The organism is Ruegeria sp. BHSA163 (assembly GCF_059613365.1).
Genome location: NZ_JBXWSJ010000032.1, coordinates 1 through 55656, shown reverse-complemented (window position 1 = coordinate 55656; position 55656 = coordinate 1). Strand labels below are relative to the sequence as shown.

Here is a 55656-nt window from a genome sequence, read left to right as displayed (position 1 = left end):
ATGATCGCCCTAATTGCTTTGCTTCCCAAATTTGCTGTTGGTGCAAGCAATCTGCTTAAAACACCACTACCCAAATCTATTCACTTTTGTAAGCGGCAAAACACTGGCAACGGCACTTGAAGGTAAACTTCAGCGTTTCAGTCACCGAAACGCCCAGTATGGAGTTTGTGAACAGCTGCTTCCTTGGCTCACGCAATCGATCGTAATTTACAGGACTTGAGCAATCAGCGATTTTGGCGCCTTGGGAAAGCACTGATCGTTTCAATGAAAGTTGTAGGCTCTACCTGCTCATCCCGCCCACAATTATCACATCTGGACCGAGACAAAACTGGCGGCAGACGCTATTACAATGCTGTAAGCCAGTAGAAAAACAAAGATTGGTGTAATTAATTTAATAACTTCCATTAGGGCATTTACAGAGCCATTTTCATTCGGAGTACTTCTGATTTCTTCAGCGCCAACCAATGGCGGAAGGAGATCTTTTTTACTTTGTTTAACCATTTTCGACTCACAACATACTACCGGGTGATTTTATCACTTCGCGTTTAAACTGGATGCTATCGCCCAAATTTCAGTGCTTTTGCCAAAAATTTTGAACGAATATCGGCACAATGATACTCGCTGCGTTGTGATTGTTTACCGTTCTAAGGTGATACCGCAGTGATCAAGTGATTTCGGTTTTTTTCAGTACGGGCATTCGACGAAGCGCGATGACTACACAAACTCCGTTCCAAGGAAGTCTCGCGATGACCACACATGAGTCCTTGAATTCATCCAGACAGTCGGCTCTTCCGGCTATGCCTGCATGCCCACGTTTTCTGTCTTTTTGGTGTCTAAATCCCCGCGTGGGCGGGATAGTTTACCCCAAGGCCGTCAACCAATTACATCTCTTGCGGTAACTGATAAGCGTGTGCGGCGATCGTTTGAGAGAATCACTTTTCAAGCGCATAATCAGATCTGATGAAATAGTAAACCCAGACTTCGTTTGGACGAGCGCACACGAAAACCAACGACCATCCATCGAAAATTCATTGGATAAGGCGGCTTTAAGTGTCTGAAACGCTTTTATTTGCTGGCGCATGTTTGAGGATATGGTTTAGATCACACTATGCCTTTTCCTGACGATGTTTTCCGCCACACCCCAGAGCTTCGAGACCGGATCACACCGCCGGATGTCTCCGAAATGCGGTTTGGGCTGGATCGCTTCGATGAGTTAGACGCACAAGCCAAGGTTGAAGGATGGCCACCCGGTTGGCGGATGGAGCACGACGCGCGAGAAGCCAACCGAAGCGCCGTGCTTTCCGAACGGTTGGATCGCGGCCTGTGGGTTTTCGCTTATGGCTCGCTAATTTGGGACCCAGCAGTCCACGTGGAAGAATACCGTTACGGGAACTTGATGGGTTGGCATCGAAGCTTTTGCATGCGGCTCGAAGGCGGGCGCGGTACCCATGATCAGCCGGGATTGATGGCTGCGCTCGATGAAGGCGGTCAATGCAATGGGGTTGTTTTTCGCATACCGGCGGAACTAGTTGACAGGGAAACCCAATTCATGTGGCGGCGGGAAATGTTTTCGGGATCCTATCGCCCAGTATTCTTCGACGTTGCGACCCCTCAGGGTTCGGTGGAAGCACTGACATTTGTGATGGACCGCAGCAACAGGCGATACATGCCAAACCTTCCCAAAGACGAAGCGGCCAGAATGATTGCTTTCGCCGAAGGCGGGCTTGGACCGAATTTCGAATACCTGGACTCTTTGGTGCGGCATCTTGATGAACTTGGCATCGCGGATCAGAACATGCGCCAGCTTCACGCACTTGCGGTCGCGTATAGGGGAAAGAAGAAAACCGACGGTTTGGAATTCTGCTAGGTCAGTCAGACCGTCGCTTACGCTACTTTAATTCCCTGCGAGCAATTCGAAGCGGCAGACGGGTTGAGCCAAATTCAACCAGAGGACGCGGCGTATCCCGCAGCGGAAAGTAGCCAGACGCCGCACACGTAAACATCGATTGCGTCGAATGGCACCGTCGTCCGCAACTCTACTTCTTAAGTCCAAACTTGAATATTCCATCATTTGGATATTTGAACAAATGAGAGATCGTGATTACTCGACGGGAGGAGTAATTCATGATCAAAAGTTTTCGTTCTTTGCCTGTAGCTTTAGCTTTCGCGTGCTCAACTGCAGTTCCGGCGCTCGGTCAAAATCAAGACTTCTCAAGCATATACTCCCCCGGTGAGCTAGGCGCCATGCGACTGCATACAGAAAAACCGGAACAAACCCTGATAAACAACGTAAACATCTTTGACGGGATCAACGAGACGCTGATGCAGGGTGCCAGCGTTCTTGTCGAAGGCAAACTAATCAAAGAAGTGTCTACAGATGAAATTGATGCTCCAAATGCCGTTGTAATCGACGGGGATGGTCGGACTCTGATGCCCGGCCTGATCGATGGCCACGCTCATGTTATGATCAACAATGATTATGGTGTCATCGAACGCGATAGTGACATCACTGACCTGTCTTACAACGCCGTTATTGTTATGGAGCGGTTCTTGATGGACGGTTTCACCTCTGTTCGTGATATGGGGGGGCCTGCTTTTGGTTTGGCAAGGGCAGTAAACAGCGGTCTCCTGATCGGGCCGCGATTGTACCCGTCGGGCGCATTTATTTCTCAGACGTCGGGCCACGGCGACTTCCGCGACAGGGCCGACCCTGGCTTTAGTTACGCAGACGCAGGAGATTTATCGAATTTTGAGCGTATGGGGATCGGCACCGTAGCGGATGGTGTCCCAGAAGCATTAAAAGCTACTCGATTAAACCTTCGAAATGGTGCCACTCAAATCAAAATCATGGCGGGCGGCGGAGGCTCTTCGCGGTTTGATCCGATCGATACAACCCAGTTTTCCAAGGAAGAAACTTGCGCGATTGTCGAAACGACAAAGGACTGGGGAACCTATGTTGCGGCTCATGTATTCACTGATCGCGCCGTCAACCGATTACTAGACTGCGGTGTCAGAACGTTCGAACACACCTTTTTCATCTCAGAAGAAACCATGCAGAGGATAGCAGCCGAAGGCGCGTATGTGGTTCCGCAAATGTGGGGGATCTCCCCCGATCTTGCCAAGAATCCTTTGATGCCTCCGGCGAAAATTCCTTTGGTTCAGGAATTGGGAAAGGAATACGCTGATTTTGGACGCAACCTAGTAAAAAATGGGGTGAAAGTCGTATTCGCTTCTGACTATGTCGGTGTGAACGCTGACGCTGAAAGAGCGCGCCGTTACGAAATCTGGTGGCGCACTCAGACGTTCGACTCTAACTTTGAGGTCCTTAAACAGATGACTTCTGTCGCTGGAGAGGTTCTGGCAATGTCCGGCGAACGCAACCCTTACAAAGAAGGTAAACTGGGCGTGATCGAGCCAGGCGCGTACGCCGACCTCCTGCTGGTGGACGGCAACCCACTGGAAGACATCCGGGTAATTGGCGGTCAGGAACAGTGGTTTGATGCGCCCGAAGAATGGAAGCCGATCGAAACCATTGACCTGATCATGCTTAACGGTGCGATATACAAAAACGACCTTTGAACGATCCCCGTTGGATTGTTGCGCCTGTTTCGAGTTGGAAACTAGCCGTTTCAAAAAAGCGCAACGCTAACGCTTTGTGCGTAAAAACCCGCCTGCGATAAAAGCTCAGTCCGGGAAAACTTTGCTTATCGGCCGTTATACGCGCAAGAATTCTGCATCGAGATCGCATCTATACCCACGGTAGGTACCGGTTGTGCTATACTGGTTTCAAATAGACGCTTTGTTGTGGAGGTAAGTCATGATTATTCGATTGATATTAACGCTCGGCATCGCGCTCTCATTCGCGATGGCTGCTCCTCAGATTGCGCGGGCCGACGCGGGCGACTTTATTGGCGGCGCTGTCGTAGGCGGGGTTTTGGGTTACGCGATTGGTAAGGACCAGCAAAAGAAAAAGGCACAGACAACAACTCGGACCTATCGGTCAGGAATTCCATCAACTACACAGGGTGCGCAAACCCAGACGGCGCTCAACTATTTCGGCTACAATGCCGGTAGGGTTGATGGACAGGTCGGCAGTGGAACCCGGGCCGCCATAGAACGCTATCAAGCTTCAATGGGCTATCCTGTCAATGGCTATGACTTCCAACCGTATCAGTATGACTTTTTGATGCAGGCATACTACTGGGGGACAAGCGGCGGACAAGCCGCCACTCAACTTTCGGGCCAGCCACTTCTGATGGCGTATCGCCAACAGTTGCAAAGCGAAACTGCTCTGGCGGCCGCCCCTCAGGCGGCAGCACAGGCTACACCAGCTGTTGCACCCCAAGAAGACGCTTCAGCGACCGACAGTTCTGAAGAAACGAATTCGAGCCTACCAAGCCTATTCTCGGGCGGCACAGGGGGGCCGTCGCTCGCCAACCGCTGCAGCGCGGTTATGCTGCAAACGTCGACAAATGGTGGCTACACGACCCTGTCGAATATGTCCGACCCAAATTTCGCATTGAGCGAACAGTTTTGCCTCGCCCGAAGCTACGCAATGGCGACCGGTGAAGAGCTTATGGAAGACGTCCAAGGGCTGACGCCTGACCAAGTGGCCGCGCAGTGCAGCGCTTTCGGGGAAACTTTGGAGCCGCAAGTCGTTGCACTTTCTTTAAGTTCAAAAGCCGAAGCAGAATCTCAGATGCGCACGTTTGCTTTGGATACGGGGCTTGATCCCGAGGATCTGGTGGCAACAAGCAAGGTCTGCCTTGCGATCGGTTACCGCCAGGACAACATGGACAGCGCAATTGGATCTGCGCTGATGCTGGTCGCAATGGGCGAGCCTGCTTATGGCGAACTGATTGGGCACCACCTTCGCGAAGGTTTCGGTGTGCAAGAACGCCGTGATCTTGCGATGCAGTGGTATGATGCGAGCCTTTCCGCACTGGATGCAGGATCACAGGCTGTTTTCCTGCCGTCCCAATCCGACCGTCCGGAGCTGTTGCGAACAGCAATGACTAAGTCGCAGTAAAACAAGGTCACTGCGTATCCACAAATGACGTGACAGCGCGGCGGGTAAACCTGAGAGTTACCCGCCATTTCTCGCTGCGTATACTGTCTAAACTTTGCGAGTTTAGGCCATGATGGGTAATCACGTGCGCAAAATATTCGTATAGAAACGCGAGAATCCAATCGAAGCAAAGGCGGCTTGGCCAACGAAGATTGGGGGCTTGCTTGGGTAAGAGTAATTTTTATTGTTATTTTACAATCAATTAATGATATTTTGTGGTGCGGGCGGTGGGACTCGAACCCACACGGCACTAAGGCCTTCGGATTTTAAGTCCGATATGTCTACCATTCCATCACGCCCGCGCCTTGAAAGTGCCGCCATACAGGAGCAGTCATCTTAGCTCCGGCGACTCTTACATCCTCGTTTCCGGATTGAAAAGAGACAGATAAGCTAGAAATGCCACTTGTGGAAAATTGCGAGATACGCCGGCCCCAAGGCGATGAAGTCCGAAGTTGTCGTTTCGGTCTATACAAAGCCAATAAAGGGCGTAATCCCGTTTTTAGCTGTCGAGAAAGTACCTTTGAATTCCATCCAATTCGTCGCGCAGCAAATGCACGAAAAAAGATTCTGCAAAGTTTTGATGGATCGTACTGACAACTGCGTCAGGTCGCTCTTTCGCCACATATCCGTCTCGGATAGAGTGGCATCATACGCGAAGAGCACTACATATCTTCACGTTCAGAAAAAACAATTCGGAGCCCGTCCATGTTGTTTCGATGCCTTGCGTTCGTGGCTCTGTTCACCGCTGCATTTACTTTCAGCGCCGTCGCACAGCCCAAGGAAAAGTCCCAATCAGGGTTGCTGGTTGAGCTGAATGCCGTTCAGGACGTTACCGACGCCTGCAGACTGACTTTTTTGATAATGAATGAAACCGAGTCCGTTATAGAAAAAGCAGTATTTGAAACGGTTATTTTTGACACAAATGGGCAGGTTGTCAGCCTTTCTCTGTTCGATTTCCGCGAACTGCCAGCCGATAGACCCAGAGTGCGTCAATTCGATCTGCCCACAAGAGCCTGCAGTTCAGTGGGGCAAGTGCTGATAAATGGTGCCAATACTTGTGTTGTCGGCGGATCGGAAAGTGACATATGTCGAAACGCGCTGAAGCTGAACAGCCGTGTTAAAATGGAGCTTTTGGGATGAGCCCGGTAGCAGCTTTGCGTGAAATCCTTAACCTGGGCGGCCCAGTCGTAGCGATCCTGCTTGTAATGTCTGTTCTGACGCTGGCTGTGACGATTTACAAACTCTGGCAGTTCGCGGCTTGCGGAGTTGGGCGGCACCGGGTTTTGTCCAAGGCGCTTCAGGCGTGGGATGCAGGGGATCCAGGCGCCGCGCGATCTCGCTTGAATGAAAGCAGTAGTTACCTGGCACCCATTGTTAGTGCAGCGATGGATGCACGGAACGTGCCCGGTATCGAAGATCGACTTGACGCCGAAGCAGGGTTGGCGCTTGCCCGCCTGGAACGCGGGTTCCGACTGCTGGATACTGTAGCGCAGCTTGCACCGCTGCTTGGGCTTTTTGGCACGGTGCTTGGCATGATCAACGCGTTCCAGAGCCTTCAGAGCGCTGGCTCAGCCGTCGATCCGTCACTGTTGGCGGGTGGAATTTGGGTTGCGCTGGTCACCACTGCAGTTGGGCTTGCAGTAGCAATGCCCACCTCAATGGTTCTTTCATGGTTTGAAAGCCGTACAGCGCGAGAAAGAGTGTTCGCAGACAAGGCCCTGCGCACAATATTGGTGCCGGGTCAGTCGATACAGCCAGTGGACGGGGCGAGCGCGCCGATAGCAGCTCCGGAACATGCGTAGGACCGCCCCATTTGTTCGGCGACGAATGTCGATGACACCGCTCATCGACGTTATTTTCTTGCTTTTACTGTTTTTCATGTTGTCTTCAACGTTTTCCCGCTTCGCCGAGATCGAATTGATCAACGCGACAGCAGGTGTTGCAGACGTGCCCGAACCCGCCGACAGGGTCTTTTTGCTACTGGGTTCACAACGACTGATTCTGAACGGCACTGTCACGACATTGGATGAAGTGGCCAGTCAGATCGGAACCGGGCAAGTGCTGGTCAGTTTGGACATCGATACATCGGCCCAACGACTGGTGGATCTTCTTGTTCGATTGCGCGGACAAGATGGGCTTACCGTTACGGTACTGGAATAAAACCATGATCCGTGCAACACGCCCACGCATCAAACGCGACTCAACAATTCCGCTGATCAATGTCGTTTTCCTGATGCTGATCTATTTCCTATTGGCTGGTACGCTGGCCCCGCCGTTGGACCCCGATCTTGAACTGATAGACACGGCCGAGCTCGAGGGGCGCGATCCACCTGATGCTATAATCCTGCATTCGGACGGGACTCTGAGTTTTCGTGGGCTACCGACTGACCCCGAGTCTTATCTGTCGCGGAATAGCGCGGGACCGGTCCGAATTGTTCCCGACAAGAACGTGTCTGGGCAACGTCTGATCGAAGTTACCGGAGTACTTCGTCGGTTGGGCGCACCTTCTGTGTTTCTTGTAACACGTCAGGCTCTGGAATGATCAGAACCTCCGTTTTCGTCGCTGCAATGGCGATTACGCTTTCGCTAATGTTACACCTGTTGGGTTTGAGCCTAACCGCGCCTAGACTTACAGAAAAAAAAGTCATTGAAAGCCGGGCTAATAGCCTTGAATTGAGCACTGCGTTTGAAGAATTCGTCGATGCTCCACCAGAGCAGGTTCAACCAGAACAGGCGGAGGTGCCGGAACCGTCGGTTGACTCCACAGCAGAACCAGAACCAGCCGAAGTTCCAACAAGTGACGTACTTGTCGCGTCGCCAGAACCGCAAGATGTCCCGTCCCCCGACACAGGGACTTCGACAATCATTCAACCGGAGGCTCCGCAATCGCCCGTTACCGATACGCAGGGTCAGGCAGATGACAACGAGGCAGAAACTGCCGAACCCGTCGCGTCCGCGCCCGTCACTCCCGATACTTCAGCAGAAGCGCCGGTTGAAGCTACCGAAGCAGCAGCACCGGTTGCCGAGCCCGTTGCTGAGTTACCAACTGCAAAAGAGCCAGAAGAATTTGCGGCCCTGCCCCCGCCGCAACCTCTTACAGTTCCTGTTGAAAACCAGACGGTCGTTACTGAAACACCGGACGTGCCCGTCGCCCCAATAACACCCGAAGACACCGAAGGATCCGAAGAAGATGCAGAGTCCGAGCAGGCAGTTGTATCTTCATTAAGGCCGCGCCTTCCAGACCGCCGACCTCGTCAGACATCACCAAGCGCTTTGGACCCATCAAGGAATTTTGACAACTTGCGCTTTCCGGACCAAACCATTGACTCGCCTCTCACCGTGTATCGCCGTGAAGGACTTGACACATTCAGACAAGATCGCGGCGGAAACCGATCAGGCGGTCTTGGTCCTGGGAATTCGGACAGAACAAACTATGCCGGCCAGGTGTTGGTGCATCTGAACCGCGCACCGCTCGTTTATGTTGCAACCCGCGGGTTTGCTCAGGTTTTTTTTGAGATTAACCCTGACGGTACCTTGGCATGGGTAGACGTTGTCGACAGCTCGGGTGCGCCTGATGTCGAACGCGCGGCAAAAGAACAAGTGCGCAGCGCAGCACCTTTTCCACGGCCACCAGGGGGCGTCAGTCGAAAGCTGTCTTTTTTCTATCAGATCAGGTGAAACGTCTTCTGAATGTATTAAGGCAGCTTTGCGCTAACCGGGTTTTGATTCTTCAAATTGGGCCGATTACCTTACCAGGTATTGCAACCAAGCGTCAAAAGCATTGGCCAGAGACATTCTGGAGCAGGTCAATATAACCTTGATCTGTTTTCACCTTGCCCAAAGTAACTTCTGCTATTTTGCTCCCAAAGCCTGACCGCTTTCATCAAAGAAATGCAGGCTTTCCTGCGGAAAATGCAGGCCAACCTTCGTTCCGGGTGTCAGGTCTGTATCCCCGTTTAACCGAACAGTCACTTTTTCTTCCGCCCCGCAATCGATAATTAAAAATGTGTCCGCACCAAGATATTCAATTACCTCAATGACCCCGTCACTTTGCCCATCACCTGGTGCGACCACACTTATGTGTTCGGGTCGGATACCCAGCTTAATGGCCTCGCCGGACAGCGTGAATTCACCACTTCCGCCTTGCTCCAGTTCGTAACGACCGTTCCGCGTCTTGCATGGTAGAATATTCATCTTTGGGCTGCCGATGAACTGAGCCACAAACAGATTTGCCGGACGTTCGTAAAGTTCGCGTGGTGAACCCACCTGAGCAATTGTACCGTATTCTAGAACGACAATCCGATCGGCCAGAGTCATCGCCTCGACCTGATCGTGCGTCACATAAATCATTGTGCGTTTGAGATTTTGATGAAGTTTGGCGATCTCATAACGCATTTCGACCCGCAAAGCCGCATCAAGGTTCGAAAGTGGTTCATCAAACAAAAATGCTGTGGGATCACGCACAATGGATCGGCCAATTGCAACCCGCTGTCGCTGCCCTCCGGAAAGGTCTTTGGGGCGTCTTTCCAGAAATGGACCAAGTTTTAGAACGTCGGCCGCTTTGCTAACCTGCCTATCTATTTCTGCTTTCTGGACACCAGCAACCTTGAGGGAGAAACCCATGTTTTCTGCAACTGTCAGATGCGGATACAGCGCATAAGATTGAAAGACCATTGTCAGGCCACGCTTGGACGGGGGGTGGTCTGTTACGTCGCTATCATTTATTAATAGTGACCCCCGCGAAATATCTTCGAGCCCACCTATCATGCGAAGCAAAGTCGACTTGCCACAGCCAGATGGACCAACGAAGACGATGAATTCCCCTTCTTCGATTTTCAGGTCAACACCTTTGATAACCTGCGCGGAACCAAACCATTTTTCGACCGACTTTAGTTCGATGCTACCCATTAGTCCCTCCCTGCCCAGTGAAGCCAAACAGCTGCTGTCCACGTGAACGCATTGCCGCCCGCCGGGCTGCCAGAAATCGGGTCGAAATACTCTGCAAACCCATATGTAGAGATTAATTCTTTAGTCTTTACACGCAGTTCTTCCGCCCGTTGTTCATGACCCATTTCCGCCAAACCGAACCCGATCATCATGTTCATGAACGCCCATGTTGGACCGCGCCAATATCGTCGCGCATCAAAGTTCGGCATGGACGTATCATAGCTTGGAACGGGAAAAGGTACCGACGCCAATACCGCCTTCAATCGATCCAACATTTTTTCTGATTCAATCCCTGCGTACCAACAAAGGTACGAAGCGTTCGAAATGCTGCCTGACCATTCTTTGGTCCTTGCATCACGCGAGTCAAAAACGCCCAAATCTTCGTTCCAAAGTGAGCTTGCACCTACTTCCAAGTCAGCGATATCCGCGCCCAGACCTTCGGCGTCCAATCCCAGTTGTTCACTAATGGCCAACAAGTCCCTCGCCGCCCGCAATGTCGTGAATGTCATTGTCGGATCTGCAACACGAAACGGATTTTGCGTTAACAGGGCTTGCTGGTCCCATCCAGCCTGACGACCGATTTGAACCAGTTTTATGTAACGGTCATAGTCGAATTTGGTGGGTCGATCCTCGCTGTTTACATGACTCGTGTCACGACGCTGGTATTCACCGACATCCGAGGCATCTATGCGCGCCATCGCTTTGTCCCAGTCGGGCGCATTGTCACGTCCGGCTTCCCAGGGATGGGTCGTGCAAACAGCGCCATGATCATCCAGGCGCCACTTCATAATCCACTGATGCCAAGCCAGCATTTGGGGGAAAAGCTCGCGAATGCGCGCTTCTCCGGCGTCGGTGTCTTGTTCCCAGATTTTCCGGGCCATCGTTGCTGCGAGGGGTGGTTGAATGATTCCAGAGGAAGGTATCGGTCCGTCGCACCCCCACACATCAGGACCGGGGAAGTATCCGTCATCTTGTTGATGAAACAAGATATGAGGAACCATTCCGTCGGTCCATTGGCCTGTGAACAACGTCTCGATTTCGATCCAGGCTCGGTCAATATCAAACTGGGCAAAGCCCAGCGCGGCAATCGCGCTGTCCCAATTCCATTGATATGGATAGAGACCCTCGGTCGGGATCGTGTACCCACCGCGGTCATTTGAAATCAGGATGTTTCGCGCCTCGCGATCAGGGTTCGTATGTTGATTCATCAGTGTCATCCTTTGACGGACCCCGCAGTCAGGCCCTTGGTCATGAAACGTTCGAGTCCTAAAAACAGCGCCATAATCGGAACGGTGGCAATCACCGCACCGGCCATCAGGTGCTGTCGTGGAATTTCTGAGGAATTCAACATTGTGACCCCTCGGGTAAGTGTGAATTTGGACGGGTCATCCAAAAGCATGAAAGCCAACAGGAATTCGTTCCAAGCAATCATAAAGACGTATAGAGACACCGAAGCCAGCGCAGGTAAGCTAAGCGGAAGTGTAATTTTCCAGATTACCGAAATGCGCGAAAGCCCATCCATTAGACCCGCCTCTTCAACTTCTGTCGGTAAGCCGCGGAAATAACCCTGCAGCATATAAAGTGCGACCGGGATCGTTGTGACCGGATAAATCATAACGATGCCAAGTATCGAATTGCGCAGACCTGTCAGTGAGAAGGCGATATAGATCGGCAACGCCAGAACGATCATCGGCACCATGTAAATCAACAAGATCGAGCGCGAGAAAGCCTTTTGTCCTTTGAACCGAAACCGCGCCACCGCATAGGCACCTGGTACGCTGAACAACAAAGTGATGAACACCGTCAGCACCGAGACATAGAATGACGTCCAAAGATAGGTACCGAAATTGAAGTCGCGGAACAGTTCGGTATAGCTGCGGAACAGCGCGGTGCCTTGACTAAGATCCAGTGAAAAATCCAAGGGGTTCTGAAGTAGCGCCTGTTGCGACTTCAAACTCGTCATAACCATCACGTAGAAGGGTATGACAACGATTGCCGTGAAGAATATATATCCGAAACCGGTACAAAAGCGGATCACCGCATCTTCGTATTCATGACGAGTTAGCTCTCCAAATGGCAGTTCCTTTAGGATTTCTGCCATCGACAAATGCATCACCAAGGCGATTGACCCCACGGTGATCAACAACGCCAAAAGTGTGGTTCCAGACCCAATCAGAACAGGTCCGACCCCTGTCAGGCAAGACAAACCCAAAAACAACGCAACTCCCAAACGTGCAGTCGCATGCCGGACCGGAAAGCGGACATAGATCAACCCGGCAACCGCGCCCCAAATCAGGCTGAACAGAACCTGCGGACGAAATGCAGCACCAGTGGCAAAGGACATGGTGACCGCTACGGTTGTCGCAATAACGACCAACCAAAGTGCGCCAAGGAGAGGGCCGGTTACAAATCCATTGCGCATCACAAGCCCTCCTCTCGGCTGATAAATCGGAAGAAGACAAAGCTGAACGCAAGTAAACACATCAGGATTACAACCGCGACTGCAGCGCCAGCCCCAATGTTAGAGATCGCAAAAGCCTGCTCATAGACATTCACGGTCAGGGTACGCGTACCTGCATTGCCACCGGTCAACAAAAAGATGTCGTCGAACTTGTTGAATGTCCAAATGAACCGCAAAAGGAACAGCACCGATAGAATGCCCAATAATTGAGGGATACTCAGCAACCAAAACTTCTGAAACGGAGAGGCACCATCCATATCTGCGGCCTCGTACATGCTGGAGTCGATTGACTGCATCCGGGCTAGAATGAACAGGAAAGATAAAGGGAAATAACGCCAGATCTCGAACACCGTAACCATGATCAAAGCGAGCGGGCGTTCACCAAAAAAGTTGATCGGATCCTCACTAATGCCCATCTGCACCAACAACGCATTGGCCGAGCCTGAAAATGGGTCGAACAAAGTGACCCAGGTAAATGCGACGGCGATGACTGGCGCGACATAAGGGAACAAGTAAAGGCCCCGGATAAAGCCCTGACCCCGAAAACTTTTGTTCAGCAAAAGGGCCGCGAAAAGGCCCATAACCAAGGCGCCGATGGTACCGAAAACAGTATAAAAAAGGGTCACCCACAAAACGCCCCAAAATTCTGAACCGTCAAAGACCCTGGCAAAGTTTTCAAGGCTGAACTCAAAATTGGTCAGAATATTCGGGCCGCTTCCGGTCAAAATTGGTACAGATCCTTCCACCAAATTTTCGAAAGATTCCGCTTCGCCATCAATTGCGACCGGAATTCGGATACGCTCGCGCTGACCGCCCTCGAGTGTGCCAAAATCACAGAATAGATCGCGCCCTTCTAATTGGCATGGAGCAGTGATCTCGGATGTCGGAGTCATGCCCTCAGGGAGAGTGTCACTGATCGTCACTCCCGCGACTGCAATCTCCTGGCTGGAATTGCGCAGACGGTACTCAATCCGCAGGTCCTCACCGGAACCGCGCAGACTCTCGCGCACCACTGGCGCAGGTGGGCGAAGGTCAGATAGGGTAAAAGGTTTGAAACTGATCCAGATAATGGCCAGCAAAGGCAAGATCACAACCAGTGAGACGCTGATCAGTGTCGGGGCCAGAAGCGCCCATGCCAAACGCGCCTCGCGTTTCGCAAGCGCTCCCGTGCCGGTCGGAGGGACAGCCGAAGACATGGGATACCTCGATGGGTTGGGTGCAGCGACGCGAACGTCGCTGCGGTATTAACAAGCGGAACTTATTGAACTTTAGCGAGTTCTTCGTTCATCGCGGCAACAGCGGCCGCAGCATCGAGCTCATCGTCGATATACTGACGGACAATACGGTTGATCGCCTGGCTGTTAATCATTTTCGATGCCAGCGAGAGCTGACCTTCGGTGACTCCCCAACGCTGAGCGACATCCAAGCCTCCGACAATTTCATCGATCATGGCCTGGTCGTAAAGTTCACCCAAAGGTGCCTTGCGATCTACGCCAACCGGCAACTCTGCCCACGCTTCTGAGAACGCAGTCGGGTTGTCAGCATTTCCACGTCGGACGGGGAATTTACCTTCGGGCGCAATAGCCAATGTCTGGGTATAGCCCTGATCCATTGCGTATTTCACAAATTCCATGGCGGCATCGGTATCCGCATCATTGGTGATGCCGAAATACCGAACATCGCCCCATGCAGCTCCGTCCGGATTGGACGGGCCCGAAAAGTTGGTGACAATTCCAGTCTTGCTGGCCAAATCGCGAGAGGTCGGATCATCGTTGATGGTGGGCGGAGCGCTGTCGCGAAGGCCGGCCAATTCGTCCAGAATAAACGGCGACCAGATGATCATTGCCGCCTTGCCATCAAAGTAAAGTTCGCGCGACTGCTTCCAATACAGTTCCCCCGGAGGCGAAGCTTTGGAAATGGCTTTGTAAAAGTCCAGTACCTCTGTTGTTTTGGCCTCGTCCAACGGCTGGAAACCGTCCGGACCAACTGGGCTAACTCCGTTTGCCAGGAAAACATGTTCCAACACTTGGCTCATGAAGTTTTCGTCCACCTTGGTGGCTGCAACGAATCCATACATGTCCGGCGGACTATGCAGAGCTTCCAAGGCAGCCTCGACCGCAGCATAAGAACTCGGCGCGTCTAACCCCTTCTCGTCAAACAAATCTTTGCGGTACACAACCATTTGGGTCCAGCCGTCGACCGGCACGGATGCCGTTTCGCCGTTGAACGCTGCCATTGCAAGAGCTCCCGGAGCGAAAGTATCTGCGCCTAGCTCCTCAACCACTTCTGTTGCCGCTTCTGTGTCCAGAATACCCGCTTCAGCCCAAGGCAGAGCATACTGCAACGGATGATAAACAACGTCCGGCAGATCGCCTGCTGCAAATGCGGCTGTGGCACGTGTTCCCAGATCGGTTTCGGTCACCGGGATGACTTCGACAGTAGTTCCGGTTTCAGCCTTGAATTGATCAGCCATTTCCTGCTGCTTTGCCAACCGTTCGGGTTGCTCTTCCGTCGTCCAAAAACGGATCGTGTCCGCGTGCGCAGATACCGCTGCCAGTATCAACGCAAGCGATGATCCAAGCATCAGCCTGGATGCCTTGGGTGTAAGTTTCATAGTCGGTCTCCTCCCCGGTTATGATCATTGAGATTTACAATTTTTAGCGCCAGATCCTCGGACGTCAGCCGCGGCGGCCCATCGGATTGTCGTTCTATAAGAACAGCTTCGCTGAGTTCGCGTAAGTCTTTAGGTTGCTCGCCCCGCGTCTGGCGGATCAGCAATGTTGCAAGCCGCTCCCCTGCCCGATGCGAGTCCACACTGAACGTCGTGAGCCCCGGACTGACATATTGGCACTCCGGGATGCCGTCGTACCCAATGACGGAAACATCGCGTCCGATTTCCAGATCCAAATCCCTACAAACAGAATAACAGCCTAAAGCAGCCAAGTCGGTCGCAAAAACGATAGCCGTCGGCGGGTTTTTCAGGTTCATCAAAGCCCGCGCTTCCAAAGCTCCTTCTTCGCGCGTGCGCGCGCCATCCCGGATTAATTCAGGATCAAATTCCAAGCCCGCGGCTTTCAGACCGTCAACATATCCGTCGCGGCGCAGGTGACTGTAATTGAACTTCGGATCACTACCGACGTAACCAATGCTGCTGTGTCCGAATTCGGCCAAACGAATGACCGCGTTTCTGATCGCCGTTTCACCGGAAATATCGAACCAAGAGGTATTTTCCATTGCTGCGGCTTGACCGTATCCAGTCCGCCCATAAAGGATAAACGGTACCTTCAGCTCCCTTAGGTATTCAACTCGGGCATCATCAACTTCCGTTCGCGGCAGAATAAACCCGTCGGCCTTGCGTTCTTCAACAAGCCTGCCCAGGACCTTGAGCATGTCCTTTTCTGACTTCGCCGTGGAAATAGTCATGGTCCAGTCAAACGAACTGGCTGCTTCACAAGCTCCGGAAAGAAAATCCTGCAAAAACGGATTGTGCCTGTCGGGTTCTTCGCCATTAATAACCATCGCAATTGCCCGGACCTTACCTGTCCGGATAGCCTGCGCGTGGCTGAGCGGGCGATAACCCATCTTGCGCGCTGTGACCTCAACCCTTTTTCGCGTCGCGTCCGAAATATCCGAGTAACCGTTCAGCGCGCGCGACACGGTGCTTTTCGAAAGCCCTAGGTGATAAGCCAGCTCATCAAGCTTCACCCGCCCTGTTGCGGACGCCGCACGAAGCTGGGATTCGCCTTTTTGCGCAGTGGGATTCGTCATCATTCTTTCATTTAGTCGCTCCGAAACCGGTTTCGGCAACTTAAAAATGACCGGAATTAACTAAAAGCCGAATTTTATGGCCGTAAGAGGAGCACCGACGCCAAGTAAGGTATTCTGCGCGAGAAAAGGACCAATCACCCCAGTCCTATGAGTTTGCGTTCAATCTTGATCGCCAGAAAACGCAGCATTTAATCTGCGAAGTTTTCGTCGATCAACACTTTCAACATAGGATTTTAACAAATCCCTTCAGTTCGCCATCACTTGTTCCAGCACCGGGAAATGCTGCACAACAGTCTCGGTTGGAATGTCCTTAGGCAAAAACTCCAAGACAACTACTGCATCTCGGTTCGTTTCAAGAACCTTGCCAGCCTGGGTGTTGACGACGAAATGCCGAGGCTGATGGCCAGACGCGTTAAGAGTGAACCAATTCACATTTTCAGCCCAACTCACCCCTTCATGTACACCTCGGTCCAAAACTTCCAATTTTCGAAGCAACACCTCGCGACTATAGCGAGACAACAATAAAAGCAGATGTTCGCGTGGAATCCATCCGCCATACGAATAGACCCCCGCAGACTTTTTCATCTGGCCAAATTCGTCGACCAAATCCGCCGCTTCTTCCTGAGATAGCCCATCGGTCACTTCGTAGTCGTAATACAGTTCAAGTACATTCCCAGGTTTTTGCACCACTTCAGAGACGCCATAGCTCTTTGGGTCCTTGGAGATTGGTGCATTATGCTCGTAGCTGAATACTCCAGTTCCCTCAGAATGGATGATATCCGCGTGATCAACTAGAAACTGGGCAGTTTCCATGGCTTCTTTGCGCGTTTCGGTAGGGAAACCGAAAAAGTTGAATGTGTGGTTCCAAATTCCAGCGTCATGCGCATCTTGCAGGTTCGCCAGCATTACGTCCTGAGTATTGTCCTTCTTCATGTGCCGCTGAATACGCTCATTTGCCGACTCCAAGCCGATATACAAAGAGCGAAAGCCAATGTCGTACATGCCCCTGTAGTGTTCAGGCTTAAAGTACTTTTCAAATTTATAAAGCCCGGTGAAATAGAACTTTCCTGGCGCAACGGTTTTTGGAAGATGCGTAAATAGTTTCGGCGGAATGGCTTCGTCATTCAGAGCGAAGTGTTTCACGCCGTATTTCTCGCTCAATTCCTCAATAGTTTCCGCGAAAGTTTGGGGCTGCAACATTCTGTACCGATCCCCATAGATCATCCCGTGGTAGCAGAACGCACATTTGTCCCAATAGCAGCCGCGTGTTGTCAGCATTGGAAGAACTGTTTCGGGCGAGTAATAGCTGTTGAGATCCAAATCGCTAAAATCCGGCACCGGTATCTGTTCTAACGTGACCTGAGGCGCCAGTTTAGTCTTAACGATCTTCCCGTTTTTCAACAGGCAAAGGTTACTGCTTGGAGTTGCAAACGGATCCGAACATTCGAGCAACTCAACCAACGGTGATTCACCCTCGTACCTTAAAACGAAATCGAAATATTTTTTGAAAAAATGAGAAATCATATTAGTTTTGTCGACAAGACGAGAGAAGACACTGCCACCTATTAAGATTGGTACATCCGGAAAGACCTCCTTCAATACTCGCGAAAGTGTCAAACCCGCCAAGATCTGTTCCTGACCAATCACCGACAAGCCAAAGTAACGTGGCTCATTTTTGACCGCCCTGACCTTTTCTCGAAAGAAGGATAGGAAAGGATTTATCTCAGGGTTCGAACAAAACTCGTCAATGCTGGGAATAGAAGATAGAACATCTGAAGTCGACAAGCTTGAAGTACCGACCTCGACAACTGGTTCAGCGGTAGAGAAAGCAAAAAGTAAACGCTTGAACGCTGTCACAGCAGTATAAAATTCGTCAATCGTCCGCAGGCAGCGTTCGCTTTTCAAGCCTTTAGCTTGTTGAGACTTACGATCAAAATCGCTGAGTATACCCAATGCCAGCAAAGCTTGGTTACGATAGCTATCATGTTCTGGACCAAGGTCTTTTACATAACGGTCCAACCTGTCGATGGCCACTGGCAAACGCTGCCGCGAAATGAAGTAGTCGTAAAACTCCACATTCCAATCAGATTGCTTTACTGCGAACCCTCTTTCTACCAAAAAGGCTTTGAGCGCTGGCGTGCTGAGGAACGGCTGAAACGGCGACCATTGCGGTGGAAAAATGAGATGAATATCTAAATTTTCCATAATTTTATTCCCCGCGGAGAGACGGCAGTCAGAAAACCAAACGTGAATTCGACCACTCGTCAAATGCTTGCGACCTTTGGATCGCAAACATTCGAACTAAATGGACTACTTTCGCAATCGACGAGGCTTGGAAGACCCTTCGGCAAGCATCTCCGAAGATCCCTGATTCTGATTTTGATTGTCCATTACCTCTTCGCCGCCACCCATAAGAACCGTCTTCAGGTTTTGAAGCGCAGCCGGCTTCATGGCCAACAATTCTTCCATTTTTCCCTGGTTTTGATTTTGGTTGTCCATGACTTCTTCGCCACCGCCCACCGACCCAATACCGACTTCGCGAAGGATCTCGGGCTTCATGCGCGAAATCTCCTCAAGGCTGCCTTGGTTCTGGTTCTGATTGTCTGATAGAGCGAAGTCGTCCGGCAGGGAAGCTTCGATTTCTCTTAGCAAATTTGGAGCAAGGTTGTCTTTGAGAACGCCGAGCACACTAAGTTTGTCCATGGGAAACTCCTGATCAAATAAGCTTGGCAATCTCAACTCAATAACACAATATAAAGATGTTTGCAATTACTTAAAGCAATTTTAGGTTGTTCACTTTTAAAGTGCTAATAAATTTAGGTGTTTTATTTTTTGTTGTCTAAATCGAAATAAAACTCCTTCTTTAGACGGATTTATTTCAGGATCTTTGCTGGAAGGTGCAATAATTTTTTCCTTTGATATTTCCTAAGTTATTTGTGTTTACGCTAGTGGTCGTCCGGTTTTTACATGACCCGCTAAAAGTTTACTTTTAGTTGTGCTTGGGCGACTGGCCAAAGTGAAAAGCTGCGTGCCTTTAACTAGAAGGCTATCGTCCCACGGGTTTTCACGACTTAAATCCCGACGAGACTAAGGCAATTGTCGCGGCTTGTCTTACCTAAAAAGTTAGTCATCGCTAGTGAGATCGATGACCTGAGTTCTGCACTTAAACTGGGCTGAGCCACGGCAAGTGGATGGATTGATTTCATGTCTTGCACCAAACCAGTCGTCTAAACCTTAGGCACAGCGCACAGTTCTGCCCCACTTGTCACCGCAATCTGGGCGAAAAAGCTTTTCTGAAACGAAATGGACAGTCAGGCTGCTGGCAAGGTTGTGCTACAGATAATTCCATCGAGACTATGGAGGACTCTCAATGAACGATCAAACCCGAACCCAACGTCTCACCGCAGCAGATTTCGACCAAGAACTTCTCGATTTGTACGATTACTATGCGCATGGGAGGATTTCAAAGCGGGAATTCCTCGATCGCGCTGGAAAATGGGCTGTAGGGGATTAACCGCAGCGGCAATACTAAGCACCCTTTCACCCAATTACGCATTGGCTCAACAGGTCGCAGAAGACGACCCGGAGGTTCAGGCCGAAGAAATCACCTATAGTAGCCCGGACGGAACCGGTGATGTGTCGGCCTATCTCGTGCGTCCAACCCAGATTGACCCCGATCGACCGCCTGCGGCAGTTCTGGTTGTACATGAAAACCGCGGCCTCAATCCTTACATTCGAGACGTTGTGCGTCGCGTTGCCAAGGCTGGTTTTGTCGCGATGGGTCCAGACGGGCTTTCATCGCTTGGTGGGTATCCGGGAAATGACGATGAAGGTCGCGAAATGCAGCGAAGCCTGGATCGCGAACTTCTCCTAAACGACTTTTTTGCAGGTTTTGAGTTTCTTCAAGCGTTGGACGGTACGAATGGAAAAGTGGGAGCAACCGGATTTTGTTACGGCGGAGGCGTCGTGAACAAATTGGCAGTGGCCTACCCAGAAATGGCAGCTGGTGTTCCATTTTACGGAGCCGCGCCGGACAACGCCAAGGTCGGTCTTATCGAGGCCCCCCTGATGATACAGCTTGCTGCGCTGGATCAACGGATAAATGCGATGTGGCCTGAGTTTCAAAAAGCACTTGTCGAAAATGACAAGCGCTACCAAGTTTACATCTATCCCGGCGTGAACCACGGATTTCACAACGACACGACACCTCGATACGACCAAGCGGCGGCAAAACTGGCGGAAGAGCGTATGATCGCTTGGTTTCGCACGTACCTGGCGGGTTAAAATACACCTGCGATGTCACTGTGAAGGGGTAACTTCTGACTTCCTGCGCCAATGATGCCTTTGCTGTCTGGGCGCCTGACAACCTCATCTTGGCGCCTGCAGGCATAGCCATCTGTGTTTTGCCAATAGGTACTTTTGGGCAAAGATATGACTTCCAAGTTCACTTATCTTCTTAATCTTGGCTGATTTGATATCCCGCCTTCCAGTGCTGGCCGCGAGTCTGATCGGGAGGTCGGTTTTGCTTACTGCAAAAGAAAAACCCCACCGTGATGGGGTTAGTTGAGGTTTGGGACAGTGAATCTCGTTCAGAGATGATCCTTCTATCGCCGACTAGCCTTTCGATTACTTAAAGCTGTCATTAATTCGAGCGCCTTCAAGCAATCAGCAATGTTGACCGAGGCCTCGAAGATAATTGGAGTGGATCGATTTTGGCAGTCTACCGAGCCAGAGAACTACCGAGGGAACAGAAGGTGGTCTCAATTTCGTTGAAATAGCATTTCGTGAGACGCGATGTTCGCGACAGTCACTGAATGCCAACCGAAATCATTTTATGTGAACAAAAACTCATCCGTGAGGATCAACGGCTGAGTGCTTGCCACCTTTTGTTCTACCGGAACTTCAGGTTTCACCCGGGAATTCGAACTTAGAGTGACACTCCTACTTTGCGCTCTTTGTTGCTCAATCTTGTTCAACAAGAAAAAAACTGCCGCATTTGTACCGACAAGGTTCTGGGGTACAGGTATCTGCTCGACGTTTGGGCCCATCTTGGTGTTGCTCACTGTAGTAGCTGAAAATGCCTTACGCATGGTCAGCTTAAGCCAAAACATGGCAATACTAAGGCGAATGCAATGTGCGTGCAGCATGAGCTTTTAATCGCTCACTGATTGCAACACGCTACCGTATGGGTGCTAAAAGTTGTCAAACACCGTCAACTCACACCTTTGTCCCAATCGAGACATCAGGAATCCCGGCACTGTTTTGAATAGAATAGAAAAATTCGATCCGCACCTAGTGTGGTTGGATGGAAATAACCTGGCAAAATTTGAATTATCAGCCTCAAATGACCGAAAGCAATGTGCTTGCAGCCCCTACAAACCCAGCCGCCGCTACCGCAGCCGCAAGGAGTATACAACAGACCTCCAGTGCAGATAGTTTCATTTGCTCGCATCGCCCCTTAGCAGAACTTTCCGCTCGAGATAGAGGAACTCTGGCAGGTCGCAAAGAGCATGCGCATTTACGCAGCGGAAACTTGCCTCGCGACGGCACATATTCGCCCAGAATACCGTTCAGGTTTCCCACGAGTGGCACTCCCAAGCTCTTTGGAACTTGACCTGTTGCCGCAATACATCACGAGTCGAATCCCAAACCTGAACTGCGGGTGATTTTGTGTGCTGCAGGATGTCAGCACCTGCCTTGCAAACCAGTTAGGTCTTTTCCGATTCGCCACATTTCGACAGAATTAGGTGCGCTAAAGGCCGAAACCGAGAGGCTAATCGGTCTGATATGACCTTGACCAGCCAAAGCTCGCGTTGGTTCCAACAATAGCCCGGCTGTCTTTGCCGTGGTTCGGATGGACCAAATGGATCAAGTAAGACGGCATTACGATCATTTCACCTGCACCAGACGCAGGGATTTTTGCTTCGAAAAGCGCTCGACACCGATATCCGGAAATGTGGTAGCTCATTCCTGAGATCAAGAAACTGGATCATACCGGAGGATCCTTCTTCGATCTTTGGCTGCGAAGCAAAATAAACACCTGACCAGTGGCCACTCTGGGGCGAGTATGAGGGGAGTTGTTACCGCAGAGAGGATTTTCGTTCATGCATCCAAACAACTTTAGTCTAAACTCCTCCGGATCGACCTACTGAGAAACCTTCGCGAAACGTGGAGTACAGCATCCTGTGCCGCTTTCTGTTGGCGAATTCGCTGAGTTGAGAATAACCAACGGGGACGCGATCAAGTCGCAGAACACATCCATCTACAAAAAGGCCAATGTCAAAACAGAACGCAACTTTCAGGTACGCCAGTCGAGGAAATGTTGATCGAAGAACCCTGAGAAATCAGAACTTTTTAGAAGTAACAACCGTTCAGTAGCTTAAAGCCTTAGGTGCGCAACAACAGCCTGTCTATAAACGGTTCAGCAGTTTCCTTTACTGCAACTTGCGCCTGGGATTCACGCGATCGACAGGTTCAGTTGAAACAAAAAGAAATTTTCTGACCTAGGTGTTCATAGGGTTCGAATTTTGTATGAACAAAGAATGACCATAAGGGAGAAGTAAATGAAGAAGTGTTTTTTGGCTGCGACAGCAGCGGCGCTTTTCGCAACGGGTGCTTTGGCTGAAGTCAAAGTAGGGATGATAACAACGCTTTCAGGCGGCGGAGCGGGCTTGGGAATTGATGTGCGCGATGGATTTATGCTTGCAATCGCGCAATCCGGTCGAGACGACATTGAGGTTGTGATTGAGGATGATCAACGAAAGCCGGACATCGCTGTGCAGCTTTCCGACAAGATGATTCAGTCCGAGCGTGTTGATGTAATGACGGGCATTATCTGGTCAAATCTGGCAATGGCTGTCGTGCCTGCAGCGGTAAACCAAAATGTGTTCTATCTGTCACCAAACGCTGGACCTTCTGCGCTTGCGGGTCAGGGTTGTCACCAAAATTACTTCAATGTTGCCTGGCAGAACGACAACTTGCATGAGGCGGCGGGGGCTTATGCTAATAACGCCGGCTATAAGAATACCTTCATAATGGCCCCGAACTATCCAGCGGGCACTGACGCGCTAACTGGCTACAAACGCTTCTTTAGCGGTGATTTGGCTGGTGAGGTCTATACAGAGCTTGGTCAAACAGATTATGCAGCCGAGATCGCCCAGATCAGGGCAAGTGATGCCGACAGCGTTTTTTTCTTCCTTCCTGGTGGGATGGGGATTTCTTTCCTAAAGCAATATGCGGACAGCGGTATAGATCTTCCGGTTGTCGGTCCAGCGTTCAGCTTTGATCAAGGCATCCTGCAGGCAGTTGGCGATGCCGCGCTGGGCGTCGTGAACACTTCGCAGTGGAACAAGGATATCGACAATCCGACTAACGCAGCTTTTGTCGAAAGCTTCCAAGCCGAATACGGCCGCTTGCCGTCGCTTTATGCAAGCCAGGGGTTCGATACGGCGAACCTGCTTCTGTCAGCACTTGAGAAGGCTGATCCATCTGATGCAGATGCATTCCGTGAAGCCCTGCGTGCGGCTGATTTTGACAGCACGCGTGGAGAATTTGCTTTCGGGCAGAACCACCATCCGGTGCAAACGATCTACGCTCGTGAAGTGGTCAAAGAAGGTGATGTATTCACAAACAAGATCATCGGTCCAGCTCTGGAAAATCACTCCGACGCTTACGCTGCCGACTGCAAAATGTGATCAATCCCTGCCTGCCTTCAAATTTAGGCAGGCAGGCATTCGGAGTTTTCATGTCTTCGATCTTAATTTTCGAGCAGATCCTTAACGGGCTGCAATTCGGCGTCATGCTCTTTTTGATGGCTGCTGGGCTGACGCTGATTTTCGGCGTGATGGGGTTGATCAACCTCGCCCACGGCTCGCTGTACATGGTCGGTGCGTTTGCAGCAGCTGCCGTTGCGGGGGCAACGGGCTCATTCTTTGCGGGGCTCGTTGCCGCGCTTGCAGCTGCGGCGTTGGCAGGCGCGATTATCGAAATCGGTATAATACGGAGGCTTTATGACGCCCCGCACTTAGATCAGGTCTTGGCCACCTTTGCCCTGATCCTGATCTTTTCAGAGGGCACAAGGTGGGTATTCGGTTCTTTCCCACTTTTTCTTAACATTCCGCAAGGGCTGTCCGGCCCGGTGAGCTTGCCCGGTGGGATCGAATATCCTCTTTATCGCTTGTTCCTTATTTTGACGGGAATAGCGATCGCGGGTGGGCTTTGGTTGCTAATCGAACGCACCCGCATCGGAATTCAGATACGCGCCGGGGAAAATGATCGAGAGATGATCGCCGCGTTAGGCGTTGATATCTCTAAACTTTACACACTGGTCTTCGCTTTGGGGGCGGCGCTTGCTGGTCTCGCTGGTGCGCTTGTGGGCGCAATTCAATCGGTTCAGGTCGGTATGGGTGAACCGGTCCTTATTCTGGCGTTTGTCGTTATCGTCATTGGTGGTATCGGGTCGATCCGTGGGGCTTTCATCGGGGCACTTTTGGTTGGTCTGACCGACACGCTGGGCGGCGTGTTTCTACCCGAATTGTTCAAGCTGTTTATGGATTCAGGCGCCGCGCAAAAAAGCGGATCGGCTATCGCATCGATGGGAATTTACATTCTGATGGGACTTGTTTTGATCTGGCGTCCAACTGGGTTGTTCGGAGCTCGCGCATGAAGTTTGAGGAACGCTATCTCAACTTTTTCGTTTTGGTCGGGCTTCTTTTGCTACCTATTTGGGCGCAGGCGATGGATGAGCCTTTTACGATCACTCTGGCGACGCGGGCGGTGATCCTTGCTTTGGCCGCAGTTGGGCTGAACCTCGCGCTGGGCATTGGGGGGATGGTCAGCTTTGGTCACGCCGTCTTCTTTGGGATCGGTGGCTACGCTATGGGTATACTTGCTTATCACGCTCAGACCTATACGACATTGAGTCTTGGTGTGTTTGAGACAGGCGGGACAAATTCCATGCCGGTCATCTGGCTGGTTGCAATGCTTCTTTCGGGCGCCGTTGCTTTTGTCATTGGTCTGCTTTCGTTACGAACGTCCGGCGTTTACTTCATCATGATAACGCTCGCTTTCGGCCAAATGTTCTATTATTTCGCAATTTCGTGGGCGCAGTATGGGGGCGAAGACGGGCTATCGATCTACGTGCGCAACGGATTTCCGGGCCTAAACACGCTTGTTCCGATCGAGTTCTTCGGCATCTGTTTTGTTCTTCTTTGCGTAACTCTCGTTCTATTCGCCCGCCTTCAATCTTCGCCGTTCGGATTGGCGTTGAATGCGGCCCGTCAGAGTAAATCAAGGGTGGCGGCCGTCGGCCTTAACCCCACTCGTGTGAAACTGCTGGCATTTGTCTTGTCTGGCGCTGTTACCGGGTTAGCAGGAGCGTTGTTTGCAGATTTGAACCGCTTTGTCTCGCCAACAATGTTTAGCTGGCAATTGTCTGGTGAATTGATCGTGCTGATTATCATCGGTGGTGTGGGTCGATTGATGGGACCAGTTATTGGGGCATGCGTATTCGTAGCGCTTGAGCATTTTCTTGGCGAAATAACTGATTTCTGGCACGTTTTTCTTGGAATAATCCTGCTTTGCATAGTTTTGTTCGGACGTGGCGGTCTTATCGGTCTTATCACCGGCAAGGAGGGCGCGCATGTATAGGCCGATACTCGCGACCCATGGTCTTACCAAAAGTTTTGGAGCGCTGAATGCAACACGAGATGTGTCAGTAGATCTTAATAGCAAAGAAATCCATGCGATCATTGGGCCGAACGGCGCAGGGAAATCAACGCTCATCAAACAGATTTGCGGTGAAATGCAACCGGATAGCGGACGCGTAACGCTCGACGGACAAGATGTTTCGAAATTGTCCACATTTGCGCGTGCCCGAGCTGGCCTCGGCCGAACATTTCAGGTGTCTGATCTTTGCATGGAAGACACCGTAATGGAAAATGTTGTGTTAGGGAGTTTGGGTGCCGAAGGCGCTGTATGGCGTTTTTGGAAAAGCGCTTTGAAAACAAGGGATCTGTGCGAACGGGCAGAGCGAGCTTTAGAGCGCGTTGGATTGATCGAAGAGCGTTACACGCGTTGTGCCAATCTCAGCCATGGACAGCGTCGCCAATTGGAAGTCGCCGTTGCGCTTACACTTTCGCCCCGCGCATTCATTATGGATGAACCAATGGCCGGGTTAGGCGTAGAGGGTTCAAAGCAAATGACAAGTTTCCTTGATGGGCTACGGAAAGAAGCTCCTATTTTGTTGGTGGAACACGACATGGATGCTGTCTTTGCGCTGGCAGACAGGATCAGCGTAATGGTCTACGGCAAAGTCATCGCAACCGGGACACCAAACGAAATAAGAAACAGAAAGGAAGTGCGGGAAGCCTATCTGGGGGATGCTGTATGAGTTTTCTGACGGTCCGGGACCTCACGGCTTCATACGGAGTCAGCCAAGCCTTGTTCGGCGTTGATTTGACCGTAGCAAAAGGCGAAGTTACCGCGTTGCTGGGACGGAACGGAATGGGAAAGTCGACCACCGTAAAGTCAATTTGCCAAATGATCCGCTCAAAAGGCACTATCACTTTGGATGGGTTAAACCTGCAGAATCTTCCCAGCTACAAGGTGTCCCGCGAGGGAGTCGGCCTTGTTCCTGAGGGAAGACGCTGCTTTTCCGATCTGACGGTGCGTGAAAACCTGATAGCGACAGCTCGTCCCGGAGAATGGGATCTTAACGAAGTAACCAAACTGTTCCCAAGGTTAGACGAACGAAAAGGCCAGCGAGCGGGATCGCTTTCCGGGGGCGAACAACAAATGCTTGCCATTGGCCGAGCATTGATGACAAACCCCCGCCTGCTGATTTTGGATGAGGCGACAGAAGGTCTGGCGCCAATTATCAGGCAAGAGATCTGGGCCGCCATTCGGCAACTAAAACAGGAAACCAGCGTCGCAATTTTGTTAATCGACAAGTCGCTAAAAGAACTTTCCGCCATTTCGGAAAGAGCAATAATACTCGAACGCGGTAGAACAGTTTGGTCCGGCAAAATGACTAGTTTGACACATGAGATTACCGAAAAATACATAGGTATCTGAAGCTCAAATTAGGTTGTCGGCCGGATTTACTCGGCTTTGGAGCAATGGCTTAAGTTGCTCCAAATTCGACAATTTGGGCCGCTGCAAAAAACTCCTTTTCCTTGTATGCTTCAAAGCGATACTCAAGGAACTGGCATGAGCAAAAAAGATCACTGGGACAGAATATATGGCGAGAAGGTCGAAGCAGACCTGAGCTGGCATCAGGATGATCCGACTGTTTCGCTGGAATTGATGTTGCAAGCAGGTCTGACATCAAAGTCTTCAGTCGTCGACATCGGCGCGGGAACATCACGTGTCGTGGATCGTCTTCTTGAGCTTGGGCTTTGCGATATCTCGGTTCTTGACCTTTCCGATTGCGCAATCAAGTCGGCGCGTCGCCGGCTAGGCGACCGTGGTAAGAAAGTTAATTGGATTGTGGCTGATGTAACGACGTGGAAGACCACACGGGTCTTTGACATCTGGCATGATCGCGCAGTGTTCCACTTCCTTGTCAATCCAGCGGACAGGGCTGCTTACGTAGATCAGCTCTCCAACAGTTTGGCTCTGGATGGGCATGCCGTAATAGCGACTTTCGCGCCTGACGGACCAACAAAGTGCAGCGGACTCGATGTCGTAAGATATAGCCCCGAAAGCCTGAACGAAGTTTTGGGTGAAAGATTCACACTAGTTACACATCGTTTTCATCTCCACCTTACGCCCTGGGATCTAGAACAATCGTTTCAATACAGCCTTTTTCAAAAAACACTATGAGCCGAGGATAAAGCCTCTAAACAGAAGCTCACCAAGTCTTGAATGATTGGTTTCTTTCAAACTGACCGGGTTTGGTTGAGAGCAATTTTTGGAAGACAAGCGCACCGCATGGCCCGAAAGCTGCCGTAATCTGACCTTATTCAGGCATCACAATAAATGACGGTATATTTCAATTCGCGATGACCCGAGGCCCCCGAAGTAGAAAGGATTTCTACCGTGTTGAACTTTCTAAAAATAAGTGTGTCCGCGCTTGCTCTGTCTGCTTTCGTGACCGTCCCTGTCGCAACGGTTTTGACTGCCGATTACGCCTACGCGAAAAATGGTAACGGCAACAGCGGAGGCAAAGGTGGAAATGGCGGAAACAACAACGGTGGGAAAGGCGACAACGCCGGGAAATCAGGTGCAAACAAAGGCTGGGGTTCAGACAAAAAGCTGAATGGAAAAAATACGAAATCGGCGAGCAGAGGCGGTAAGCCCAAAAAAGAAGGCAGAATTGGGCGTGCTGTCAAAGAAGATTTTCAAACTTTGGGCCGCAACCTGCAAAAAAACGGCATCAAGGGTCTTTTCAAAGGTAGCAAATCGCAGGTTACCGCAACTCGTACAAAAAGCACCTCTGTCAAACAGTCTGTGAAACCGCCAAGCAGAAAAGCAAGTCTTGTCGACGATTTCACACTTCACCCAAGCAACCTCGGCAAACTTAATGGCGCAATCAACTCCAGCATAAATGCAAAGCTCGCGCATATTGCGAACGATCAATATGCGAAAGGTAAAGGGCCCGTAAGCCTTGCAGCAGCCCTTGCTGTGGCAGACGCCAATTTCAATCACCTCATGGGTGAAGAAAACTCTTTGAGCGCTGAAGACGTTAAGGACATTGCCGCGGCATTTGATCTTTTGGATGCGCCCCCAATGACTCTGGAAGAAGCAGAGGATATTTTGGCCGATCCTGAATTGACGGAGTCAGCAGAATGGGCGACCGCGCAATCTGTTAAAGAAGCCTATGACCTCACTACAGATGACGAAGGGAACACGATTGATCGTCCGACAGAGGAGCAATTGGCAGCTGCCGAGGCAGTGCACGAAACAGAAGCAAACCTTTTAGATCATTATAAAGGCGATTTCTCTGACGACGACTTGGTCGCAGCGGAACAGCAAGACCACGTCCTTGACGCCGTACGAACCTCCAATCCTGACGACGAGGCGGTTAAAGCAGCGCTCGACAACTCGGCAGAGGATCAAGAGTATTCCGTCGACGACGAAGCAGATGACGACGACAGTGAAGTCAGTGACTCATCGGACGACGAGGTTCCCAACCTCGACGAGGAAATCAAAAAAGAACTCGCGAGTAGCGACTAAGCCTAGGTTGAGAGAGTCGGCGACTACGATTTTAGCGCAGTTTCCAGCAAAACTGGATTAATTCTGTTCGATCGTGGCCGTCGGAAGACCTTGCTCGACCCAATCGGGAAAGCCACCCGAATAATATCGCGCGTCCCGGAACCCCCAAAGTTGCGCCTTGACTGCTGCATATGCTGAATATGGGCAATGTGGCCCATGACAGCTGAATACCAGTGTGTCATCAAGGTTTGCGATTTCCAGCAGGGCTTCTCGTGACAGCTCGACCATAAGAGAGTAATTGACAGAATTGGGTATGTGCCCCGCATTAAAATCCAGCAATGCGCGCACATCTACAAACTGTGCCTCACCTTTTTTCCAAAGTGCGTGTGCTTCTTCTGTATTAATCCGTGGGATACTCTCAGGGTAATATAAGCCTTCGTCCCGTTTGATCAGGTCAGCAACTTCATCGTAATCAAGATCACTTCCAGCACTGGCCGGCACGCCCGCCTTCACAACGCCATCATATAGGTGTCGGCGATAATCCGGATCATATCCGTACATATCACCATACCACCAGATAAGACTTTCTTCGGCAGTAAAGGGATCATAATACGACGGAACTGCAAGTGCGTCGTACTGTTCAATCAGCTCGGGCACATCGTCAAGTTGACCAAGGTGGCCAAGTGCGGATGTCAAAGTCGTTATATCTGCTACGATATCAGAGTTGCGCTTGAGCACCCTGCGCATCGTACTCACAGCGTCTTGGTAATTCTTTTGATGAAGCTGAGAAACGCCCAATTCGCGCAAATAGCGCGTTGGTTCAAGCGGGTCATAACGTAACGCATACCTGACCGCAGCTTCCGCCTCGTGCGCGCGTCCTGTCGCGTTCAGAACCTTGGCTTTTACGAGGTGTATGTCTGGGTCATTAGGCGATAAAGCGAGCGCCTTGTCAATTTCATTGTACGCCTCGGCGTGGCGACCCTGTTCTACAAGTATTTCAGCTTGAACCGAATATGCCAGAGCTGAAGGCGCCTCCATCGCCTTTTCCAGGCTTCTTTCCACCTCTTTCCACGACCGTTCAAATCCACCACCCATCGCAAGAAACCATACACTTTGCACAATTCGCCAATGTGCGGCAGCCAAGGCCGCATAAGCCCTGTGATAATCCGGGTCGATTGCGATTGCGTCTTCAAACTTGGAGATAGCAATCAAAGTGTCATCCGAGTTGCCGCTGCGCAAGAGTTCGAGGCCGTACAATACCGCGTCATAAGCTTCAGGATGTTCGGTTTCTGTCGCGCCAAGCCCTTGCCTTTCTTTAGCCGTTAGTTGAACCGCAAGAGCGGACGTTATTTCCTGCAAAACTTGATCTTGAAGTTCAAAGACCTGCTGAACGCTACTATCATAGCGGTCGGCCCAAATGTGGTGACCGCTTAGAGCGTCTATCAACTGAGCATTCACGCGAACCTGATCACCTGCCCGACGCAGACTTCCTTCGAGGATGTATTGCACACCCAGTTCTTCGGCGACCTCCTGAGATTTGACGGCTCTGTCTTTGTATGTCCAGCTGGAGTTTCGTGAAATCACGAATATGCCCGACAACTTGCTTAAATCCGTAATTAGATCTTCGGTGATGCCATCAGCAAAGAAGGCATGTTCAGGATTGTCGCTAAAATCCTCGAATGGTAGAACAACGAGTGATGGCTTGTCGGGCAAAGGATGGGACATTTGATCTACCGAGGCAGGAGCAAACTCGGGTTCCCATGGTCGCCAAATCAATAATGCCGCCAACAGAACAATCGCCGCTACCGATATCCCGGCTTTAAACGGAAACGTTCTGGCGCTGGAAACCATAGGCTGCCCACCCGGAACTACTCGATAGACCCTGACGGGGGTTGAGATGTTTTTTACTCTCTTTTCGCCCAGATCCTCATAACCAACTTCCACGTTTGCTTTCAGGTGATCATAGGCAGTGCCAGACACGACCACACCACCCGCAGGCGCAAGTTCTTCCAGTCGTGCGGCGATGTTAACTCCATCCCCGTAAATATCGCCTTCGTCAAAGATCACGTCGCCGAGGTTGACCGCAACCCGATATCGGATCTTTCGATCATCGGAGACATCTTCCTCGCGTGCTTCCATAGCTTCCTGGATAGAAACCGCACAATGCACCGCTTCCACTACACTAGGGAATTCGGCGATCATCCCATCGCCTGTCAGTTTGATTATATGGCCGTGGTGTGCGTCAATTTTGGGATCGATTAGTTCAATCCGGTGTCGCTTTTGCCGTTCAAGCGTACCAGTCTCGTCGGCCTCCATTAGGCGCGAATAACCAACCATATCGGCGGCGAGAATAGCTGCAATCCTTCGCTCCATGTCGCACCTCCGGTATGGAGAATAACAGAATTTTTTGCAAAACTCGACTGTACCCTCTCGAAATTAGTCACAGCCGAATGTATCAAACTACGGGCGAAGTGATGGTTCGACAAAAAACACCCTAACTAATCAAGATACGCAAGCGTTGGCCCAGTTACCCACCTTGGTTAGCAATAACTCTCTTGTTTATCGGCAAGGGTAGTTCACAGCTTGGGTTGTGTAACAGCCGAAAGCCGCCCAAACGATCCAAAACTAAAGTGTTTTTTTAATATTTATTTGGGCCTTCGCAAAATTTGCACAACATCTTTTTCGAGGACAAAACGCTATGCCTTTCATTGTTTCGAAATATCCCCGTTGAGATAATTGAGGAGCCTGTCAGTTGCTGATTTTGAAAGCTCGTCGCAAGCTTAACCAACTCCATAGCCTTGAAACCGGCGGAGCGTCTCTTCAATTTCTTTCTGGTCTAAAATAATCGGGTCGCCTGCCTGAAGCGCTTGCCAATACTGCCGTGCAAGTGTTTCAAGTTCGACGGCTCGCCACATCGCTTTTTCCAAATCGGCCCCAGCCGCAATCATGCCGTGGTTGGCCAATAGACAAGCACTCCGCCCTTCCATTGCAGACAGGGCCATCACAGCAAGTTCCTCGGTGCCATAGGCGCTGTATCCAGAGCATTTCACGTCATCGCCTCCAAACGCAGCCACCATGTAGTGACACGCGGGAATGCGTTTGCGCAGGATCGCAAGGGTGGTGCAATAGGGTGGATGGGCGTGCACTATGGCGCTGAATTCAGGACGGTTTTTCAGTATCTTCCAATGAAACCGCCATTCTGAGGATGGCGGTGCGCTACCCTCCCATGCGCCTGTCATCTCTTTGGAAAGATCGATTTTAGCGATCATGTCGGGCGTTGTTCGTTCGTATGGGACAGAAGTAGGAGTAATCAGCATTGAGTGGCCCACGCGCACCGAAATATTCCCTGACGTGCCCTGATTCAGTCCGCTGGAATTCATTTGCAAGCAAGCGTCGATGATTTCTTGCCGTATGTTGTGCTCGGTCATTGGCGAACCCCGTTCTTTTGATTTTTCTTTGCTTTCTCAACCCAGACTTCCCGGTAGTCATCCAGCCCCCTAAGTTTCGCCGCAGCGATTTCCTTCAGCTTCAACCTGGGTGCGCGATCCTGTAACACAAGACTGGCTGCTCCGTGTGCGCTGCCAGCGGTCCCTTGGATTGAGAAAACTTCCCGATCTGGCAAAAGGCGAGCGAGTAATGCCATGAATGTTTTGCTTTCCGCGAACACTCCATCGACCAGGACAAGTTTCGTCGATCCGAGGCCCTCGAGAAGCTGGGTCGTCATAAGCGCGACGTATAGTGTGGCCAAGCTGACCAAGCCCTCTTCGGTTTCAGGTTGAGGGCCAATGATTACTCCACGCCCTCCCGTCCCCGGAATTGGGCCACCACTGTCCGTGAATGAGGGTAAAGCCATAGTGCCGCCGTCTATCAGGTCTTGGACCGCTGCTAAGCTCGGCTGCGCATCGCCGGAAACTTTGGCGATCATTGAAAATTCCTCGCCCCCCATAAACCGTGCGCTGGCGATGGGTCGTCCGTCGGGACGGACGTTAGCAACCTGGTCGCGAAGCGGGTCAAGGGAAGTCAATTTCGCCTCAGTGTCAAAGCCAATGATCCACGTCCCAGTGGAAAGCAGCACCACAGGTTCCAGCTGCGCAACTTGCAGAAAACTGGCGCTGCTGTCGTGAATACCGCAAAACACGATCCCTTCGCCTTTTAGATCGATACCACGCAGTGGCCCAAGTGCGTCGCCTGCCGATCGCAATGGTTCAATCAGAGTGGACCAGCCGCGATTTCTAGCAAGACTACTGAAACTGCGGTCACGAGGTGCCCAAAGATGTGTTTGAGCACCGAGCGAACTAATGTCGCTGCTTCGCTCGCCGCACAGGCGAAAAGCAATGTATTGTGGGTAAGGCATAATCGTACGCACGCGTGCGAAATCTGCCGGAAACTCATGTTCCTGCCAAAAAAGCTGGCGTGCCACCGTGAGTGCGCCAGGATTTGTTGGAGCAAAGACTTCCGAAAACGGCGGCTCGATTTCTTTGTAGGCAACTGCAACATGATCGGGGACTGGGGAAAGGTAGCTCATCACAGGTAAGGCCAATTCCCCCTTGCCATCCAAAAGGGCAACAGCGGAACCGTGGGTGCATGGCACAATCGCGTCAACCGGCACATTCTGGTCAAACGTTTGGATCGATTGCAGCGCAAAATTAATAACACTTTCCGCGTCTAAACTAAGGTAAGGTGGCGCGGGAATGCGCAAGGAAGTTGTACTGCATTTATCTATTATCTGAAATTCAGAGCTAAATTGGACAACGTCGACGTTGGTTGCGCCGACATCCAATACGACGACGGATCGTGGAACCCTTGAACGACCAGCACTCGTCGTCATCATCGACATCCAATTAGATTATTGGATTTGCAGCCAACAGCGCATCCACTTCATCCCGCGTCGGCATGGATGGGGCAGTCCCGGCACGGGTAACCGATATCCCCGCGACGGCGCATCCAAAGCGCGCTGCGCTGACCGGGTCCTTTCCTTCGGCCAATGCCGCAGCAAATCCTCCGTTGAAGGCATCGCCTGCACCGGTAGTTTCCAAAACGGGACCTGTGACCATCGCTGGTATATGGGTGCAGTTTTCGCGGTCTTTGAAGAGAACGCCTTGTTCTCCAAGTGTGACCAAAGCCGCGCCGACACCTTTGGATAGCATTACGTCCGCAGCATTCTCGGCATCCGAGATGGAGTGTACAGCGACGCCGGTGATACCTTCTGCTTCGGACTCATTGGGTGTCACAAAATCGCAAAGCGCCAGCATAGTGGCGGGGATCTCAGCGGCAGGTGCAGGATTCAGAATGGTTTTGGCCCCAGCCGCTCGTGCAATGCTCAAACCACGTTCCGCCGCTGCCATGGGCTGTTCCAGCTGAGTAACGAATACCGCGGCACTTTCGATAAGATCACGTCGGGCTTCTACGTCTGTGACCGAGATATCGCCAGCTGCGCCGGGACATATGATAATCGCGTTGTCGCCCGAGGCTTCTTCAATAAAGATGTATGCTGCGCCAGTGAAACTGTCTGGGTCTTGGGTAACCGCGGCTGTAACGCCAGCCTCTGCCCAAGTTTTCAGGGCCATATCAGCAAAATCGTCCTGACCCAGCCGCGAAATAAAATGAACTTCGCCACCCGCGCGGGCCGCTGCGACCGCTTGGTTCGAACCTTTTCCACCGGGGCCAAGTGCAAACTTGTTTCCCAGGATCGTTTCGCCCATGCGAGGGGCGCGCTCTGCGCGATAAGCGGTGTCAGCAACAAAAACGCCTAGAATCGCAATTTTTCCCGCCATTTTTCCCCTCAACTTTCTGGCGGAATTACGCCTTTACGCAGCATGAAACATCCATAGAATCGACGTTCGCCCGTTTGGATCACTGCATAACTTTCGCGGGCAAGATCATAGAAATCAAAGCGTTCAATGCCCACCATTGGGCGGTGGGCCCCTTCCGCCGCGTCGATTTTTTCCTGAACTTCCTGTTGAACTGGCGGCACGGTGTTGGGCTCACCGACCACCTCCATACGACCGGCAAAATCATCAACGAATGTGTCTAGCGGATAGACCGAGAGAACCGCCTCAATTGACTCGGCGGCAGTGAGGTTTTCCATACGCAACAGCTCACCGTAAACAGTTGCGCGGCTTATAGACTCGGAGGGGAAATTGGTGTCTGCAACAATCAGCATATCCCCATGCCCCATGGCGCGTAAGACGTACAAAACATCGGCGTTTAGCCTTGGGTCAATCCCTTTGAGCACTTGTCTATCCTCCTTGGGTCTTTCAGTTGATGCGCTGCCCCGTATCGCTTTCGAATAAGTGAATTTTCGATGGGTCGGCGGAAATTGAAACACTCTGCCCCGGAGAAAACGCCTGTCGTTCGCGCACGATGGAAACATAGTCGCGTCCATCAGACCGGATAACCAAATGTGTTTCGGACCCGGTCGGTTCGACCACCATGATTTCGCCCTGTACGCCGTCACCGGAAAGGGTTGTGTCCTCGGGCCTAATACCCAATGTGATTTTTTGCCCATCAACCAACCCGTCCGGCTCGTGTATCGGCAGGCCTGCTCCTAGAACGTTCGCAACTGCGGCTGATCCATTTTTTGACACGACGGCATCTAAAAAGTTCATCGATGGCGCACCGATGAATCCCGCAACAAAAGTATTTGCCGGGCGGTCATAAAGTTCCAAAGGCGCGCCAATTTGTTCGATATTTCCTGAATTCATCACGACGATCTGGTCGGCCATCGTCATGGCTTCGATCTGGTCATGGGTGACATAAATAGTAGTCGTGGCAAGGCGTTGATGCAGCTCACGAATTTCCGCCCGCATTTGAATTCTGAGCTTCGCGTCAAGGTTCGATAACGGCTCGTCGAACAAGAAAACTTGCGGATCGCGCACAATGGCACGGCCCATAGCTACGCGTTGCCTTTGGCCGCCCGAAAGCGCCCTAGGGTATCGCCCAAGATACTCTGTCAGCCCTAATACTTCAGCCGCGCGTGATACCCGGTCCTCGATCACAGAGCTTTCCATTTTTCGCATCCGAAGCGGAAATGCCATGTTCGCCGCGACAGTTTTGTGCGGGTAAAGCGCGTAATTCTGAAACACCATTGCGATGTCGCGCTCGGCCGGTGGCAAGTTGTTGACTAAACGGTCATTGATCGCGATTTCGCCTTCACTGATACTCTCCAGTCCGGCAATCATTCTCAGCAGTGTGGACTTTCCGCAACCGGATGGTCCAACCAGCACCACGAACTGCCCATCTTTGATGTCCAAATCCAGCCCGTGCAGGACTTCTGTTGATCCAAACGACTTTCTCAATCTGCGTACTTTGACGTCTGCCATTTCACCCTATCCATGCGGCAACCCCTAAACGATTAACCGCTCGTTTCCGGGGTGTCTACTTTTAACCAATTGGTAAACTTGACAGCTTGCAGATTGGCTGAGATTGTTTTTCGATCTGCCAGGCTGTTAGAAAAATCAATTTGCAAGTGTCATCAGCTTAGGCATTTGAACTTAGGAGGATCGTCGAGAAATCTGGGGGGCCACCCTCGCATTGAAAGGGAGGAACACGTGAAAGTCGAACATTACAACGCAATTGTGCGCGCTCAGATGAGCCGCCGCAGAATGCTGAAAGGGGCCGCCAGCGTTAGCGCTCTGGCCGCTGTAGGGGGCACAGTGCCAGTTGCGGCGCTTGCCGATGGTCATGCTGACCTAAGAGCCGAAATCTTGAAAATTCCTGGTGTCGGCCAGGGTTCGCCCACGGATGCCGATTGGCAGAAGGTCGGTGAAATGACGCTTGGGCCAACAAAGGAACGCGTAGCCGAGGGCGAGTTTGAAGGTGTTGAACTTACCTTTATGGGGCTCAACAACCAGAACCTTCACAACTTCCTTTTCCGAGGATTCCTGAAACCGTGGGAGGCCTACACGGGTGCTAAGATCAACTGGGTTGACCTTGCGCAGGCCGACTATAACCCGCGTCTTCAGCAAGCGATTGCGACTGGTACAGTCGATTTCGACATCATCGAAATGGGCGCACCATTTGAAGGTGATACAGCCGGCAAGGGTCTTTTGGATGAAATGCCGGACTGGGTCGGTGAGCAGATCGAGGAAGACGATCTTGTGGGTTACTTAAAGCCACCGGTTGGTACATGGGACGGTAAAAAATACCGCATCACAATTGACGGCGACTGCCACACCTTTGCCTATAGAACCGATTATTTCGGTGAAGGCGCCATCGGCGGAGCCGAAGTGCCGCGCACCTGGCAGCAAGTCAATGCCGTTTCAAAGGACCTGATCGGAAAAGAGGATCCGCTAACTGGCCTTCCCGCACATGGATATCTTGATCCGCTCAAAGGTTGGGGCGGCTTTGGATTCTATTTCCTTGAAAACCGCGCTGCAGCTTACGCCAAACATCCCGGCGATCCGGCTTGGCTCTTTGATCCTGACACGATGAAACCTCGGGTAAACAACCCTGCATGGGTTCAGGCAATTCAGGATGTGCTGGATCTGATCGAAGCTGGCGCTTACCCGGCAGACCAAATCAACGCCGACCCCGGCACGACAGGTTTCCAACAATTCCTTGCTGGTTCCGGTTCGATGTTGATGTGGTGGGGTGACATTGGCTCTAACGCCAGAACGTCAGACACGTCCGTAGTTGGCGACGTTGTAGGATTTGGTATCAATCCTGGCTCGGACCGCGTTTACAATAGTCAGACCGGAGAATGGGAAGATAACTACAACGAAGCACCCAACATGGCTTACCTTGGTTGGGGAGTATACGTGACCAAACGCGTATCGGGCGACGAGAAGAAGCGCAAAGCAGCCTGGAGCGCCGCAGCGCACTTGGGCGGCAAAGACATTTCGCTTTGGATGTCGGCCTATCCGTCAGGCTTCCAGCCCTATCGGAACTCTCATTTCCAGTTCGATGAATGGGAGGCCGCAGGTTATGATCGCGCGTTCGTCGAGGATTATCTCGGGTCCAACGCCGACAGTTACAACCACCCGAACGCGGCAATCGAACCCCGCATCCCTGGCATTTTCCAGTACTATTCTGTTGCCGAGGACGAACTTGCGAAGGGGTACGCCGGCCAGTACGGATCGGCTCAGGAGACCGCTGACGCGATCGCGGCAGCCTGGGAAAAGATCACTGACCAGATCGGCCGAGAAAGCCAGATTGCGCTCTACAAAGCGTCACTTGGTATGTAAAAATCTTCGGGCCGGCAAATCAATTGTCGGCCCGTACACGACAAAGCAAGGCAGAACAAATCGGAAATGAGCTCTGAAGGCGATCTTTTACATGTCGTAACGGCAGACGAAATTTCCGACCGGCGCAGGCGGTTTGGCAAGACTATTGTCTGGGGTTCTGCTGGCCTGATGTTCCTTGTCGCCTTCCTTCAAACAGCGGATCAGAATGGCTGGATAGACATCGGTTTTCAAAACTGGCGTCCGACACTCTATGCCTATGTCCTTTGGGGCATTTGTCTGTGTGCAGGACAGGTCATCGCGCGCGGGGAACATGGAAAGCGATCACTCTTTGTTTTGCCTGCCACGCTTTTTGTCGTCTCCATGGTCGTTTTTCCACTGCTATTCGGCTTGGTGATCGCGTTTTCGGATTGGAACCTTTCCAGCCCGGATGGACGTCAATTTAATGGCTGGGATAACGCCCGCCAAATGTGGAGCGACCCGTTTTACTGGAACGCTCTGAAAAATATGGTCTATTACACGCTGGCGATCATCGTGGAATACGGGATTGCTTTTGGCTTGGCCATCTTGCTAAACGCGGAAATTCGCGCACGAAAATTCTTCAGGGTCGCGTTTCTTTTGCCGTTGATGCTGTCACCTGTGGCCGTCAGTTGGATGATCGGCAAGTCGATGCTCGAAAATCGTTTTGGCCCAATTTCCCGGATGCTTCGGGAACTGGGTGTTGATAACCCTTCATTCTTTTCGTCGCCCGAGGTGGCACGTCTGATGATCATGCTAATGGACGCCTGGACCTATATACCGTTCATGATGATCATGATACTGGCCGGTCTTCAGGCGATCCCGCGTGAATTGAATGAAGCGGCTGAGGTCGACGGCGCCAGCGCCTGGCGGCGGTTCTGGGAGGTCACGTTCCCGTTGATGCTGCCGGTCAGCATCACGGCTATTCTGATCCGGATTATTTTCAAACTAAAGCTTGCTGATATCATCATCAACGTCACTTCTGGTGGCCCGGGCGGAGCGACAGACAGCGTAACATCTTTCATTTTTCGAGAATATCGCGACCGCTCCAATGTGGGCTACGGCACGTTGCTGGCAATTTTCTATTTGATCCTGATCGTCATCGCGATGACCATCCTGATGAAAGCGGCTGAACGCTGGATGCGCCCAAGGTATTGACGATGAGCAGCCAGATTTTTCATGACAGTGATACCGACCGCGCCTACCGAGCGCGACGCATTTCGGGCCGCCTCATTATCTACGGCATCCTTATCCTGTGGGCCATTATTGCGATCTTCCCAATTTTCTGGACCATCACAACCAGTTTCAAAACCGCGCCGGATGTGATGAAGGGCAATGTGGTACCGTGGTGGGACTTTACACCCAAATGGCTTGGTTGGCGGTCACTGGGGCTTTCCCCGGACACGATCGGGAACGAAAGCACGGTGCGCGAGGAATTTTTGAAGAGGTTCTGGAATTCAACGGTTGTGGCTTTGTCAGCTTCAACCTTAGCCGTCGCGCTTGGCAGCATGGCAGCCTATGGGCTCAGCCGGTTCAACTATCGCTTTGGCTTTATGCGCAACTCTGACATTTCATTCTTTTTTCTTAGCCAGTTGATATTACCACCAGTGGTCTTAGCGCTGCCCTTTCTGGTTTTGTACAAGTCCCTAGCGATGCTTGATACGCGTATCGGGCTGATACTGCTTTACACGTTGACCGTGCTCCCGATTGTAATTTGGATCATGCGCGACCAGTTCGGGTCAATCCCGACAGAACTGGAAGAAGCGGCCCTAGTTGACGGGCTTTCGATTTGGGGGGCGTTTCTGACAATCATTCTGCCCATTGCCGCGCCGGGTATGGTCGCATCGTTTATTTTGTCTTTGGTTCTAACCTGGAACGAATACTTCTTTGCCGCGCTGTTAACTTCCAGTCATGCAAAAACCTTGCCGGTCATGGTGGCCAGTCAAACTGGATCGCAAGGTATTTCCTGGTGGTCCATGGCTGCCTTGAGTTTTGCTGCGATCCTTCCTTTGATCGTGATCGGCATCGCGCTGGAACGTTTCATAATCAAAGGCATGGCGGCAGGGGCGGTCAAGTAGCGTCGCGAACGAGCAACTCCTTCAAACGATCCAATATGAGACCGACACCCATTTCGCCAAGTTCAGCCGATGCATCTTTTGCGCTTTCAGTGTACCAACCTGAATTATCACCAAACCGGTCGCGGTCGACGACTTCAGGAGCAAGCGCCATCATTAGTGACGTTTCCCCTATCCCGGCGTGGTCAAAAGGATATTTTTGGGTAATTTTCTCATCCATCAAAGGATGAACGCAAATCCAATTGAAAGGGTCGATGCCTTCGTCGTGCTGAGTATAGTAATCGCGCATTCTGTCGCTACCCCACCAACCCTCACCATACTGAGTTTCCAAGAACCTGAAAATTGCCTGCCGCCCTGCTAGTTTGAACGCCAGATCGGTTGGCATTCCAGCGGTAAAGTTCTCGGTCTGGTGGTGAATGAACCCGTGAATGTTGCGAAAACCAACACGCAAAAGGCTGAAAAAAATCTCTTCGGCAATCGGCAAAATTTTGTCGGCGCCAACGTGTACTGATCCGGCTCCTTCGGGCCGTTCAACCGCGTAGCTGGCCGCGCCGTAGGCAAATTGCGGCAAGATCACAATGTCCAATTCTTGCTCTAACCGATCCAAAATCCGGGTTACAGCAAGCATGTCCATGCCCACAGCCATGTGTTCACCGTGATATTCAAGAACACCCAAAGGCAACAAGACTGGAAGGTTGCGTTCAATGGCATCTCGGATTTGGTGTGGAAGCATTAGTTCAAATCGCATCCGCTCACTCCAGATTGGTATGTCGGGCCCGAATGTCGGTCGAATCCGCTTGGGTAAGGTCGCAAAGACGCAGCACCATGATTTCGAAGAGCAAAAACAGTGCCCCTTCATAAACCGAACCCATAGGCAAAAGTGATTTATCCGAGCCTTGGTCGCTGGCCATGGTTTGAGCACGAATTGCAACGGTGCAATCTGACTTGGAGGCAATCTTGGTATCTGGTTCTGCGGTGAACAACACCACCTTGGTTCCGGCGGAACGGGCGATATCTGTCAGAGCGTTGACGGTCGCTAGCCGGCCGGGTCCGTCAGAGACCAAGAATAAGTCGCCTACGCCGACCGGGGGTGTCGTCATACTGCCCTGCACTGAAACGTCAAATCCCAGGTGGAACAGACGCATTGCGAATCCTTTCATCTGCAACCCCTCGCGCCCGCAACCGTACAGTACGACTCTGCGGGCCTCGCAGATCATGCGACACGCGGTTTCAATTGCGTCATGGTCGATCTCACGAGCAACACTCGCAAGTTCTGAGATCGCTCTATCGAACGCCTCCGTCATGCTCTCCCAAGCGCTGACGCGATGTGGCGCGTTGATTGGTAGAGATCTTTGAACAGCAGATACTGTCTTTCATAAACTGCATGCTTTTGCGGCTGAACCAGCCGATCAATTGGGTTCCAACGATCAATATCCTTTGGTCGCGCCATTCCCACAGCGCAAGCAGCCAAAAAAGCGTCACCGAACGAGGCACCAATAGTTTTTTCGCAAACGACTTGAGGAACTTGCGCTATGTCAGAGGTGGCTTGCAACCAGATCTCGTTTTTTGTCCCGCCTCCGACAGCCAATACACGTACAGGTGGATGACCAACATCTCGATAAGTTTCAACAACATGGGCCGTACCATTGGCGATGCCTTCCAGGACCGCCCGGTAAAGATCGCCGCGGGTATGCGTCAGGTCCAGACCAAAGAATGTTCCTTTAGCCTTTGGATCATGGATTGGCGTACGTTCGCCTGAAAAATACGGCAGGAACAAAAGCCCGTTTGATCCCGGCGCGGAAGCGGCGGCTTCCTTTGCCAAAATCGGAAAGGCATTCTCGCGGGTTAACTCCTTAGCGAAGTGATCGCGAAACCAATGGGTAAGGGTTCCACTGGTTGCCAGACCAGCCATCGAGGCATGGCTACCCGGAAACAGCCAAGGTGCGTACCATAAACGCGGATCGCGAACCGGAGAATCCGTGACCTGAATGATGAAAATGGTCGAACCATACATCATCATCATGTCACCAGCGGCCTGAGTTCCCACGCTAACTGCCTCTGCCGCTGCATCGATCGTGCCGCAGGTCACCGGCGTTCCAACCGCCAAACCTGTTTCTACAGCGGCTTCTGGCGTCACATGGCCAGCGATCTCGGTAGACCACATCAGTCGCGGCAACATGTTCGGCCCAGCAATTTCTGCTGTTAGTTCGTCCGTCCAGTTCAGCTGGTTCACATCGTAGATTGGGCTGAAGTTTGCGGCAGTATAGTGATCAATTACGTATTCGCCTGTAAGCTTGAACGTCAAATAACTGGTCGACGTAAGGATACGCGCCGTTTGCGCCCAAATCTCAGGTCTGTTCCTCTGCAGCCAAAGAATTTTTGGCCCAACGGATTGGCTGGTCAAAGCGTTGCCGCACACCTTCATTATGCGGTTTTCGCCTATTTGATTGGTTAGTTCCGCGATTTCACGCTCGGACCGGGTATCGACGCCATAGAGCACACCGTTCATTAATGGCTGACCATCTGGATCTACAGGCAACATGCAAGGCCCAATTGCGCTGGTTGCTATGGCTTTGATGTCGTTAGAGGAAACGTTGGAAGCCCCCAAAAGCTCGCGCGTGATAAAAACAAAGTCACCCCACCAATCCTCGTCGGCGCGATGCTCTGCCCAACCGGGCTGAGGGACCAGCATTTCGTGCGGTCGTGCAGCGGTGGCGACAATTTTTCCTTCGCCGTCAACCAAAACTCCTTTGGATTCGAAAGTGCCGATATCTATGCCAAGAGTGTATGCCATCAGGCTTGACCATCGCGGGTCAAAGGAAAGCCCGCATCAATGCGTTGAAGCGCTGCGATCAGAAGTCGCGATAAGGCCTCAAGGTCATTCAGGTCGCAAACCTCAAGGCTGGAATGGGAATAGCGCATTGGAAAACCGACATCGATTGACGCGACCCCCTCCCCTACCAGCTGCACATAGCTTAAGTCAGTTAGCGCCCCAACCTGGGCGCTGCGCTGCAACGGAATAGACTCATTTTCAGCAGTTTCTTCCATCAAACGCACAAGCGAAGGATGTGGAATTACGCCATTCAACGTACCGCGTCCATGGAACGAGTAGAGCGAAATTCCCGGTCCACCGCCAAGCAGCATGTCGCCACGATCCGCCATCTCTGGCGTGTCAGTTGCCAACATCAGATCGACCTGGATGGCCATGTCCGGCTTCAAGCTCTGTGCGGCCACCACTGCACCGCGCAAGTTGAATTCTTCCTGAACCGAAAAAACCAAATGAACCGTCGGACCGTTCTCGAGGGACTTTAGGCGTCGAGCAACTTCCAGCAGAACCGCACACCCAGCACGGTCATCAACACTTGTTCCGGCGATCCTATTTTCCGCCAAAGGCAAGACATTAGGGCGAAATACGCCGGGTGTGCCAATTCGTACACCGGCGGCTTCGACTGCATCCCGGCTACCATGGCCCGTGTCGATCAACACGTCACCGGCCTTTAAAACTTGGTACTTTTCATCCGGCGCCGTCGCATGATGGCTTTTGTTATAAAGTACGCCGTCGACATCCTTTCCCGTCCCTACACAAAGGGTTACAGCTTGGCTGGCCAAGGCGCGTTCTGGAACGCCGCCCAAACGTTCGACGCGGATCAAACCATTGTCTTCGATTTTCCGCACGATGAACCCGAGTTGATCCATATGCGTAAACAGCATCACAGACGGGCAATTCGCTTCACCTTCGAATGTGGTAATCAGATTGCCCATGCGATCGGATCGGCTTTCGACTCCCTCGGCCATCAAAAGATCGGCGATGGCATGACGAACGCGATCCTCGTGGCCACTAAGCCCAGGAATTCTCATCAAGTTGATAAGATCTTTGCGTAGTCGATCAATCATGACCCACGCGCCGCCCTTGCGCGCACCATAAAGTCACTCGCCCTTTGAGGGTCGATGGCATTCCACGTGTTGCCGTCGATCTTCAGCGCTGAACCCACCACACACCCATCTGCAATGGCCATGACATCTGAGACTGTATTGTGTTTGACCCCGGTGTTGGCGAGCACCGGGGTGTCCGGCAGGACAGCTTTCACGGCCTCAAGATCGGTCATTGCGGCCGCTTCGCCAGTGATTTGACCGGACACCAAAACTGCGTCTGGGACAGAACTGAAAACAGCGCTTCTAGCCCGATCAGCCAAGGAACGGCGGTCCAGACTATCGGCAAATTCGGCAGACACGTTGTACAGCATCGCCAGATCTTTACGTCCTAATGCGTTTCGATAGCGCATAGCCGCGCCTGCATCAGGGGTCCACGGCCCCATATCCGAGGCATAGGTGCCGGTAAAAATCTCACGTACAAACGCCGCGCCCGTCCCGGCAGCTAAAGCAATGGAACTGATCGGGTCCCAAAGTACGTTAACGCCAAAGGGAACAGAGATTTCATTCTTCAATTGACCGATGACATACGCCATCGCAGCTGTTGAGGCACGGTCTACTTCAAATTCATATGGTCGATCGTTTTCGTTGCCGAACATAACAGCATCGAACCCAGCTACCTGAAGTGCAGTCAAATCTGCGCGTGCGTCGTCTACCAGCCCATCCAGACCGCGTTCTGCATCGAACAAGGGCGCGCCCGGCAAAGCACCAAGGTGCACCATACCAATTACCGGTTTCGCGACTCCGAAAGCGTTGAGAAATTTGGACAATCCACCCTCCAACTTTTCGTTCCCGCCAGCTTACTCTGGAAAAGGCTTGCCCCCAAGTGGTTTCATTTTAACCTAGACGCCAGGAGGTTTTGGATATGGAATTACGAAAACGTCATTGGGACAGGCATGGAACAGGTGGGTTGACATTTACCGAACTTGGGTTTGGCGCTGCCCCGCTTGGAAACCTCTATCGCGCTATAAGTGATGAAGCAGCGCAAGCAATTCTGAACCTCAGCTGGAATGAGGGTATTCGATACTATGACACCGCGCCACTTTACGGATTTGGTTTGTCTGAAACCCGGCTGAACACACTACTCCGTAGCAAATCCCGAGATGACTTTGTTTTATCCACCAAAGTCGGGCGTTTGCTGGAAGTGACCCATCCAGAAAAACGGGACGGCTTTGGAAAATGGTTCGAGGTGCCAGCGCGTCGCGAAATATATGACTACACTTACGATGGCGTGATGCGTTCTATCGAGTTTTCTTTGGAACGGCTTGGCGTTGATCGCATCGACATCCTCTACGGACACGATTTGGACGTCTTCAATCATGGGTCCCAGGCTGTATTGGATGCCAAATTGCATGAGTTTCTTGAGGGCGGCCACAAGGCCCTGGTTGAACTGAGGGAACAAGGCACGATCAGCGCCTTTGGGTTGGGGGTGAACGAATGGCAGCCCGCCCAATGGATAGTCGAGCATGGTGACCCAGACATCATTTTGCTGGCCGGTCGGTATACCCTTTTGGAACAGGAAGCGTTGAAATCTTTCCTGCCTATGTGCGAACGCCGCGGCGTCGGAATTGTAATTGGCGGCCCTTATAATTCAGGCATACTCGCAACCGGCCCGCGCCCCGGGGCTTTCTACAACTACGATCCGGCGCCTCAGGAAGTTCTTGATCGCGTGGCCAGGATTGAGGCGATATGCTCAACGCACAATGTCCGTATGATCGACGCGGCATTTCAGTTTCCTCTCTGCCACCCGGCAGTTCTTTCAGTTATTCCCGGTGGGCAAACCGTGGGTGAAATGGAGTCCAACCTGCAAGCGGCCAAAGCGGATATTCCTTCCGATTTGTGGCGCGAATTGAAATCGCAAGGTCTGATCGCCGAAGAGGCCCCCATACTCGGGTAAATCATTCCTCCAACGACGATCTATAGCCCTGCGATCCAGTTATCGAGCGCGCTTCGAGTAATGGATTCACGAGCGTTTGGCGGAGTATGAACAAAATGAGCTGCTGCGGCGGACGCAAAAGTTGCGGCCGAAATCAAATTCCAGCGTTTTGCAAGTTCGCTAACCAATACTCCGACAAATGCGTCACCTGCCCCGTGCGCGGAACCGATAGCCTGGATTGGCGGTACAATCTTCTTTAAGGAACCTCTCTCAAAAATCACTGCACCTTCTCGGCCGACCGTTACGACAACAGCTTTCGGTCCAAGCGATGCAAGCGCTGCGGCGGCGTCTTCGGGAGTGGTCTCTGGTTTTCCTGTCATCTGTGCCGCCTCGACCCGGTTTACCACCAAAAGATCGACGGAATCCAAAAGTTCAGTAGAACATTTCCGGGCAGGCGCTGCGTTCAGTACAAGTTTCGTGTCGGGCCGTTTGCTTTTGGCCACGGCCAAATTGATGGTCTCGGGGATTTCGTTTTGCAGCAATATGACGTTGGATGCGCCGGGATCGATATCCAATGGATCGATGGTCTGGTTAACGCCCGAGACAACTACCGCGCCGTATTCGCCGCCTTCTTCAACTATCGCAACACTCATACCAGTTGCACCGGGCACCTGCAGAACCTGAGAATGGTCCACGCGCGAATTTCGGAGCGCTTCAAGAATCTTAGCTCCGAATTCATCCAGTCCGACGCGACCCGCGATAGCGACCTTTGCCCCAACCCTTGCGGCGGCCAAAGCCTGATTTCCGCCTTTGCCCCCGAAACGGTAGGAAACACGCTTGCCCATCAGCGTCTCGTCCAAGGCGGGCAGCCGAGGCGCGTCAACGACCACATCCAGATGCAAAGCGCCCACAATGAAAACGTCGTTCATCACGCTGAATTTCCATAAAGAGCATTGGCAACGATCCGTTGGCTTTGCGTCGCGTCCTGACGTGAAATTGCTGCCGTTAGTTCATTGTTTCCAGCCAGTTCCTTGGCCACAGCTCTAAGGCGTTCGGTTATTGCGATATTGGTGCGGGCCTCTTCAATCGGATCCAGGCCAGAATGATCTGGGAACGTGTCGAAATAGATCACGCCGTCATAACCCATTCTGTCTAACTCACAGAAAAGCTCGACCGTTGCCACGGGATGAACTGTTCCGACCATTAAACCATCGTCGCGTTTAGCATTTCCGTCATTCAGGTGCACACCCATAAGTTGCGCGTGCCGCCCAATTAAATTGGCCGAATGTGCTGGCATTTCATCGGCGTAAAGAACATGCGCGAAATCAAGCGTTACGCCAATATTGGGGCGATCCGCCTCTAAAACACCCAACAACGTTGTGCCGACGTCGGGCATTAGTGCATAGGCGCGGGGTTCGTTGGGCTTGTATTCCAACGCGATATCAATTTCGGGATTATGATCTGCGACCTCTTGTAGCGCAGCGATTGTACTATCCCACATCGCGCGATAGTCGCACTGCATCGCATAGTCAAAGCCGTCCTGACCCATCCAAAGCGTCATAAGCTGACCGCCCATCAGCGCGACTGTATCGATCCCGTTTTTGGTTAAATCAATGGCTGCCTGCCGTACATTCGGGTCCGGGTTCGTAAAGGCACCAAGCGCGAAAGCTGGGTCCGTGTAGTAACGCATCGCGAGACCGTTCAGCGCCATCCCGCTGTCGTTCAGAAGTTCAGAAATCTCCGGCCCATTCAGGTCCTTGAAGTGATCCGGAAAATTTAGATCAGCTGCATTCAGCCCACCCACCTTTCCTGCAGCTTGAATCATCTGCACAATTTCGCAACCGCATGAACCGCCATTCTTTTTGAAAGCGTTCAGACGCGCCGCATACTTCCCGCCCAGACTCATGTGGTCATTCCTTCTTGTTTACTGCAATCCATATACCCGGAGCGCATTTTTTTCGGTGATCGCTGACGTTTCATCTGGCGAAAGATGTGCCAGCAACTGACGTGTCGTCTCAATCCAAACAGGTAGGCCGGAACCTGTGTTAACAACAGGCCAATCGCTGCCCCAGACAATGCGGCTTGGACCAAAGGCACCAAGAATGTGATCGACCCATGGGCGCAGAACGTCGACCCCGTAATCTCCCGGTGCGCAATAAGCCGTGATCCCAGAAAGCTTGACGACCACATGATCCATTTCAGAAATTTTGCTTATTCCTTCAGCCCAGCTTTCGAATGCACTGGCGGCAATATCGGGAACACCGCAATGGTCCAGAACCAGAATTTGATCATCGCAGGCACGCGCGAGCGCCTGCGCAATCGGCAATTGGCGCGCCAAAAAACACATATCGAACGGTAGGCTATCCCTGCCGATCTTGCGGAGGTTTTTGCGAAACGTTTCGGATTGCGATACCTCATCCGACACCACGTGAAGGATGCGGCGATAGCCCACAACGCCTAGATTCCGTCCCTCCTCCAACCAGTCATCAAATCCAGCCTCTTCCTCGGGTCGGCAAGAAGCTATTTGTCCGAGAAGGTTGTTTGTACCGACGCGTTGGCCAACAAATCGTGCCTCAGCTTGATGATCTGCATCATCCACGCCGGTTTCCATGAAGATTGTTCCCACAACACCGGCTCCATCTGTCAGTGCGTCGTAGTCCTCGAAAGTAAAGTTGCCAGCTGATAGCTCGGGGATATCTTTCGTCCAAGCGTAGCCGAAGTCATCGCGATAGATAACATGCTGATGCGTATCGATGAAATTCATCGTGTCCTCTCGCCCGCCAAAACCACATTAGTCAATTTTTGCTTAGTGTCCTAAATTGCTACACCGAATAGAGTTAACTCAAAAGGGTGGCGCGCTATGGAATTGGATCTCAAGCAAAACTGGCCTGCACCGATCAACGCAAAACCTGTGGTTATAGTCGGCGCAGGTGGGATCGTTCGCGACGCGCACCTTCCCGCCTACAAATTGGCCGATATCCCGGTTCGGGGCGTTACTGATCTGGTGCCTGCGCGCTCCAAGTCACTTGCCGACGATTTCAATATACCAGGGACCTATTCAAGCGTTGCCGAAGTCGTTGCACAATGCGGAACAGATGTCGTTTATGACGTTGCGGTTCCGCCTCATGCAATTACTGATATTCTTCCCGTGTTGCCGGATCTTGCCGCTGTATTGATCCAAAAACCTATGGGCAGCGATCAGGCGCACGCCCGAGAAATCAGAGACCTTTGTCGGCAAAAGCGCCTGAAATCTGCAATAAATTTTCAACTCAGGTATTCACCTATGATGCTGGCCGTCAAAGATGCTGTCGAAAACGGTCGTTTGGGCGAGTTGCTGGAGATTGAGGTTCACCTAAACATTTACACTCCTTGGAATATTTTCCCGTTTCTGATCCCGTTGGAGCGGGTCGAGTTTGCCGTACATTCTATCCACTACCTAGACACTGTTCGTGCAATTGCAGGCAATCCAAATGGGGTATTCGCACGGACTATGCCCGATCCGCGAGCCCCGCAATTCGCCCAGACGAGATCTTCCGTGATATTGGATTATGGCGACCGCCTTCGGGGCGTCATGTCGATTAACCACAATCACCAGGGCGGCAGAAAGTTCCAATCCGCATGGATCAGATTTGAAGGAACAAAAGGTGCGATGATGGCGAAACTGGGCGTGCTTTATGATTACCCGAATGGTGAGCCGGACGAGCTCTGGTTTTGCCAAAACGGATCGGATTGGCAGCAGATACCACTCATAGGCAACTGGTTCGTCGAGAGCTTCATGGGACCAATGCGCAATCTGCAAAGGTTTGATTCAGGCGAAGACGAAAAGCTATACACATCAACCGACGATGCCTATGAGACGATGGCTTTGGTCGAAGCTTGTTATTCATCTGCCCAGCTACCTGGCAAAGAATTGATTTTGGACGATTAACGTATTTAATTATCTGGAAATTGGACCTTTGGATCTGAATGTTCCGACAGAATACCGGGTGTCCTTCTAATCAGGTAAAACGACAAAATAGTTCTACTGGACAACATTTGATTGTCCTTGAAGAGCCACCTCGTAAAGTGCTGCGGCCTCCCGCCCAAATCGACAATAATCATCCGGGCCATGAAAAAGTTTGCGATGCCCTCATAAGAGCATCGAGCGCGGGCGAGTGCCTTCTACCGGGAACAGTGAAGGCTGCGATTGTTCGCGAAACCTCTGGCTCTATAAGCGGACGCTGCAACAACCCGGGTAAAGTCACCGAATACTCGGGCATGAATGCGAAACCTATCCCTGCCGCTACCATCGCCTGTACCCAGTCTTCCCGTTCTGAGCGAAAGCGTGCGTACAACTCCACACCCTTTGATTGGCAAACTGACATTACCATTTCGCGCAATTCACAGGCCAATCGGTCAACGTAGTGTTCGCGTGACAGTTCTTGCAGGGTTACTGAATTCAGTTGCCCAAGACGATGTTCAGGCGGAAAAACAACAACATATCGTTCTGCGTATAGTGGATGACTCCTGAATTCTTCCTCCAACTCGTCAGTAAGTGTCATGAAGGCGACATCAATTTCGCCTTCTTCCAATTTTTCTCTTAGATCTGAAGTGCTTGCTTCATTGACCGACAATTCCAATCCGCTATGGCTTTTCTCAAACTGCGCCAGAAACCTGGCTAGGCGAACGTGCCCGATAGTTGAAAGAACACCCAAACGCAGCGGTACCTTTTCAAGAAGTCGAAAATTCTGCGCTAGGGCTTGCGTCGCGGCTGCTTCATCGACGATATGTTGCAGGTGCGGAAGCATTGTTTTTCCAAAATCGCTCACAAGAATTTTTCGACCTTCGCGATGAAACACCTGCGCACCTAGCTCGGTCTCGAGCGATTTTACTCCCTTAGTAAGGGCTGGTTGGCTCACATTGCACTCTGCAGCAGCCTTAGTGAAATTCAGATGCTTTGCAGCCGACAAAACATATCTGATTTGAGACATCTCCATTTTTGGGGCCTCTCTGATTACTGATCACTTAATTCAGTCAGTCCCAGGATACACTATTTTATCCAAACCTGGAGTTATTAACCGATAAAGCATCGATAGTTCCCTCACCAAAGGCATCGTGATCCAATAGCGGTATTGCTTTTCAATCTTCAGAAAGGGAACACGATGTCTGTTTTTATGGTCGAAAGAAACCTTAAGGGTATCAGCATGGACGACTTGGCGGCCGCTCAGAAAGCGGCAATCGCAACGGCCAAGAAGATGACCGATGACGGGGACACTATCAGCTATGTCCGATCCACATTTGCCCCGGACGATGGCCGCTGCATGTGCCTGTTTGATGGCGAAACCGCTGATCAGGTTCGTCGATTAAACGATACAGCAGGACTACCCTATGAAAAGGTCGTGGCAGCAATGGACCTTACTCCCTAATAAAAAGCTTTATCGGAACTCGTTGGGCCTTGAGCATATAGTCTCAGGGCCCATGTCACTTTGGGTTGCGCGCCCAATTCTAATCGACGCGTAGACCTAAAAGCTTGTTATGTAATAATTGCTCGAAGACTTGGCCCTACGCTTTTTTTCCAATGGTACGGAATGAACGTGACCTCATACCCTTTTGTATTTCGTAGATTGAAATTGGCACGTCAGGTTGAGGTTGGGGAATACGGATTGGAATATCTTTTAAGCGAGGCGCAATTGTAGGTTCACCGCACAACATGCGAGTGTTGTAGTCCTCGATCCCGTCCCATCTCGTCATCGAACCCATAATCGGAAACGCGTCCGCGGCCATCATCTCATAGAACAGAATGCGCCGTGCACTTTCGGAGGTGTTCAGCGATGAGCCGTGAACAATCCGGCCGTGGTGGATGGAAATCGATCCGGCTGGTCCTTTAAGCTCGACAGCGTCTGCGGGATTTAGGCCTACGTCTTCCGGTACAAAAGCGCCCGCAAAAACACCTTCGACGTGGTGGTCATAAACAGGTCCCTTGTGGCTGCCTGGATAGACCATTAGGGGGCCATTCTGACTTTCCATATCGTCAATGATCACACCGATCGCGAGAATGTCGTCGTTAGTATGGGGATAAAACGCATAGTCTTGGTGCCACTCTACCGCTGCGCCATAGCCTGCAGACTTCATGTTGAGTTTCGTTGTATGCAACCGCAGGTTCGGGCCGATCAAATCTCTTGCAGGCGCGAGAATAAGGTCCGAATACATCAGGTCGCGCATTATTTCGCTAATTTTATGAGGCAGTTTTATTCGCCTTAGCCGCGGATCTTCGGGTGTATGTGAGTCCTCCAGATCTAGTCTGTCGTTAGACTCTATCATTCCCTTGGCTTCCTCCTCGAAGCGACTGATTTCATTACGTATTTCGATCAGGATGCTTTCCGGCAGGTGATTTTCAAGTAAGAGGTATCCGTTTTCACGATATGAGGCGACTTGCTCGTTAGAAAGTACTTCGGTCATTTCTTCCTCCCACTTTGTCGAAGCGTGGCTTGTACTGTCGACTGTGTCAATTCCATCGGGCTTCATGACAGGGACCACTGGCAATCGGCGGCTAAACACAAGGCCGTAATCACAACTTCTGCCAAATGTGTCCTACTGGCGTTGACGCAAAGCGATGTCGATCCAACGAAATAGGCTGAGGCACGGCGCAATTGTACATTCGGTGATCTAAAACCAACGCTAATACCAACAGTGTGTTAAACATGGTTCGCTGTCACAATATGTCAGCGTCGTACTCTATTCCAAGACTTCCTGAAGCACCTCACCGCTTGCACCGTTAGGACGCGCTGTGCCAACTAGGGCCGACAATGTGGATGCAATGGCAGTCGTACAGACTCGGCGTGCAATTTGTTGCTGCGCTATATCACGGCCTGCAAATAGGATTGGCACGTGTGTGTCGCCGCGCCAAGGTGACCCGTGTGTTGAGGTGACCGAGAGACCGTCAAAATCGGCGATGAACCAACCCGGTTTGAAGACGACATAAATGTTGCCAGAGCGCGCCGGGTGATAGTTGTTTCGTATCAAACGCATTATCTCAGTGTCGGGCAAAAGGTTGGCTTCAATCGCCGTGCTGGGGATGGCGAAGGCTACATCGGGAAAAGACAGCAGCTCTTCTGCGATAGCCGCTTCCAACGCAGGCAGATCAATGTCGCTCTGCTCCAGAACCTCGGGTGCGATATTCAGATAGGGATGATTATACCCTGCCAGCAGTTGACCTGTAATACCAAAGCGTTCTTTTAGCCTTGCAATCTGCTCGGTTGGGTCCCAGCTGTCTGGCGCCACAAGACCTGTTTGGATGCCAACACTATCTAAATAGCCCGGAGCATCAGTCGTGCCGTGATCCGCCGAAAGAACGATCAGAACATGCTCCAACCCTATGCGTTCATCAATGAAGGAGAAGAGGTTCGAAAGAGTCTGGTCAAGGCGGTAAATCGTGTCTTCCGCCTCGAGGCTGGATGGACCAAAGACATGGTTGACGTAGTCGACCGACGAGAAGCTGATTGCCAGATAATCCGTCACTGCATCCTGCCCGAGCGCCTCAGCCTCGATCAACCGTTTTGCAAATTGTGCCGTCAGATCGTCACCAGCAGGGCTGAGAGTGAGAAAAGTCGTGAAGTATGGGTTTTCCAGCGGGTCAAATGCGTTTTGTGACGAGGAATAACGATGGGGAAAAGTGTTACCGAACCCAGCGACGTCGGTTTCCCAAGGCTGGTCATCGCGTTCAGCAAAGAGGTATGTCTCCTTCGGGTGCATCAACTCCCAGGAGGCTCCTTCAAATGATGCACTCGGGGTCGCATCATTCCAGGCTAACACCCAATCTGGATATGCGTCGTAATAGTAAGAACTGGTAACAAAACGATTAGCGGATTTTGAGAACCAAAAGGCTTTGCCACTTTGCCCCGCCATTGTGATTGCCCCTCGGTCCTTGATCGAAACGCCAAAGACCTTGGCCGCGCCAGCAGTCGATGCGCTCAACTCATCTGAAAACGTGGTCACAAGCAACGCACGGGGCGACCGCCCATCTGTACCTGCCGCCGCCTGTGTCGGGTCGATCTCGATTTCGTCATTGACACCAGCACCTTCTCCCAACAGCGGTGCCGTTTGGTCCTCGACGTTGTAGACAACGCGATCCAAGGTTCTGTCGAACCAGATATTACCGACCATTCCATGTACGGCCGGCGTAGCGCCAGTGGCTAACGTAGCGTGGCCTACTACTGTCTCGGTATTTGCGTGACAGTGGTGGGCATCGACATAGTGCAGGCCATTTTCAAGCAGATACTTAAGACCACCTTCACCAAGATTTCCAACGTACCGAGTAGGAAGATCTCCGCGCAGAGCATCAACGGTTAGCTGCAAGACCAAACGTGGGGCATCTTGCGTATAGGCTGGCGCTACCGTAACCAACCATGATGCCAGAGCAGCCTTAAATGTTTTGGTCATAACTTGTTCTCCTCGCCTCAATCGCGCGGAATGCGGCACGCTAGCTTATTTTCGCTTGATGACATCCTCCATCAAGTTCGATCAGCAAGGCAAGAAGCGATGTGCCTGTCATTGGATTCTAGTCAGAGTATTCGGGTACAATCGAACAGCAACTCAATTCGAGGCGCGGCGATTGACGAATAATCACTTGATCTAGTTTTACGGCAAAGCAGGCAAAACCAAGCTCACTCCCATCACTGACAACATCGCAATGATTGCACTACGAAACAAAGTTTCAGACAGGCGATGACGTATCTTGCCACCTATAGTTAACCCAATGAACACAAAACCCAACCCGAGGACCGAGATCAAAAAGTCATCCTGCGAAAACAGGCCCAATTGCCCAAGGCCCATTGCCATAACAAAACTGGACAATGTGAACGAACAGTTGAGCGCTTGAATAAACAAATTCCGTTCAAGGTGCAGCATCATCAGAAATGGAACAACTGGCATTACCTGCGAGCCTGTTACGCCGTTGATAAGACCCGTCAGACAGCCGGATAAAGGCGCCAACGGACGCTCAAACCCGGCAGGAAGACGCAGATCGGGTTTGGCAAACGTGAAGGCACACCACAACAGAAGAACAATCCCCAAGACCGCTCCTGCTTGTACCCCTTCAATCCGTGACAAAGCCCATAGTCCCGCGCCCAGACCTGGGAAAAGCGCAATCAGCATCGGCCAAAATCGCCGAACAGTTTCCCGAAAATGACCCGCTTGTC

At 51.6% G+C, this 55656-nt stretch carries 51 protein-coding genes and 1 tRNA gene; 23 read left to right on the top strand and 29 right to left on the bottom strand.

Annotated elements, in window-relative coordinates:
• Window positions 1-306: 306 nt before the first annotated feature.
• The gene (locus tag AC2FNV_RS15340) at window positions 307-501 is read right to left on the bottom strand and encodes a hypothetical protein (protein WP_170473139.1); all 195 of its coding nucleotides are present in this window, start codon (window positions 499-501) and stop codon (window positions 307-309) included.
• Between the two features lie 607 nt (window positions 502-1108).
• On the opposite strand from AC2FNV_RS15340, the gene AC2FNV_RS15335 reads away from it, so the two are divergent.
• The 3 genes from AC2FNV_RS15335 to AC2FNV_RS15325 all read left to right on the top strand — a co-directional run bounded on the left by AC2FNV_RS15335 (window position 1109) and on the right by AC2FNV_RS15325 (window position 5029).
• Window positions 1109-1867, top strand: coding sequence for a gamma-glutamylcyclotransferase (locus AC2FNV_RS15335; RefSeq protein WP_217362372.1), 759 nt, complete (start codon window positions 1109-1111; stop codon window positions 1865-1867).
• 377 nt (window positions 1868-2244) lie between these two features.
• Window positions 2245-3579 (top strand): metal-dependent hydrolase family protein, encoded by a 1335-nt coding sequence (locus tag AC2FNV_RS15330; protein WP_170604992.1) that lies wholly within the window; start codon window positions 2245-2247, stop codon window positions 3577-3579.
• 238 nt (window positions 3580-3817) lie between these two features.
• Window positions 3818-5029, top strand: coding sequence for a peptidoglycan-binding domain-containing protein (locus AC2FNV_RS15325; protein WP_170604990.1), 1212 nt, complete (start codon window positions 3818-3820; stop codon window positions 5027-5029).
• Window positions 5030-5284: 255 nt separating this feature from the next.
• Here AC2FNV_RS15325 and AC2FNV_RS15320 read toward each other — a convergent pair.
• A tRNA-Leu gene (locus AC2FNV_RS15320) sits at window positions 5285-5370 on the bottom strand.
• A gap of 403 nt (window positions 5371-5773) precedes the next feature.
• On the opposite strand from AC2FNV_RS15320, the gene AC2FNV_RS15315 reads away from it, so the two are divergent.
• The 5 genes from AC2FNV_RS15315 to AC2FNV_RS15295 are packed head-to-tail and all read left to right on the top strand — an operon-like array spanning window position 5774 to window position 8746.
• Complete coding sequence (locus tag AC2FNV_RS15315; protein WP_254442491.1) at window positions 5774-6208, top strand: hypothetical protein; 435 nt, start codon at window positions 5774-5776, stop codon at window positions 6206-6208.
• Window positions 6205-6870, top strand: coding sequence for a MotA/TolQ/ExbB proton channel family protein (locus AC2FNV_RS15310; RefSeq protein ID WP_170473150.1), 666 nt, complete (start codon window positions 6205-6207; stop codon window positions 6868-6870). The genes AC2FNV_RS15315 and AC2FNV_RS15310 overlap by 4 nt, the downstream gene beginning before the upstream one ends.
• Window positions 6863-7228 carry a biopolymer transporter ExbD gene (locus AC2FNV_RS15305; RefSeq protein WP_254442490.1) on the top strand — a complete coding sequence of 122 codons (366 nt, stop codon included), beginning with the start codon at window positions 6863-6865 and terminating at the stop codon, window positions 7226-7228. The genes AC2FNV_RS15310 and AC2FNV_RS15305 overlap by 8 nt, the downstream gene beginning before the upstream one ends.
• A gap of 4 nt (window positions 7229-7232) precedes the next feature.
• Window positions 7233-7610, top strand: coding sequence for an ExbD/TolR family protein (locus AC2FNV_RS15300; RefSeq protein ID WP_170604988.1), 378 nt, complete (start codon window positions 7233-7235; stop codon window positions 7608-7610).
• Window positions 7607-8746: an energy transducer TonB family protein gene (locus tag AC2FNV_RS15295; protein ID WP_170604986.1), complete on the top strand. Its 1140-nt coding sequence runs from the start codon at window positions 7607-7609 to the stop codon at window positions 8744-8746. Before AC2FNV_RS15300 ends, AC2FNV_RS15295 begins: the two co-directional genes overlap by 4 nt.
• 174 nt (window positions 8747-8920) lie before the next feature.
• Here AC2FNV_RS15295 and AC2FNV_RS15290 read toward each other — a convergent pair whose 3' ends face one another.
• The 8 genes from AC2FNV_RS15290 to AC2FNV_RS15255 form a co-directional block, all read right to left on the bottom strand.
• Window positions 8921-9976, bottom strand: a complete 1056-nt coding sequence (locus tag AC2FNV_RS15290) for an ABC transporter ATP-binding protein (protein ID WP_170604984.1) — start codon at window positions 9974-9976, stop codon at window positions 8921-8923.
• A complete protein-coding gene (locus AC2FNV_RS15285) occupies window positions 9976-11223 on the bottom strand; it encodes an MGH1-like glycoside hydrolase domain-containing protein (RefSeq protein ID WP_367648119.1) in 1248 nt (415 codons plus the stop codon). The genes AC2FNV_RS15290 and AC2FNV_RS15285 overlap by 1 nt, the downstream gene beginning before the upstream one ends.
• Window positions 11224-11228: 5 nt before the next feature.
• Window positions 11229-12437, bottom strand: coding sequence for a carbohydrate ABC transporter permease (locus AC2FNV_RS15280; protein ID WP_170604980.1), 1209 nt, complete (start codon window positions 12435-12437; stop codon window positions 11229-11231).
• Window positions 12437-13672 (bottom strand): carbohydrate ABC transporter permease, encoded by a 1236-nt coding sequence (locus AC2FNV_RS15275; RefSeq protein WP_170604979.1) that lies wholly within the window; start codon window positions 13670-13672, stop codon window positions 12437-12439. The genes AC2FNV_RS15280 and AC2FNV_RS15275 overlap by 1 nt, the downstream gene beginning before the upstream one ends.
• Window positions 13673-13734: 62 nt before the next feature.
• Window positions 13735-15090 carry an ABC transporter substrate-binding protein gene (locus AC2FNV_RS15270; protein ID WP_170473169.1) on the bottom strand — a complete coding sequence of 452 codons (1356 nt, stop codon included), beginning with the start codon at window positions 15088-15090 and terminating at the stop codon, window positions 13735-13737.
• Window positions 15087-16244, bottom strand: a complete 1158-nt coding sequence (locus AC2FNV_RS15265) for a substrate-binding domain-containing protein (RefSeq protein ID WP_170605306.1) — start codon at window positions 16242-16244, stop codon at window positions 15087-15089. Before AC2FNV_RS15265 ends, AC2FNV_RS15270 begins: the two co-directional genes overlap by 4 nt.
• 246 nt (window positions 16245-16490) lie before the next feature.
• Window positions 16491-18449, bottom strand: a complete 1959-nt coding sequence (locus tag AC2FNV_RS15260; protein WP_170604977.1) for a B12-binding domain-containing radical SAM protein — start codon at window positions 18447-18449, stop codon at window positions 16491-16493.
• 105 nt (window positions 18450-18554) lie between these two features.
• The gene (locus AC2FNV_RS15255) at window positions 18555-18947 is read right to left on the bottom strand and encodes a hypothetical protein (protein ID WP_170604975.1); all 393 of its coding nucleotides are present in this window, start codon (window positions 18945-18947) and stop codon (window positions 18555-18557) included.
• A gap of 667 nt (window positions 18948-19614) precedes the next feature.
• Here AC2FNV_RS15255 and AC2FNV_RS15250 point away from each other — a divergent pair.
• Window positions 19615-19758 (top strand): hypothetical protein, encoded by a 144-nt coding sequence (locus tag AC2FNV_RS15250; RefSeq protein ID WP_496773769.1) that lies wholly within the window; start codon window positions 19615-19617, stop codon window positions 19756-19758.
• Window positions 19740-20528: a dienelactone hydrolase family protein gene (locus AC2FNV_RS15245; RefSeq protein ID WP_496773768.1), complete on the top strand. Its 789-nt coding sequence runs from the start codon at window positions 19740-19742 to the stop codon at window positions 20526-20528. Before AC2FNV_RS15250 ends, AC2FNV_RS15245 begins: the two co-directional genes overlap by 19 nt.
• 1489 nt (window positions 20529-22017) lie before the next feature.
• On the opposite strand, the gene AC2FNV_RS15240 is transcribed toward AC2FNV_RS15245, so the two are convergent.
• Window positions 22018-22212, bottom strand: coding sequence for a hypothetical protein (locus AC2FNV_RS15240; RefSeq protein ID WP_496773766.1), 195 nt, complete (start codon window positions 22210-22212; stop codon window positions 22018-22020).
• A 595-nt stretch (window positions 22213-22807) separates the two neighbouring features.
• Here AC2FNV_RS15240 and AC2FNV_RS15235 point away from each other — a divergent pair.
• The 7 genes from AC2FNV_RS15235 (at window position 22808) to AC2FNV_RS15205 (ending at window position 29420) form a co-directional block, all read left to right on the top strand.
• Window positions 22808-23938, top strand: a complete 1131-nt coding sequence (locus AC2FNV_RS15235) for an ABC transporter substrate-binding protein (protein WP_170604969.1) — start codon at window positions 22808-22810, stop codon at window positions 23936-23938.
• Window positions 23939-23988: 50 nt separating this feature from the next.
• The gene (locus AC2FNV_RS15230; RefSeq protein ID WP_170604966.1) at window positions 23989-24909 is read left to right on the top strand and encodes a branched-chain amino acid ABC transporter permease; all 921 of its coding nucleotides are present in this window, start codon (window positions 23989-23991) and stop codon (window positions 24907-24909) included.
• On the top strand, window positions 24906-25892 hold the full coding sequence (locus AC2FNV_RS15225) for a branched-chain amino acid ABC transporter permease (RefSeq protein ID WP_170604964.1): 987 nt from the start codon (window positions 24906-24908) through the stop codon (window positions 25890-25892). The genes AC2FNV_RS15230 and AC2FNV_RS15225 overlap by 4 nt, the downstream gene beginning before the upstream one ends.
• Window positions 25885-26634 (top strand): ABC transporter ATP-binding protein, encoded by a 750-nt coding sequence (locus AC2FNV_RS15220; RefSeq protein WP_170604962.1) that lies wholly within the window; start codon window positions 25885-25887, stop codon window positions 26632-26634. The genes AC2FNV_RS15225 and AC2FNV_RS15220 overlap by 8 nt, the downstream gene beginning before the upstream one ends.
• Entirely contained in the window at window positions 26631-27317 is a 687-nt protein-coding gene (locus tag AC2FNV_RS15215; protein ID WP_170604960.1) for an ABC transporter ATP-binding protein, read from the top strand. The genes AC2FNV_RS15220 and AC2FNV_RS15215 overlap by 4 nt, the downstream gene beginning before the upstream one ends.
• 135 nt (window positions 27318-27452) lie before the next feature.
• On the top strand, window positions 27453-28067 hold the full coding sequence (locus tag AC2FNV_RS15210) for a class I SAM-dependent methyltransferase (protein ID WP_170604958.1): 615 nt from the start codon (window positions 27453-27455) through the stop codon (window positions 28065-28067).
• A gap of 216 nt (window positions 28068-28283) precedes the next feature.
• Window positions 28284-29420, top strand: coding sequence for a hypothetical protein (locus AC2FNV_RS15205; protein ID WP_170473193.1), 1137 nt, complete (start codon window positions 28284-28286; stop codon window positions 29418-29420).
• 57 nt (window positions 29421-29477) lie between these two features.
• Here the strand turns inward: AC2FNV_RS15205 and AC2FNV_RS15200 are convergent, their stop codons facing one another.
• The 6 genes from AC2FNV_RS15200 to AC2FNV_RS15175 form a co-directional block, all read right to left on the bottom strand.
• A complete protein-coding gene (locus tag AC2FNV_RS15200) occupies window positions 29478-31772 on the bottom strand; it encodes a rhodanese-like domain-containing protein (RefSeq protein ID WP_170604956.1) in 2295 nt (764 codons plus the stop codon).
• Window positions 31773-32179: 407 nt separating this feature from the next.
• Window positions 32180-32827, bottom strand: coding sequence for a class II aldolase/adducin family protein (locus AC2FNV_RS15195; RefSeq protein ID WP_170604954.1), 648 nt, complete (start codon window positions 32825-32827; stop codon window positions 32180-32182).
• Complete coding sequence (locus AC2FNV_RS15190) at window positions 32824-34227, bottom strand: FGGY-family carbohydrate kinase (protein ID WP_170604952.1); 1404 nt, start codon at window positions 34225-34227, stop codon at window positions 32824-32826. Before AC2FNV_RS15190 ends, AC2FNV_RS15195 begins: the two co-directional genes overlap by 4 nt.
• A 13-nt stretch (window positions 34228-34240) precedes the next feature.
• Entirely contained in the window at window positions 34241-35173 is a 933-nt protein-coding gene (gene rbsK / locus AC2FNV_RS15185) for a ribokinase (protein WP_170604950.1), read from the bottom strand.
• 8 nt (window positions 35174-35181) lie between these two features.
• Window positions 35182-35634 (bottom strand): RbsD/FucU family protein, encoded by a 453-nt coding sequence (locus AC2FNV_RS15180; protein ID WP_170473206.1) that lies wholly within the window; start codon window positions 35632-35634, stop codon window positions 35182-35184.
• Window positions 35635-35656: 22 nt separating this feature from the next.
• On the bottom strand, window positions 35657-36721 hold the full coding sequence (locus AC2FNV_RS15175) for an ABC transporter ATP-binding protein (protein ID WP_170604948.1): 1065 nt from the start codon (window positions 36719-36721) through the stop codon (window positions 35657-35659).
• A gap of 228 nt (window positions 36722-36949) precedes the next feature.
• On the opposite strand from AC2FNV_RS15175, the gene AC2FNV_RS15170 reads away from it, so the two are divergent.
• The 3 genes from AC2FNV_RS15170 (at window position 36950) to AC2FNV_RS15160 (ending at window position 40677) form a co-directional block, all read left to right on the top strand.
• On the top strand, window positions 36950-38584 hold the full coding sequence (locus tag AC2FNV_RS15170) for an extracellular solute-binding protein (RefSeq protein ID WP_170473212.1): 1635 nt from the start codon (window positions 36950-36952) through the stop codon (window positions 38582-38584).
• Between the two features lie 66 nt (window positions 38585-38650).
• Entirely contained in the window at window positions 38651-39757 is a 1107-nt protein-coding gene (locus tag AC2FNV_RS15165; RefSeq protein ID WP_170473215.1) for a carbohydrate ABC transporter permease, read from the top strand.
• 2 nt (window positions 39758-39759) lie between these two features.
• Window positions 39760-40677 carry a carbohydrate ABC transporter permease gene (locus AC2FNV_RS15160; protein WP_170473218.1) on the top strand — a complete coding sequence of 306 codons (918 nt, stop codon included), beginning with the start codon at window positions 39760-39762 and terminating at the stop codon, window positions 40675-40677.
• Here the strand turns inward: AC2FNV_RS15160 and AC2FNV_RS15155 are convergent.
• The 5 genes from AC2FNV_RS15155 to AC2FNV_RS15135 are packed head-to-tail and all read right to left on the bottom strand — an operon-like array spanning window position 40670 to window position 45374.
• Window positions 40670-41422, bottom strand: coding sequence for a creatininase family protein (locus AC2FNV_RS15155; protein WP_170604946.1), 753 nt, complete (start codon window positions 41420-41422; stop codon window positions 40670-40672). The two genes, AC2FNV_RS15160 and AC2FNV_RS15155, sit on opposite strands and share 8 nt — an antisense overlap.
• Before the next feature lie 4 nt (window positions 41423-41426).
• Window positions 41427-41978, bottom strand: a complete 552-nt coding sequence (locus AC2FNV_RS15150) for an SIS domain-containing protein (RefSeq protein ID WP_170473223.1) — start codon at window positions 41976-41978, stop codon at window positions 41427-41429.
• Window positions 41975-43468, bottom strand: coding sequence for an FGGY-family carbohydrate kinase (locus AC2FNV_RS15145; RefSeq protein WP_170604944.1), 1494 nt, complete (start codon window positions 43466-43468; stop codon window positions 41975-41977). Before AC2FNV_RS15145 ends, AC2FNV_RS15150 begins: the two co-directional genes overlap by 4 nt.
• Window positions 43468-44568 (bottom strand): M42 family metallopeptidase, encoded by a 1101-nt coding sequence (locus AC2FNV_RS15140; protein ID WP_170604943.1) that lies wholly within the window; start codon window positions 44566-44568, stop codon window positions 43468-43470. The genes AC2FNV_RS15145 and AC2FNV_RS15140 overlap by 1 nt, the downstream gene beginning before the upstream one ends.
• Window positions 44565-45374, bottom strand: coding sequence for a BtpA/SgcQ family protein (locus AC2FNV_RS15135; RefSeq protein ID WP_170473232.1), 810 nt, complete (start codon window positions 45372-45374; stop codon window positions 44565-44567). Before AC2FNV_RS15135 ends, AC2FNV_RS15140 begins: the two co-directional genes overlap by 4 nt.
• 95 nt (window positions 45375-45469) lie before the next feature.
• Between AC2FNV_RS15135 and AC2FNV_RS15130 the strand changes: the two genes are divergently transcribed.
• Window positions 45470-46501, top strand: coding sequence for an aldo/keto reductase (locus AC2FNV_RS15130; RefSeq protein WP_170604942.1), 1032 nt, complete (start codon window positions 45470-45472; stop codon window positions 46499-46501).
• Between the two features lie 20 nt (window positions 46502-46521).
• Here AC2FNV_RS15130 and AC2FNV_RS15125 read toward each other — a convergent pair whose 3' ends face one another.
• The 3 genes from AC2FNV_RS15125 to AC2FNV_RS15115 are packed head-to-tail and all read right to left on the bottom strand — an operon-like array spanning window position 46522 to window position 49244.
• Complete coding sequence (locus AC2FNV_RS15125; RefSeq protein WP_170604939.1) at window positions 46522-47409, bottom strand: PfkB family carbohydrate kinase; 888 nt, start codon at window positions 47407-47409, stop codon at window positions 46522-46524.
• A complete protein-coding gene (locus tag AC2FNV_RS15120) occupies window positions 47409-48386 on the bottom strand; it encodes a TIM barrel protein (RefSeq protein WP_170604938.1) in 978 nt (325 codons plus the stop codon). The genes AC2FNV_RS15125 and AC2FNV_RS15120 overlap by 1 nt, the downstream gene beginning before the upstream one ends.
• Window positions 48387-48404: 18 nt before the next feature.
• Window positions 48405-49244, bottom strand: coding sequence for an amidohydrolase family protein (locus AC2FNV_RS15115; RefSeq protein WP_170604936.1), 840 nt, complete (start codon window positions 49242-49244; stop codon window positions 48405-48407).
• Between the two features lie 96 nt (window positions 49245-49340).
• Between AC2FNV_RS15115 and AC2FNV_RS15110 the strand changes: the two genes are divergently transcribed.
• Window positions 49341-50408, top strand: a complete 1068-nt coding sequence (locus AC2FNV_RS15110; protein WP_496773756.1) for a Gfo/Idh/MocA family protein — start codon at window positions 49341-49343, stop codon at window positions 50406-50408.
• A gap of 169 nt (window positions 50409-50577) precedes the next feature.
• Here AC2FNV_RS15110 and AC2FNV_RS15105 read toward each other — a convergent pair whose 3' ends face one another.
• Window positions 50578-51456 (bottom strand): LysR family transcriptional regulator, encoded by an 879-nt coding sequence (locus tag AC2FNV_RS15105; RefSeq protein WP_170473249.1) that lies wholly within the window; start codon window positions 51454-51456, stop codon window positions 50578-50580.
• A 165-nt stretch (window positions 51457-51621) separates the two neighbouring features.
• Here AC2FNV_RS15105 and AC2FNV_RS15100 point away from each other — a divergent pair, with 165 nt between their 5' ends.
• On the top strand, window positions 51622-51885 hold the full coding sequence (locus AC2FNV_RS15100) for a DUF4242 domain-containing protein (RefSeq protein ID WP_170473251.1): 264 nt from the start codon (window positions 51622-51624) through the stop codon (window positions 51883-51885).
• Window positions 51886-52021: 136 nt separating this feature from the next.
• Here the strand turns inward: AC2FNV_RS15100 and AC2FNV_RS15095 are convergent, their stop codons facing one another.
• The 3 genes from AC2FNV_RS15095 to AC2FNV_RS15085 form a co-directional block, all read right to left on the bottom strand.
• Window positions 52022-52918 (bottom strand): phytanoyl-CoA dioxygenase family protein, encoded by an 897-nt coding sequence (locus AC2FNV_RS15095; protein WP_170604932.1) that lies wholly within the window; start codon window positions 52916-52918, stop codon window positions 52022-52024.
• A 276-nt stretch (window positions 52919-53194) separates the two neighbouring features.
• A complete protein-coding gene (locus AC2FNV_RS15090; RefSeq protein ID WP_170604930.1) occupies window positions 53195-54898 on the bottom strand; it encodes an alkaline phosphatase family protein in 1704 nt (567 codons plus the stop codon).
• A gap of 198 nt (window positions 54899-55096) precedes the next feature.
• On the bottom strand, window positions 55097-55656 hold a 560-nt coding region (locus tag AC2FNV_RS15085), incomplete at its 5' end, for a TSUP family transporter (RefSeq protein WP_496773752.1).

Coding starts and splice junctions, on each gene's coding strand:
- AC2FNV_RS15115 (WP_170604936.1), bottom strand. CDS start 49,244: ATGAATTTCATCGATACGCATCAGCATGTTATCTATCGCGATGACTTC.
- AC2FNV_RS15220 (WP_170604962.1), top strand. CDS start 25,885: ATGTATAGGCCGATACTCGCGACCCATGGTCTTACCAAAAGTTTTGGA.
- AC2FNV_RS15330 (WP_170604992.1), top strand. CDS start 2,245: ATGCGACTGCATACAGAAAAACCGGAACAAACCCTGATAAACAACGTA.
- AC2FNV_RS15195 (WP_170604954.1), bottom strand. CDS start 32,827: ATGACCGAGCACAACATACGGCAAGAAATCATCGACGCTTGCTTGCAA.
- AC2FNV_RS15105 (WP_170473249.1), bottom strand. CDS start 51,456: ATGGAGATGTCTCAAATCAGATATGTTTTGTCGGCTGCAAAGCATCTG.
- AC2FNV_RS15225 (WP_170604964.1), top strand. CDS start 24,906: ATGAAGTTTGAGGAACGCTATCTCAACTTTTTCGTTTTGGTCGGGCTT.
- AC2FNV_RS15090 (WP_170604930.1), bottom strand. CDS start 54,898: ATGACCAAAACATTTAAGGCTGCTCTGGCATCATGGTTGGTTACGGTA.
- AC2FNV_RS15255 (WP_170604975.1), bottom strand. CDS start 18,947: ATGGACAAACTTAGTGTGCTCGGCGTTCTCAAAGACAACCTTGCTCCA.
- AC2FNV_RS15125 (WP_170604939.1), bottom strand. CDS start 47,409: ATGAACGACGTTTTCATTGTGGGCGCTTTGCATCTGGATGTGGTCGTT.
- rbsK (WP_170604950.1), bottom strand. CDS start 35,173: ATGGCGGGAAAAATTGCGATTCTAGGCGTTTTTGTTGCTGACACCGCT.
- AC2FNV_RS15230 (WP_170604966.1), top strand. CDS start 23,989: ATGTCTTCGATCTTAATTTTCGAGCAGATCCTTAACGGGCTGCAATTC.
- AC2FNV_RS15150 (WP_170473223.1), bottom strand. CDS start 41,978: ATGACGGAGGCGTTCGATAGAGCGATCTCAGAACTTGCGAGTGTTGCT.
- AC2FNV_RS15155 (WP_170604946.1), bottom strand. CDS start 41,422: ATGCGATTTGAACTAATGCTTCCACACCAAATCCGAGATGCCATTGAA.
- AC2FNV_RS15335 (WP_217362372.1), top strand. CDS start 1,109: ATGCCTTTTCCTGACGATGTTTTCCGCCACACCCCAGAGCTTCGAGAC.
- AC2FNV_RS15235 (WP_170604969.1), top strand. CDS start 22,808: ATGAAGAAGTGTTTTTTGGCTGCGACAGCAGCGGCGCTTTTCGCAACG.
- AC2FNV_RS15305 (WP_254442490.1), top strand. CDS start 6,863: ATGCGTAGGACCGCCCCATTTGTTCGGCGACGAATGTCGATGACACCG.
- AC2FNV_RS15140 (WP_170604943.1), bottom strand. CDS start 44,568: ATGATTGATCGACTACGCAAAGATCTTATCAACTTGATGAGAATTCCT.
- AC2FNV_RS15300 (WP_170604988.1), top strand. CDS start 7,233: ATGATCCGTGCAACACGCCCACGCATCAAACGCGACTCAACAATTCCG.
- AC2FNV_RS15100 (WP_170473251.1), top strand. CDS start 51,622: ATGTCTGTTTTTATGGTCGAAAGAAACCTTAAGGGTATCAGCATGGAC.
- AC2FNV_RS15265 (WP_170605306.1), bottom strand. CDS start 16,244: ATGACGAATCCCACTGCGCAAAAAGGCGAATCCCAGCTTCGTGCGGCG.
- AC2FNV_RS15120 (WP_170604938.1), bottom strand. CDS start 48,386: ATGAGTCTGGGCGGGAAGTATGCGGCGCGTCTGAACGCTTTCAAAAAG.
- AC2FNV_RS15310 (WP_170473150.1), top strand. CDS start 6,205: ATGAGCCCGGTAGCAGCTTTGCGTGAAATCCTTAACCTGGGCGGCCCA.
- AC2FNV_RS15285 (WP_367648119.1), bottom strand. CDS start 11,223: ATGAATCAACATACGAACCCTGATCGCGAGGCGCGAAACATCCTGATT.
- AC2FNV_RS15095 (WP_170604932.1), bottom strand. CDS start 52,918: ATGACCGAAGTACTTTCTAACGAGCAAGTCGCCTCATATCGTGAAAAC.
- AC2FNV_RS15290 (WP_170604984.1), bottom strand. CDS start 9,976: ATGGGTAGCATCGAACTAAAGTCGGTCGAAAAATGGTTTGGTTCCGCG.
- AC2FNV_RS15275 (WP_170604979.1), bottom strand. CDS start 13,672: ATGTCTTCGGCTGTCCCTCCGACCGGCACGGGAGCGCTTGCGAAACGC.
- AC2FNV_RS15215 (WP_170604960.1), top strand. CDS start 26,631: ATGAGTTTTCTGACGGTCCGGGACCTCACGGCTTCATACGGAGTCAGC.
- AC2FNV_RS15245 (WP_496773768.1), top strand. CDS start 19,740: ATGGGCTGTAGGGGATTAACCGCAGCGGCAATACTAAGCACCCTTTCA.
- AC2FNV_RS15175 (WP_170604948.1), bottom strand. CDS start 36,721: ATGGCAGACGTCAAAGTACGCAGATTGAGAAAGTCGTTTGGATCAACA.
- AC2FNV_RS15130 (WP_170604942.1), top strand. CDS start 45,470: ATGGAATTACGAAAACGTCATTGGGACAGGCATGGAACAGGTGGGTTG.
- AC2FNV_RS15325 (WP_170604990.1), top strand. CDS start 3,818: ATGATTATTCGATTGATATTAACGCTCGGCATCGCGCTCTCATTCGCG.
- AC2FNV_RS15260 (WP_170604977.1), bottom strand. CDS start 18,449: ATGGAAAATTTAGATATTCATCTCATTTTTCCACCGCAATGGTCGCCG.
- AC2FNV_RS15270 (WP_170473169.1), bottom strand. CDS start 15,090: ATGAAACTTACACCCAAGGCATCCAGGCTGATGCTTGGATCATCGCTT.
- AC2FNV_RS15200 (WP_170604956.1), bottom strand. CDS start 31,772: ATGGAGCGAAGGATTGCAGCTATTCTCGCCGCCGATATGGTTGGTTAT.
- AC2FNV_RS15340 (WP_170473139.1), bottom strand. CDS start 501: ATGGTTAAACAAAGTAAAAAAGATCTCCTTCCGCCATTGGTTGGCGCT.
- AC2FNV_RS15145 (WP_170604944.1), bottom strand. CDS start 43,468: ATGGCATACACTCTTGGCATAGATATCGGCACTTTCGAATCCAAAGGA.
- AC2FNV_RS15240 (WP_496773766.1), bottom strand. CDS start 22,212: ATGAGCTACCACATTTCCGGATATCGGTGTCGAGCGCTTTTCGAAGCA.
- AC2FNV_RS15250 (WP_496773769.1), top strand. CDS start 19,615: ATGAACGATCAAACCCGAACCCAACGTCTCACCGCAGCAGATTTCGAC.
- AC2FNV_RS15315 (WP_254442491.1), top strand. CDS start 5,774: ATGTTGTTTCGATGCCTTGCGTTCGTGGCTCTGTTCACCGCTGCATTT.
- AC2FNV_RS15210 (WP_170604958.1), top strand. CDS start 27,453: ATGAGCAAAAAAGATCACTGGGACAGAATATATGGCGAGAAGGTCGAA.
- AC2FNV_RS15280 (WP_170604980.1), bottom strand. CDS start 12,437: ATGCGCAATGGATTTGTAACCGGCCCTCTCCTTGGCGCACTTTGGTTG.
- AC2FNV_RS15165 (WP_170473215.1), top strand. CDS start 38,651: ATGAGCTCTGAAGGCGATCTTTTACATGTCGTAACGGCAGACGAAATT.
- AC2FNV_RS15295 (WP_170604986.1), top strand. CDS start 7,607: ATGATCAGAACCTCCGTTTTCGTCGCTGCAATGGCGATTACGCTTTCG.
- AC2FNV_RS15110 (WP_496773756.1), top strand. CDS start 49,341: ATGGAATTGGATCTCAAGCAAAACTGGCCTGCACCGATCAACGCAAAA.
- AC2FNV_RS15160 (WP_170473218.1), top strand. CDS start 39,760: ATGAGCAGCCAGATTTTTCATGACAGTGATACCGACCGCGCCTACCGA.
- AC2FNV_RS15190 (WP_170604952.1), bottom strand. CDS start 34,227: ATGACGACGAGTGCTGGTCGTTCAAGGGTTCCACGATCCGTCGTCGTA.